We start from the raw sequence: 40,594 nt of genomic DNA, 5'->3' as shown, positions 1-40,594 counted from the left end.
GGCGGCAACACCCACACGGGTAGAGAACCCTCACGTTTCCACCGGTGCCCCTGCACCGCAACAACACCGACCACCAGATCCACAATGGCGCCCCCCCCCCCCCGCCCCCCACGACTCCGGGCCCGCCAACCGACCCCAGCCCTCCACACACCCCTTCGTCGCCGCCGCCCTGACCACCACCCCCGCACCACCGGCAACCGACCACCCCACCCCGGCGACACCCCACCCCTCCATCGCCGCCGCCCTCAGCTCGAACCCCGACAGCCCGAACTCGCGCACCCACATCAATCCGGCACGCGCCTTCTCGCCGCCTGAAGCCGACCCCGCCCCCTGCTCGCACCGGCTCCAGGCGCACGACCCCGACCGCTGAAAGACCGGACCCGCCGGCCTCCAGGGCTTCCGCACGCCTGCCTCCCACACGGACACGCCATGACCTGAACGGCATTGCGCCCAGGACCGGTCAGAGGATCGGGAGAAGCCGTTCCAGCACCGCATTGAAGGCCTCGGAACGCTCCAGGTTCGGGTAGTGGGCGGCGTCGTCGATGGCGGTCACCGTGCCGGTGCCGACGATGCGGACGAGCCTCTCGGCCATGGCGAGGTGGTCGGGCGAGTCCGCCGCTCCGTTGACCGCGTGGACCGGGACGGTGATCCGCTCCGCGCGGATCCAGGTGTCCGGCACCGGGACCGACCAGTCCGGCTCGCCGAGCGAGTGCTTGGCGAACGTCTCCTTCGTCATCGTCATGAGGCGGTGCACGACCTCGGGGTCGAGGTCGTCGAGGCGGCGGTGCGGGCCCGCGGCGAAGCGCGTGAACGCGACGGCCGCGGCGTCGGTCTCCCCGGCGGCCATGGCGCCGGTCCACTCGGCGAGCACGGCGGTGGTCCACGGGTCCTCGAAGTGCGGTTCGCTGGTGCCCGCGCCGCTCACCACGACGGCGGCGACCAGGTCGGGGTGCTCCAGCGCGGTGTCGACCGCGGTGGCCGCGCCCATGGAGACGCCGACGAGGACCGCGGGTCCGGTCCCCAGGCGCCGCAGGAGCGCGGCGAGGTCGTCGGCGTGGCGGAACGGCGCGGTCGCGTTGGCGGACCGACCGTGTCCGCGGGCGTCGGGTGCGATGACGCGGTACCGGTCGGCGAAGGCGGGGACCTGGTCGTCCCACATCCGGTGGTCGAGGAAGCCGCCGTGGAGGAGCACGAGCGGGCGCCCGGTGCCGGTCTCGGTCCAGAACTGATCACTCATGACACCTAAGGTGTCATATTCTCGCGAGAATGACAACCTGGATGTCATAATCGGTGAATGAACAGCGCAGACAGCGACCTGCCCGCCCGCCTCACCGCCGTGTTCGACCTGGTCGGGCCGCTCTACCGGCGGTCGTACCGCCGGGTCGAGCAGGACGCCGCCGAGTTCGGGCTCACCGTCGGGGTCCGGGCCGTCATGGTCATGCTCCACGCCGAGGGGCCGATGACCGTGCCGCAGCTGGGGCGCGCCCAGTCGTTCAGCCGGCAGTTCGTGCAGCGCACCGTCAACGAGGCCGCCGAGGGCGGCCTGGTCGAGGCCGTGCCCAACCCCGCCCACAAGCGCTCGTCGCTCATCGGGCTCACGCCCAAGGGCGCGAAGGCGATCGCGGCGCTGCTGGAGCGGGAGCGCGCGGCGCTGCGCGAGCTCGGGGCGGGACTGGACGCCGCCGACGTCGACGCCTGCCGCGCGGTGCTGTCGCACCTGGTGCGCGGGCTGGACGCCGACGTCGGCTGAGCTCAGCCGAGTTCGAGCGTGAGCCGCTGCTCCCCCGCGGCGTCGAGGGCGAACCCGACCTCCCGGTCCCGCCAGGTGATCGCGTAGTCGCCCAGGAAGCCGTCGCAGCGCAGGCGGCCCTCGGCGTCGGTGGCGGTCTTGGTCGCGGGCAGGCCCCACTCCTCGTTGACCAGGCGGTGGAGGCGGTCGTACGAGGGCTTGGGGGTGCCGTCGGCCCGGACGAGGCCGCCCGGGGCGTTCAACCACATGCCCGCGTCGCCCATGCCCCAGTAGGTGATCGCCTCGACCGAGGGGTGGGACACGAGGGTCCGGTAGTGGCGCTCGATCTCGTCGGCCTGGCGCGCTTCGCCTTCGGGCGTGCTCGGCCACGAGTCGACCTGGTGGTCGTTGAGGTCGACGATCTCCGGCGGCATGATCTCCCCGGAGACGATGGTGGTCTCGGTGAAGTGGATCGGCAGCCCGTAGCGGGAGAACCGGTCGAGGATCGCGAGGGTCTTCTCCTCGCCCCAGTAGCCCTGGTGCATGTGGCTCTGGAGGCCGAGGGCGTCGATCCGGACGCCCGCCTCCAGCACGCCCTCGATGAGGCATTCGAAGGCGGCGGACATGTCGAAGTCGTTGAGCAGCAGGACGGCGTTCGGGTTGGCCTCGCGAGCGGCGTCGAAGACCATGCGCACCATGGGGATGCGCCCGATGTCGCGGCACAGGCGGGTGATGCCGTTGTCGTACTTGTCGAAGATCGGCATGATGACGACCTCGTTGATCACGTCCCAGGTGTCGATCACCCCGGCGAACGCGCTCGTCTCGCGGCGGATGCGGTCGGTCTGGACCTCGGCGATCGCGGCGTTGTCGAGGTCGAGCAGCCACGGGGCGGTGACGGTGTGCCAGGCCAGGGGGTGGCCCTTGACGGTGTGGCCGCGGCCGGTCAGCCACTCGGCGGCCGTCAGGAGGCGGTCGGTGTCCGGTTTGCCGCGCTCGGGTTCGAAGCGGCCCCAGTAGAACGGCAGGGTCGCGAAGTTGAACAGGCCCTCCCAGAGTTCGAGCGTCCGCTCGTCGCGCTCGGGCTGCGCCGAGGTCCCGCTCGCGTAGTCGAGGAACTCGAAGCCGGTGCAGCCGAACAGGAACCGGTGCTTCACCTGGCGCAGCTCGACTTCGGCGCCGGCGAGCGGCTCGCCGTCGAGCGTCAGCGTGATCTCGGCGTTCGCGGCGCGGTGGCGGCGGACATCGGAAGTTTCGGTCATGACATCAGCACTTTCATGGAAGTTTCGAGGCGTGCCGATATTCCAGCAGGCGCGCGACCTCCCGTCAAGGGCCGGAGGGTCAGAGCCAGCCGCGCTCGTCGGCCAGCCGGGCCGCTTCGGCCCGGTTGCGGGCCCCGAGCTTGCCGATGGCCGTGGACAGGTGGTTGCGCACGGTCCCCTCGGTGAGGTGCAGCGCGGCGGCCATGTCGGCGGCCGTCCCGCCGCCCAGGGCCAGGCGCAGGACCTCGCGCTCGCGGGCGGTGAGGGGGCCCTCCCCGGTGGCGAGGGACTCGGCGGCCAGCGCCGGGTCGACCACGCGGAGTCCGCCGTGGACTCTGCGGACGGCCTCGACGAGCTGCTCGGGCGGGGCGTCCTTGACGACGAACCCGACCGCTCCGGCGGTCATGGCCCGCGCGAGGTAGCCGGGGCGCCCGAACGTGGTACAGATGACGACCCGGCAGCCGGGCCGGGCGCGGCGCAGCTCGGCCGCGACCTGGAGGCCGTCCTTGCCGGGCATCTGGACGTCGAGGAGCGCCACGTCGGGCGCGGTCCTCGCGGCGGCGGCGAGCACCTCGTCGCCGGAGCCGACCTGGGCGACGACCTCGATGTCGGGTTCGAGGCCGAGGACGGTGGCGAGGGCGCCGCGTACCATCGCCTGGTCGTCGGCCAGCAGGACTCTGATCACGGGACCTCCGCTCGCACGGTGAAGCCGCCCTCGGGCGCGGGGCCGGCGTCGAGGGCGCCGCCGACGCCTTCGAGGCGTTCGGCGAGCCCCCGCAGACCGGTGCCGGTCGTGCCGCGGGTGGCGCCGCGGCCGTCGTCGGCGACGGTGATCCAGTTGCGGCCCAACCGGATGCGGACGACGCTCGCGCCGGAGTGGCGGAGCGCGTTGGTGACGGCCTCGCGGACGACGTAGCCGAAGGCCGAGTGGAGCGCGGGGTCGACGTCGTCGACCGCCCGGGGCAGGTCGGCGTCGATGTCGGCGGCGCGCAGGGCCGCCCGCGCCCCGGCGAGCTCCCCGGCGAGGGAGACCTCCCGGTACTCCGAGACGGTGGCGCGCACGTCCGACAGGGCCGAGCGGGACAGGGCCTCGACGTCGCGGATCTCCTCGACGGCGCGGGCCTCGCCCTGCCCGGTCTCGAGCAGGCGCCGGGCGGCGCCGGCCTTGACGGTGATGGTGGTCAGGCTGTGGCCGAGGATGTCGTGCAGGTCGCGGGCGAGTCGTTCGCGCTCGGCGCCGACGGCGAGGGCGGCGATGGTCGCGTTGGCCTCCCGCAGGCTGCGGACGGTGCGGATGAGCCGGACCACGAAGAACAGGGTGGTGGTGATGCCGAACATCGCCCACAGGTCGCTGTAGCCGTAGCCGCCGCCGATGCCGTCGTTGAGGCCGAGCGCCTCCAGGACGGCGAGGGCCGCCACGGTCCCGCCCGCGAGGACGAGCGTCCACCCCAGCGGCAGGCCCATCGCGATCGGGATGATCGCGAACAGCAGTCCGTAGACGCCCCCGGTGTTGTTCCACGCGAACAGGGTCCAGCCGAGGGCGAGGACGAGCGCGCCGAAGGCGAGCCGCCATCGGATGTCGGGCACCGCGACCGCCCAGGGGAAGACCAGGTAGCAGGCGGAGTAGGCCAGGACGACGGCCAGGGCGGACCAGTCGCGGTCGCCGATCGCTCCGGCGGCCACCAGGGTCGAGAACGGGGCGAGGAACACCAGGCCCATGAGGATCCACCGCCACCGGGTCCTCCCGGCGAACGGGCCGCCGGAGTCGTCGTTCCACCAGCCCGCGCGGGTGCCGTTCGCGTTCGGGACGGACATGGTTCGCCTCTCGCCTCTCGCCGGGTCAGGCCCGGGCCGAGTCCTTACGGTATCTCCAGACGACGAGCGTCCCCAGGACGATCGTCCAGGCCGCGAGCACCAGCGCGGTCAGGCCGAGGCTCCGGGAGAGGTCGCCGGTGACGGCGCCGCGGCCCAGCTGCGTGAGCCAGTAGCTCGGCAGGACCGGGGCGAGCTGCTGCATCCAACTCGGCATGGCGTCCACCGGGATCCACATCCCGCCGAGGAAGCCCATGACGAGGGTGATGCCCATGTTGAGCGGCTGGAGCGTGTCGGGCCGGGCGAGCTGGCCGACGAGCAGGCCCAGCAGCACGAACGGGATCGCGCCGAGCCAGGTGCCGAGGAGGATGCGCGCCCACTGGGCCGCGTCGAGGCTCACGCCGTTCGCGAGGGCCGCGATCACGGGGACGGCCACGAGCACCGGCACGCCCAGGAGCAGCCCCGTCAGGCTCTTGCCGAGCATGTAGCCGCGGCCGGTGAGCGGCGTCAGGCGCAGCTGCCGCTGCCAGCCCGCGGCCCGCTCGGTCGCCAGGCGCCCGCCGTTGGACGTCGCGGCGAAGAACACGCCGAAGGCGAGCATGTTCACCATGATGATCGCGGTGGCGGTGGCCGCGTCCGGGTCCTTGTCGGTGACGAACACGTTGGTCTGGATGAGGAACAGGAAGACCGGGAACGCGAACGCGAAGATCATGAAGCGCGGGTTGCGCAGGGACCGTTTGAGTTCGATGCGGGTGTAGGTGAGGTTCATCGGGCGGTCTCCGTTTCGGCGGTGAGGGCGAGGAAGGCGGATTCGAGCCCGGCGGCCGTGATCTCGATGTCGCGGGCGGCGGGGAAGCGGTGGAGCAGGGCCCGCAGCGTCGCGTCCGAGTCGGCGCTGGCGATCTCGGCGCGGCCGTCGCGGAACTCGCAGCCGGTCACGGCGGGCAGGGACCGGAGCGCGGCTTCGCCGGCGTCGGGGAGGGCGGCGCGGATGACGCGCCCGCCGGCGAGGGCCCGGATCTCGGCGACCGAGCCGTCGGCGGCGACGCGGCCGCCGGTCACGAGGACCACGCGGTCGGCGTACTCCTCGGCCTCTTCGAGGTAGTGGGTGGCGAACAGGACGGTGCGGCCGGTCGTGGTGTCCTCGTACATGGCCTTCCAGAAGTCCCGGCGGGTGGCGGGGTCCATCGCGGCGGTCGGCTCGTCGAGGACGAGCAGGTCGGGGTCGGAGACGAGCGCGACGGCGAAGCGCACGCGCTGGGACTGGCCGCCGGAGAGCCGGCCGGCGCGGCGTCCTGCCAGGTCCTCGGCGCCGGCGCGGCGCAGGGCCCGCTCGACGGGGATCGGGCGCTTGTGGAGGGAGGCCACGAGCCGGACGGTCTCGAGGACGGTGAGGTCGTCCAGGAGCGTCCCGTTCTGGAGCATCGCGCCGATCACGCCTTCGCGGGCGGCGTCGGCGGGGGTGCGGCCGAAGACGCGGACCCGTCCGGCGTCGGGGGTGGTGAGCCCGAGGATCATGTCGATCGCGGTGGATTTCCCGGCGCCGTTGGGGCCGAGGAGGGCCACGACTTCGCCGGGGCGGATCTCGAGGTCGATCCCGTCGACGGCAGCGACCGCGCCGTAGTGCTTCCGCAAGCCGCGCAAGGCGACCGCGGCGGGGGTGGTGGTGGTTTCGCTCATGGGGAAAGCATCGCCCTGCTCGGGCCGGGACGCCTCGACCGCGCGTCACGACCTGCCCCTGACGAATGTCACGGGTGGCCGCGGGGCGAAACGGGTCGCTCCGGCGGTTTCCGCGGGCGCGGAGCGGGAAGCCCTCGGGGGCGAGGACCACATGGGACAAGCGCATGGGGCGAGCGCATGGGACAAGGGGAGGACGCGCTATGGAGCGATCAGAGTACGAGCACGTCGAAGGCGGCGCGGGCGGCGCCGGGCAGATCGCGGTCGGCTCCTACGGCGGTTACGCCGAGGCCGAGCGGGTCGTGGACTACCTGTCCGACCGCCAGTTCCCGGTGGAGCGGATCGCGATCGTGGGGCAGGGACTGCGGAGCGTGGAGCAGGTGACCGGGCGGCTGACCATGTGGAGCGCCGCCGGGAGGTCGGCGGTCTCGGGCGCGGTGCTCGGCGCGCTGTTCGGATGGATCTTCGGGCTGCTCGGCTGGGTCGACCCGTTGATCGCGGGGCTGCTGCTGGCGCTGTACGGCGCGGTCTTCGGCGCGGTCGTGGGCGGCGTCGCGGGCCTGGTGGCCCACGCCCTGACGGGCGGGCGCCGGGACTTCTCGTCGGTCGGGAGCCTCCAGGCGAACAGCTACGACGTGTTCGTGGAGGCGGCGTACGCCGCCGAGGCGATCGAGCTGCTCGAGGCGGCGGACGCGCCGGGGCGCGGCGCGGACCGGGCCGCGCCCGCGGACTGAACCGCGGAGCAGTGCCGGGGCCGGGATCGTTCGATCCCGGCCCCGCGGCTCGCTTCCTGCGGGTTCGCTGTAGAGAAGCGTCGGGGGCCGGGGCGGTTCGGCGGGGCGGGCGCTCGTTCGGTTGCGTTCGGCGGTGGCCGGTGTTACGGTGGAAACGTTTCCGTCATGGAATCGTTTCCATGAGCGTTCACAGCGAGGTGAGGCAGACTTGGCCACGATCAAAGACGTCGCGGCGCGCGCCGGGGTCGCCGTCGGCACCGCGTCCCGCGTCCTCAGCGGCAGCCCGCAGACGTCCGCCGACTCCCGCAGCCGCGTCCTGGCCGCCGCCCGCGAGCTCGGCTACATCGCGCACGGCCCGGCCCGCTCCCTGCGCCGCGCCCGCACCGACGTCCTGGGGCTGCTCGTCTCGGACATCCGCAGCCCGTTCTTCTCCGAGCTCGCCCACGCGGCCGAGCAGGAGGCGCGCGCCCGGGGGTACACCCTGCTCCTCGCCAACGCCAACGAGGACGCCGAGCAGGCCGACGCCGTGCTCGACGCCTTCGCGTCCCAGCGCATCGACGGGCTCCTGCTGTCCCCCCAGGGCCCCCGGACCCCCCGCCTGGAGGCCCTGCTCGCCGCGAAGCTGCCGATCGTCCTGCTCAACCGGGCGATCGAGGGCGTCGACGCGCCGCTCTACGGGACCGACAACGCCGGGGGCGTCGCCCAGGCGCTCGCGTGGCTCCAGCGCCGCGGGCACCGCGATGTCGCCTTCATCGGCGGCCCCGAGGGCTTCTCGACCGGCGCCGAGCGGCACGACGCCTACCTGGCCGGGCGCGAGGCGCACGGCATCAGCACCGACGACGCGCTGATCGACGCGGGCGACTTCCTCGCGGACGGCGCCGCCGAGGCCATGCTGCGCGTCCTCGACCGCGGCGTGCGGCCCACCGCCGTGTTCGGCGCCAACAACCAGACCACGCTCGGCGCCATGCGGGCCATGCGCGAGCGCCTCGGCGCCGAGGCGGCCTCGCGGATCGAGGTCGTCTCCTTCGACGACGTCGAGTGGTTCGCGTTCACCTCGCCGCCGGTCAGCGCCGTCCGCAACGACGCGCCCGCGATCGGCCGCGCCGGGGTGCGGGGCCTGCTCGACCTCATCGACGGCGGCACCGCGGCCTCGCAGCGCATCGCCACCTCGTTCGTCGACCGTTCGGAAGGGGGCCGGGCATGAGCGCCGACGCAGGTTCCGGGCGCCCGGGGACGAACGTGCTGGTGGTCGGCAGCGTCAACATCGACGACGCCGTGCGGGTGCCGCGGTTCCCCGGCCCCGGCGAGACCCTGAGCGCGTCCGCATCGGACACCGCGCTGGGCGGCAAGGGCGCGAACCAGGCCGTGGCCGCCGCGCGCGCCGGAGCGTCGGTGCGGATGGTCGGCGCGGTCGGCGAGCGGGACGGTTCCGCGATGCTCGCCGCGCTCGAGGCCGACGGCATCGAGACGGACGGCATCGCGCGCCTGGAGGACACGCCGTCCGGCCGCGCCTTCGTGTTCATCGACGACGCCGCCGAGAACTCGATCGTCATCGTCCCCGGCGCGAACCGCGCGATCCCCGAAGCGGCCGTGCGGGAGGCGTGCCGGGCGCTCGGACCGGGCGACGTCCTGCTGCTCCAGAACGAGATCCCCGCGGCCGTCTCGCGGCTGGCCGCGGGCCTGGCCCGCGGCGCGGGCGCCCTCGTCGTCTGGAACGCCGCCCCCGCGCCGGTCTCGGCCGAGGAGCTGGTCCCCGACGCGGACCTGCTCGTGGTGAACGAGCACGAACTGGCGAGCCTGGCCGCGCTGCACGGCGTCGCCGAGGCGGACGTCGACGGGCTCATGGCCGGGCTCGCGCGGGCGGCGGGCGCCGACGTCATCTGCACGCTCGGCGCCGCGGGGGCGGCCTACGGCGTCGCGGGCGGGACGGGCCGCGCGGCGGCCCGCCCGGTGGAGGCCGTCGACACCACCGCGGCGGGCGACACCTTCGCGGGCTACTTCGCGGCCCTGTCCGACCTGCCGCTGCCCGACCGGCTCCGGCACGCCCTCGACGCCGCGTCGCTCGCGGTCACCAGGCCCGGCGCCTCGCCGTCCGTCCCGCGCCGGCCCGAAGTCGAACTCCTCGCCCGCACCCCGTTCGACACCACCGAAAGGAACACCGCCCGATGAGAATCGCGCTCGGCGCCGACCACGCCGGATTCCCCATGAAGGACACCGTCCGGGCCGTCATCGAGTCCCTCGGCCACGAGGTCCTCGACTGCGGCACCGACAGCGCCGACCCGGTCGACTTCCCCGACATCACGCGGGCGACCTGCCTGCCGGTGGCCGAGGGCCGGGCGGACCGCGCCGTCCTCGTCTGCGGGACCGGCCAGGGCGCCGTCATGGCCGCCAACAAGCTGCCCGGCATCCGCTGCGGGCTCGCCCACGAGCCGTACTCGGCCCACCAGGCCGTCGAGCACGACGACGCGAACGCCATCGCCATGGGCGCGTGGCTCGTGCCGCACGCGCTCGTCCCGGACATCGTGCGCGAGTTCCTCGGCGCCGTCTTCGACGACGACGAGGACACCCGGCGCCGCGTCGCCAAGCTCAACGCCCTCGACAAGTCCGCCCCGGCGGACTGAGACCGCCCGTCCCGATCAAAGGAGATCCCCATGTCCCCCACGGCCACTGAGACCATACGCAGCCCTCTGGGCTCGAAGGACCGCGTCAAGACCGCCTTCGCCGCGGCGCTCGGCACGAGCGTCGAGAACTACGACTTCATCGCCTACGGCACGGCGGCGGCGCTGTACTTCGGCACCGTGTTCTTCCCGGCCGAGGACCCGCTGGTGAGCACCCTGCTGGCGTTCGCGACGCTGGCGGTCGGGTTCGTCATGCGCCCGCTCGGCGGCGCGATCGGCGGCTACCTCGGCGACCGGTACGGCCGCAAGCCCGTCCTGGTGGGCGCCATGATCGTCATGGGCGCCGCGACCTTCGCCATCGGCCTGATGCCGACGTACGCGCAGATCGGCGTGGCCGCGCCGATCATCCTCACCGTGATCCGCATGGTCCAGGGGCTCGCGTTCGGCGCCGAGTGGGGCGGCGCGATCACCATGGCCTACGAGCACGCGCCGTGGCACCGGCGCGGCATGTTCGCCGCGATCCCGCAGTCGGGCAACCCGCTGGGCATCGCCCTCGCCAGCGGCATGTTCGCCTGGAGCTCGACCCTCGAGGGCGACTGGCAGTGGCGCACGCCGTTCCTGTTCAGCGCCGTGCTCGTCCTCGTCGCGCTGTTCGTGCGCTCGCGGCTGTCCGAGTCGCCCGAGTTCCAGGAGGCGCAGGCGAGCGGGAAGACCGAGAAGAACCCGCTCCTGGCGACGCTGCGCGACGACTGGCGGGGCATCCTGCGCGTGATCGCGCTGCGCGTCGTGGAGTCCTTCGCGTACTACTCGACGGCGACGTACCTGCTCAACTACATCACCGAGCGGCAGCCGGAGCTGCGGTCGGTGGCCTTGGGCGCCATCACGGCCGCGAGCGTCACGGCGATCGCCGTGACGTTCCTGGCGGGCAGCCTCACCGACCGCATCGGCCGCCGCCCGATCTACATCGCCGGGTGCGTCGCGGCGGCCCTGTTCGCGTTCCCGATGTACCTGCTGACGAACCACGGCGAACCGGTGCTCGTGGTCGCGGTGTTCGTCATCGGCATCGGCCTCATCCACGCGGCCCTCACGGGCACGCAGGGGGCGCTGCTGACCGAGCAGTTCCGCACCGCGACGCGCACCTCGGGCGCCTCGCTCGGCTACCAGATCGCGGCGGCGCTGGGCGGGTTCGCGCCGCTCCTGGCGGCCGCCCTGGTCGGGGCGTTCGGCTGGCCCGGCGCGTCGCTGCTGTACCTGGGCGCGGCGCTGGTCGGCCTGGTCGGCATCCTGGTGACGAAGGAGACCTGGGGCCGGGCCGAGCGCGAGCGCGTGAACGCGCTCGTCGCGGCCGCCCGCCGCGGCTGATCCGCGCGACGGCGCGCCGGTACTCCAGAGTGGAGTACCGGCGCGCCGTTCGCTCAGGCGCGGGCCGCGGTGCGGCGCCTCGTCCAGCGGGCGACGAGGCCGTGGCGGGGCGCGAGCAGCCAGGCCAGGAGGAACACGCCGGTGATCACCAGGACGATGAGGCCACCGGCGGCGAGGTCGTAGTAGAAGGATAGATAGAGGCCGGCCACCGCCCCGAAGGCGGCCACCGCGCACCCGGCCAGGACCATCGGGCCGAGCCGGTCGGTGACCAGCCGCGCCGCGGCGGCCGGGGTCACCAGGAGGGCGAGGACGAGGATGTTCCCGACGGCCTGGAGCGCGATCACGATCGCGACGGTGACCATGACGTAGAGGGCGATGTCGAGCGCGAGGACCGGCAGGCCCGAGGCCCGCGCGGTCTCCCGGTCGAGGCTGACGGCGACGAGCTGGCGGCGCAGCAGGAACGTCGCGGCCACGAGCACCGCGCCCACGGCGCCGACCAGGGCCACGTCCTCGTCGCCGAGGGCGAGGATCTGCCCGAACAGGAACGAGGCGAGGTCCCCGGTGTAGGACTCCTGCGTGGAGACGACCACGATCCCCAGGCCGAACGCGGCGGCCCAGAAGATCCCGATCACGGTGTCCTCCTTGAGCCTCCGGGTCTGGCTGATGAGGACGATCGCCAGCGCGGTCGCCACGCCCGCGACCGCCCCGGAGAGGGTCAGGTTGACGTGCAGGACGAAGCCGACCGCGACGCCGGGGAAGACCGCGTGCGCGACGGCGTCGCCGATGAAGGCCATGCCGCGCAGGACCACGAAGGCGCCCACGGCGACGCACACGACGGCGGACATGACGGCGACCGCGAAGGCGCGCTGCATGAACGCGTGGGTCCAGGGTTCGGCGAGCCACTCGATCACGGGGCCTCCGTCCCGGCGAGGAGCGCCTTGAGCTCGCCCGAGGCGGCGACGCCGAAGGCGCGCAGCCACAGGTCGGGGTCGGTGAGGTCCGCGGGGGCGCCGTCGGCGACGACGGTGCGGTTGAGCAGGCAGATCCGCGTGCAGGTGGCGCGGGCCTGGGCGAGGTCGTGGGTGGTGGTGAGGATCGCGGTGCCCTCCTCGGCGAGCCGGGCCAGCAGGCCGGTCAGGAGTTCCTGCGTGGGGACGTCGACGCCGGTGAAGGGCTCGTCGAGCAGCAGGAGCCGGGGGCGGCGGGCGAGGGCGCGGGCGACGAGGACGCGCTGGCGCTGGCCGCCGGAGAGCTCGCCGACCGGGCGCCCCGCGAGGTCGGCGAGGCCGACGCGGTCGACGGCCTCGGCGGCGGCCTCGCGGTCGGCCCGGCCGGGCCTGCGGAACCAGCGGGTGCTGTTGCGGGCGTTGAGGACCGCGCCGTGGACGGTGATCGGGAAGTCCCAGGTGAACTCGTGCTTCTGCGGGACGTAGCCGGGGCGGCCGGCGCCGGTGGCGACGGTGCCCGCGTCGGGTCGGACGAGGCCGAGGACGGCCCGCAGGAGCGTGGTCTTGCCGGCGCCGTTGGGGCCGATGAGGCCGACGGTCTCGCCGGGGGCGACCGCGAGGTCGACGCCGTCGAGGACGGGTCGGCCGCCGAGGCTCACCGAGAGCGCTTCGATCCGGAGGCCGTCAGCTCGCATCGGCGTCCTCCGATGCGCGGCGCCTGCGGGTGGCGGCCATGATGACCGCGCCGGCGACGACGGCGAGGGCGGCGGCGCCCAGGCCCCACAGGAGCCAGCCGGTGCCGGTGGTGGGCAGGAAGCCGCCGTCGTCGCCGTCGTCGTCCTCGGTGGAGGACCGGTCGCCGGAGCCGCCGGTGCAGGCGTCGCCCGGGTCGGTGGCGTCGCCGACGGCGAGCTGGACCTCCGCGGTGTCGCTCACGGTCTCGCCGTCGGCGGTGGTGGCGGTGAACGCGACGGCGAGGCGGTAGACCCCGGCCTCGGTGAAGGCGAAGTTGCCGTGCGCGTGGGTGTTGCGGGGCACCGAGACGGTCTGCGGCAGGGCCTCGGCGGAGTCGAAGAGGACTTCGGCGCCGCCGAAGGCGCCGGTGAGGAAGAGGGTGAACGCGCCGGGGCCGTCGACGGCCTCGAGGTTCCACTCGACGGACCCGGGGACGCCGTCGACGACCGAGGGGTCCTGGGTGTTCCAGCCGGGCCAGACGATCCCGGAGGCCTGCGCCTGCGGGAGCATGTAGACCTCGTCGCCCGCGGCGCCGAGGAAGCCGTAGTCGCCTTCGGGGACGGTGAACAGGGCGGTGTCGGGGACCTGGAGGACCACGTCCTCCAGGTCGCGCCAGACGGACTCGGCGTCGCGGTCGTCGCGCAGCTGCACGGTCCACTCCCCGTCCACGAAGCGGGGGCCGATGTCGACGTGGCCGTCGGCGACGACCTCGCAGGAGGCCGCGGCCTGGGCGTTCCCGCCGGGGTCGGTGTCGGCGGCGGTGTCGGCGGCGAGCACCGCGGCCTCTTCGGCGGTGGCCTCCTCGGCGGTGAGGGAGTAGACGGCGGTGGCCGCGGCTCCGGCGGCCTGGGCGCGGGTGGCGACGGTGCCGCGGGCCGGGTCCGCTTCGCGGGCGCCCAGTTCGAGCCGGTACTCCCCCGGTTCGTCCACGGCGAGGACGACCACGGCGGTGGTGCCCGCCGCGAGGTCGAAGGTGCCGCCGTCCGCGGTGGAGGCGAGGGGTTCGGCCAGCCCGGGGCCGGTGAAGGTGTAGAGCCAGGCGTCGCCGGGGCCTTCGAGCTTGTCGAGCCCGAGGGTGAGGTCGCCCTCGACGGCGGAGGCGTCGAGGGTCGGGTAGGTCGCGCCGTCGACGGTGCCGGCCACCCACACGAGGTCGCCCGCGTCGCCGAGGAACGCGAAGTCCTCGCGCTCGGGCACGAGCGCGGGTGCGGTCGGCAGCTCGCCCGGGGCGGTGACCGCCAGGCCCGCGCCTTCGGGCGCGAACTCGGCGAGCCCCTCGGGCGCCTGGGCTTGGGCGGGGGCCGTCCACAGGCCGGTCGCGAGGACCGCGGCGGCGGCCGTGAGCAGGGGTCTGCGGTGTCTCATGAGGTGCCTCCCAGGCAGCGGCTCAGTTCGGCGGCGTTCTGCCGCATCATGTCCATATAGGTGGGTGATTCCGGCGGCAGGGCGTCGCCGTGCAGGGTGCACACCCGGACCCCCTGGTCCTCGGCGACCTGGCGCAGGACGTCGGCGCGGGCGCGGAGGTTCGGCTCGACGAACACGGCGCCGACGTCGAGGTCGGCGATGGTCTCGGTCAGCTGCTCGACCTGCTTGGCGCTGGGCTCGGCGGCCGGGTTGGGGACGACGAACCCGGCGATCTGCATCCCGTAGCGGTCGGCGAGGTAGCCGAAGGCGTCGTGGGTGGTGATGAGCTGGCGGTCCGCTTCGGGGATCGTGTCGATCGCGGCGGCCACCTCGGCGTCGAGCGCGTCGAGCTCGGCGAGGTAGGCGTCGCGGTTGGCCTCGTAGGTCCCGCGGCCCTCGGGGTCGACCTCGATGAGGGCGTTCGCGATGACCTCCACGTAGGCCTTGGCGTTGGCGACGTTCTGCCACAGGTGCGGGTCGATCTCGCCGTGGACGTGCTTGCCGAGGACGGCCTGCGGGAGCTGGTAGAGCTCCCGGCCCGGTTCGCCGAGGAACGCGAACGCCTCGGTGTCGGGGACCTGTTCGATGGAGCGGGTGGGGACGTCGACGACCACCTCGGCGGGGTCGAGGTCGCCGCGCTCGTCGTCGCGGACCACGAAGGCGCCGGTGTCGAGGTCGGCGGTGAGGTCGGTGTGGCCGTCGTCCAGGACGACCGCGCCCTCGCGGACGTCGCGGGGGTTGACGCCCACGGCGAAGGTGAACGCGGCCTCGCCGACCTCGGTGACGGCGCCGTCGTCGCGGGCCGTGGCGGCGGCGGTCAGCTCGTAGACGCCCGGTTCGGTGAAGGTCCAGTTCACGTGGGTGTGGGCTTCGGGCGGGAGGGTGATCACGTCGGACCCGTCCACGCCGTCGGCGGTGTTCCAGTAGATCTCGGGGGTGCCGAAGGCGTCGGTGAGGAACATGGCGGCCTCGCCGGGGCCGGTGGCGCCGGTGAGGCGGATGTCGATCTCGGCCGAGCGGGTCTCGGTCTCGCCGCGTACGCCGAAGCCGAGCCAGACCACGTCGAGGCCGACGTCCTCGACCAGCGGGATGAGCTTGGCGCCGTAGGGTTCGGCGTTCTCGGCGAGGGCGATGTTGGGGGCGTCCTCGGGGACGCCGGAGTCGAAGAGCTTGATGAGCGCGTGCTCTTCGAGCAGCAGGTGGTTGGTGAACGCGAGGTCGGCGCGGGCGACGGTGGCGGCGTCGTTCGGGCTGGGCTCGTAGGAGTGCGGGTCGCCGCCGGGAGGGACGATGCTCTCTACCTCGACGCGGTCGCCGCCGACGATCTCGGTCCAGTCCTTGATGATCTCGGTGGTGACGACGACCTGGAGCCCGTCGGCGCCGCCGGCGCCGGTGCAGGCGGCGAGGGCGAGCGGGAGGGCGGCGGCCAGCGCCGCGGCGGTCCGGTGGTGCCTCATGGTTCGGCGCGCTCCTTCGCGGGACGGTCGGTGTGCGCGGAGTCCTCCGCTTCGGACGGCGCCGGTCTCGGCTCGGCGGTGCCCTCGCCGTCGGCGTGCGCCGCCGCTTCCTCCGAGCCGGTGGAGATGGAGGACTCCTTGCGGCGCTTGCGTTTTCGCAGTTTCACGGCGGTCCAGACCAGCAGGGCGAGTGCCGCCGCGACGGCGGCCTGCGGCCAGGGCGGGGCCCACAGGGCGGTCTCGTCGCCGCGTGAGGGCAGCCGGGATTCGAGGTCGGCCGCGTCGACGGCCTCGGGCCGGACGATGAGCTCCACGTCGAGCCGGACGAGCGGCCACAGGCCGTCCACTTCGGCCGTGCCCTCGTAGCGGTCCCCCGGCAGGATCTGCGGGAGTTCGGCGACGACGACCTCCTCGGCGAGGAGGCCCCAGGGGCCGCCGATGCGGGCGACCAGTTCGCCGCGCAGGCGCACGTTGCCCGCGTTCTCGACGGTGTAGTCGAAGGAGGCCGATCCGGGCCCGGCCGGGTTCCACTCGTAGTGGTAGGCCGCCTCGTCCGCGTCGGGGACCAGGCTCGGGTCGAGTTCGCCGGAGACGCGCAGGTGGACGCGGGCGCCGACGCGGCGCTCCACGAGCACCTCGGCGCCGCTCGCGTCGGCGCCCTCCTCGGTCGCGGCGGCGACGATCCCGCCGACGTGGTCGCCGGGGGTGGCGTCGGCGGGGACGGTGAGCGCGAAGGGCACGTCGAGGCGGGTCTGGGGCGCGACGGTGAGCGTCTCCTCGTTGAAGCCGATCCAGGAGCCGACGTCGACCGGCTCCTGGTCGGCGGGCAGGAGGTCGAATGCGCCGGTGTCGGTGGTGTAGGCGTCGGAGGCGTAGAGCCGCAAGGTGATCGGTTCGGTGGAGAAGTTGGAGACGCCGACGAAGTCGATGACCGTGGCGCCGGGGTCGAGGGCGTAGTCGAAGGCGGCGCGGCCGTCGGGGCCGTCCTGGCCGGACGGGTTGACGCCCCAGGTGGCGGGCGCGGGCTCGGCCTCCTCTTGGGCGGCTGCGGGATCGGCGGCGAGCAGGGTCGCGAGCACTGCGGCGGTGGCGATCGGGAGGGCTCTTCTCACTGGGGTCTCTCGGTGGTGGCGGGGCGGCCCGCGCGGGGCCCGGGAGCCGGGCCCCTGCGCGGGGCCGCCCCTATCTGGGGAGGGAGTGGTCTATCCGACGTCGAAGGTGTAGGTGATCTGCGGGGAGGTCACCGGGCCGTCGACGGCGTGGGTGCCGCCGACCTGGAACGTGAGCTCGTACGTTCCCGGTTCGGTGAACACCCAGGTCGGGTGGTGGTGCGACTCGGTGATGGCGGTGCCGGAGGCGTCGCAGGCCGGGTCGGTGTGGAAGCGGACGTCGCCGGTGGTGGCGTCGTAGACCGAGACGTTCCCGCCGGCCGGGGTGACGGCGTCGACCAGTTCGGCCTGGAGGGCGCCGCCGAAGTCGGCGAGGTCGAGGTCCTCGGTGCTCCAGCCGGCCCAGATCAGGCCGGTGGCCTGGGTGCGCGGGAGGACCCAGTTGTCGCCGGCGTCGAGCTTGCAGGCGACGGCGCCGGGGCGGTCGACGAGGTGTCCGGAGTGGACGTCGAAGACCACGTCCGCGGGGTCGTGGACGGTGGCGGTGCCCTCGTCGCGGACGTCGATGTCGAGCGCGTTCGCCGTGTCGTCGTAGGAGAAGGCGAGGACGTCGACGTGGCCGGAGCCGATGGTGACGGCCGCCTGGGCCTGGCCCGCGAGGGTCAGGGAGAGGGCCGCGCCGAGGACGGCGCCGAGTTTGATCGCTTCGGTGCGCAAGGGGACTCCTACTTCTCGACCCAGAACCAGTAGTCGACCTCGCCGGTCGACACGGTCTCGCCGGTGGCGGCGAGGACGCCTTCGGCCTCGACGGTGAGCTTGTAGAGGCCCGCTTCGCCGAAGGCCCAGTTCAGGTGCCCGTGGCCGCCCGCGGTGACGTCCCAGGAGCCGGGGCCCTGGTCGGAGTCGAAGAGGACGTCGGGGTCGCCGAGGTCGTCGACGGTGTAGAGGTCGACGTCGCCCCAGGCGTCGTGGACGGTGAGCGTGAGGGTGTCGTCGGCGAAGTCGCCGGGGGCGATCTCCTCGGTGGCCCAGCCGGGGAACAGGAGGCCCTCGACATGGGTGTCGGGGAGGATCCAGACGTCCGAGTCGCCGTCGTCGAGGAAGTCGTAGCCGGCGGGCGCGGTGGTCTTCGCTTCGGAGTCGACGACGAGGAGGACCTCGGAGGGCGCGTGCTCGGCGTCGTTCCCGTCGTCGTGGACGTGGAGGTCGAGGGCGCCGTCCTCGTAGGCGACGCCGAAGACGTCGACGTGGCCTTCGTCGATGAGCGTGAGGGAGGACGGGCCGTGGGCCGTCGCCGGGGCGGCGGTGGCGGCCAGGACCGCGGCGGCGGCAGCGGCGACGGCGGCGTACTTCGGGAGGGTTCGCAAGGCGGAGTTCCTTTCAGGTGGTTCAGATGGCGGTGAAGGTGACGAGCGCGGTGTAGGTACCGGACTCGGCGTCGGTGGGCAGGTCCAGGAACAGGTCGGCCTGGAGCACTGCGGTGCCGGTGCCCGCGCCGGGGTCGGCGGAGGCCAGCAGCTGCGAGGAGGCGAGGCCGGGGCCGCCGTCGAGCAGGCCCGCGACCGCGGGCCCGGGGGTGACGGTCTGGCGTTCGCCGCCGGAGGTCAGGGTGGGGAGCCAGCCGAGGTGGGCGCCCGACAGCTCGTGGTCGCCGGAGGTGCCGTGCTCATGTTCAGCGAAGCTGAAGTCCGAGACCTGCGCGGTGGCGTTCCAGCCGGGGTCGGCCGAGCGGGTGTCGGTGACGGTGACCGGCCGCAGCTCGCCCTCGGTGGACCAGCGGGCGGCGTCGGGGCCGAGGGTCGGGGCCGGGAACGCGACGGTGCGGTCGCCGGGGTCGACGCTGAGGACCAGGCCGCCGGTGTCGGCGTCGAGTTCGGCGGTGAGGGTCTGGGTGTCCTCGAGCACCGGGTCGGGGTCCGGGTCGGGATCGCCGCCGCCGGGCCATTCGCCGACGACGAAGAGGAGGTCCTGCGGCGCCGAGGCGAGCGCGGTGCCGTCGGGCGCCTCGGCCTCGGCCTGCCAGGTGAGGCGGTAGATCCCGGGCTCGGAGAAGAACCAGTTGGCATGGGCGTGGGTGCGGGCCGAGGTGGCGATCGCCTGCGGCAGGGCGTCCGCGGTGTCGATCTTCACCGAGGCGTCGCCGAAGTCGTCCACGGTGAGCACGACGAGTTCGCCGGGGCCGCTGAAGCCGGTGAGGGCCAGGTCGACCGCGTCGTCGGCGAGGGCGCCGGCGGGCACCTCGGCGGTGTCCCAGCCGGCGAAGAGGACGCCGTCGCGCTGGGTGTCGGGCAGGAGCCAGCGGGTCTCGCCGGGCGCGCCGACCTGGTCGTAGCCGGGGTTCGCGAACTGCTCCCCCAGGACGGTCTCGGACTCGGGGGTGGCGTGGAAGGCCACGTCGTCGGGGTCGCGGTAGACGTCGGACGGGTCGTGGAGGCGGGTGCCGTCCTTGGTCCGCAGGTCGAGGCCGTCGCCGTCGCCGCCGACCGAGAGGACGTCGACGTGGCCCTCGTCGAGGACGAGGCGGCCGTCGAGGTCGGCCTCGTCGGGGAGGTCGGGGCCGGGGCCGGGGCCGGGGTCCGGCTCGGGGGGCGCGTCGCCGACGCGCCAGTGGTACTCGATCTCGTCGGTGGCCGCGGTGGTGCCGTCGGCGAGCGTGCCGGCGGCCTGCCAGGTGAGCGTGTAGTCGCCTTCGGCGGTGAAGGCCCAGTAGGAGTGGACGTGCGCGGGGACGCCGACCTCGACGGCGTCGGGCAGGCCGTCGCGGGAGGAGGCGAACAGGTTGGGCTGCCCGAAGTTGCGGACCGTCCACAGGACCACGTCGCCGGGGCCGGAGACGTCCACGAGGTTCAGGGAGACCCGGTCGTCCTCGAACCGCCCCTTGGGGAGCGGTTCGGTGCTCCAGCCGGGCCACAGGAGTTCGGGGTCCTGGGTGAGCGGCAGCATCCACATCGGGTCGCCGGGCTCGCCGATGAAGCTCCAGGTCTCGCCGTCCGGGATGGTCGCCTCGGCCTCCGGCAGGACGTGGAACAGCACGTCGTCGGGGTCGTGGTAGCGGGTCGTGGGACCGGTGTCGTCCTTGACGCGCAGGTCGAGCCGGTCGCCGTCCAGGTAGACCTGCATGGCGTCGGCGTGGCCGGCGGACAGGACGGTGCGGTCGTCGGCGGGTTCGGCGGCGGCCGGGGCGGGCCAGGCCAGTGGGAGCAGGAGTGCCGCGGCGGCGAGCGCCGGGTGCGGGCGGGCGGGGGCCATGGGGTTCCTCGTCGGCTCGGGAGCGGGGTCCCCATCATGCTAACGAAAATCATTATCATTTTCGAGTCCTAGGAGGAGGAAAAATGGTCCTCCGGGAAGGGCGCCGGTCGAACCGCAGGCGGCGGGCGCATCGGGCGGCGGGTGACGTCGAATACCGAGAAGATGCGCATATGCCCACGCGCGCATGAACACTGCGCCGAGGCGGTGCTCGTGCCCAGCCTTGGCGCGCATATGCCCGCGCGCGCATGGGAACCGCCGGATTCAAGGCGTCACGGGCGCTGCGCGAGCGTCTCCAGGTACTCGACCGTGAGGACGAAGCGGCCGTTCTCGCTGCGGCCGCGGGCGGCGAAGAGGCCGCGCAGGTCCGATTCGAGCTCGGGCCAGCGGCCGGTCGGCTCGACGGCCGAGCGGATCGTGATCCAGGCCGGGTTGCGGCCGGTGATCTCGTCGACGGCCTGGTCGAGGCCGTCCCAGACCACGTCGACGGTGCGCGTCGCGAACACCGGTCGGACCGGCAGATCGGCGAAGACCTCGCGGACCCGCTCGGGCTCGGCCCAGCGCTCCACGGGCGAGGCCCCTCCCCCGCGGGGCAGGTACCGTGCCGCCAGCGGGCCCATCGCGCCGAACGCGGAGGCGGGCGTCCACGCCAGGACCGCGATCCGTCCGCCCTTGCGGCACAGGCGGACCAGTTCGGCCGCCATCGCCTCGGGCTCGGGCGCGAACATGCACCCGAAGGCCGAGGCGACCAGGTCGAAGGAGGCGTCCTCGCGAGGGACGGCGGTCATGTCGGCCTCGACCCACTCGACGGCGACCGCGGCGGCCCCGGCGCGGCGCCGGCCGAGGTCCAGCAGCGCGGGAGCGGCGTCGAGCGCGGTGACCGCGGCACCGGCGCGGGCGGCCTCGATCGCGAGCGGCCCTGGGCCGCAGGCGAGGTCGAGCACCGCCAGGCCGGGCGCGGCCTGCTCCCGGGCGAGCCTCCGGCTCGCCTCGGCCCAGCGGTCTCCGGCCGCGGCGTAGTCGCCGAGGCTCCACATCGCTCCTGGTCGCATCGATGCTCCTTGTCGGCTCGCGGTGGTCGTGGCGCGGGGGTCCCGGTCGGGCCGCGCAGCCGGGGCCGGTGCCGCGGCCTGGGACCGATTCCTCGATACGATAACCATTTTCAACTATGGGTCGCAAGGCCCCGGCGGTCGCCGGGGCCTTGCGGGAACCGCCGCGGCTCGGGCGGCCGGAGCGCCCGCGGGCGGGTGCGGCGGGCCGCATCCGCCTGCGGGCGCGGTCCGCCGGGGCCCGGGACGAGGGGCGCCGTCGCCGGGCGCGCCGCTACGCGTCGAGGACTTCGCGCAGGACCTTCGCGAACTCGTCGGGCTTGCCGGTCTGGCCGTACTCGCCGCCGAGGAAGCCGCCGTGGCCGTCCGGGAAGACCACCGGCTCGGTCCCGAGGCGCTCGGCCACGGCGCGGGCGGCGCGGGCCGGGAGGATCCCGCCCGAGTCGGCCCCGACCGCGAGGACGATGCGGGTCGACGCCTCGCGCAGTGCGGCGAAGTCGTGCTCGTAGGCGTTGCCGGTGACCATGTTCTGGCCCAGGAGCGGGTCGTCGCGGCCGCCGTCGTCCTCGGTCGGGAGGCCGAAGGCCGCCGGGTCGGGCGCGGGCCGCTCCAGGAACTCGGCGGTGACCGGGCCGTCGTGGGAGACCAGGGCGATGAACTTCGCCATGGCGGGCCCGAAGCCGGAGGCCAGGTAGGTCTCGCGGATGTCGCGGCAGACGGCCAGGACCGCCTCGCGGTCGGGCAGTTCGCTCGACGCGGGCGGCTCGTGGGCGACGAGGGTGCGCACCTGCCCGGGGTGGCGGGCGACCAGCGCGAGGGCGTTCACGGCGCCGCCGCTGCTGGCGAAGACGTCCACCGGTCCGCCGCCGAGGGCGTCGATGAGGCGGTGGAGGTCGTCGGCGTGCTCCTCCACGGTGGTCGCGGCGGCGCCGTCGGTGCGGCGGCTGCGCTCGGACCCGCGCGGGTCGTAGGTGGCCACGCGGCGGTCGGTGAAGTGGGAGGCGAGGGTCGCGAAGCCGGGCGCGGCCATCGGGGAGCCGATCAGGAGCAGCGTCGGCGCCTCGGCGCCGGCGCCCTCGCGGAGGTCGTAGTGCAGCACGGCTCCGGGCGCTTCCAGCGTGTGCGTCTGCGGTTCGGTCATGGCGTCTCCTCGTTCGAACGGGTCTGCGAGGTATGACGAGGCGGGGCCGCCGGATTCATCGGCGCGCGAGGGCGGGGCGGGCCTGCGGCCCGCCCCGCCTCATGCGGGTGCTCCTACGGGGTGCGGACGTCGGGCCAGGGGTAGCCGGTGACGTCTGAGCCGATGTAGAAGCTCGGGTGCGGCGGCTGGTTGTAGGCGGTGTTCTGCCAGGCGATGGCGACGCGGTACTGGACGTCGTGCATCAGGGTGGCGATGCGCAGGTTCGTCTGGTGCGGGGTGGCGTAGATCCGCAGGGCGCGGTTGTCGCTCGTGCGCCAGACGACCTCTTCGCGCCAGTCGCCGAACAGGTCGGCCGACAGCGACGGGTTGGACTTGGTGCCGTTGTTGGTGGCCACGCCCGAGGCCGAGAGCTGCGTGCCCGAGGGGTAGTTGGTGATCTGGGTGCCGTCGAGCAGCTCGCGCTCGCCGTCCCCGTCCCACCAGGCCAGGAAGTTCGCCGAGGCCGGCTTCGAGCCGATGTTGGACCCGCTGCTGTTGAGCAGGCCGCTCACGTTCGAGGACCAGTACTCGGCACCCGCGTTGGACGACAGGACGTTCGCCGCGACGCCGCGGCCGTTGTCGCCGTCCGGGCTGGTCTGGAACAGGACCGACCCGTTGGAGCCGAGGAGGCTCGAGGAGGGGGCGCTACTGGACTCGTGGACCATGAACACCTCCTGGCCCGACCGGCTCGGGACGAAGTCCGAGACGTGGAGCGCGTCGCCGTGGCCCATGCGGCTGTTCCACAGCGCGTTGCCGTCCGAGCCGATCGCCATGGCCCCGTAGACGATGTCCTGGCGGCCGTCGCCGTTCAGGTCCGCGATCGAGAGGCTGTGCGCCCCCTGGCCCTCGTACTGCGAGCCCTCGTCGTCGGAGTCGAACGTCCAGCGGGTGGTCAGGTCGGTGCCGTTCCAGTCCACGGCCCAGATCACCGAGCGCGTGTAGTAGCCGCGCGCGAAGATCATCGAGGGGGTCTCCCCGTCGAGGTAGGCGGTGCCGGCGAGGAACCGGTCGACGCGGTTGCCGTAGTCGTCGCCCCAGGAGGAGACGTTGCCGCGCGGGGGGTCGTAGTCGACGGTGTCCATCGCGGCGCCGGTCTGGCCGTTGAAGATCGTCAGGAACTCCGGGCCGGACAGGACGTAGCCGCCCGAGTTGCGGTGGTCGGCGCTGGAGGAGCCGATCACCGTGCCCTGGCCGTCGCGGGTGCCGTCGGCGGTCTTCATGGCGATCTCGGCCTTGCCGTCGCCGTCGTAGTCGAACACCTGGAACTGCGTGTAGTGCGCGCCCGAGCGGATGTTGCGGCCCAGGTCGATGCGCCACAGGCGGGTGCCGTCGAGCTCGTAGGCGTCGATGATGGTGTTGCCGGTGGTCCCCGACTGCGAGTTGTCCTTGGCGTTGGACGGGTACCACTTGACGATGTACTCGTAGTCGCCGTCGCCGTCCAGGTCGCCGACGCTGGCGTCGTTGGCCTCGTAGGTGAAGCCGCTGCCGGAGGGCTGCTGGATCGGGATGTCGAGGTAGCCGCTGGAGTTGAAGCGGGCCTCGACGCCCGAGGCGGTCCCCTCGGTGCCGTCGGTGACCGCTCGCACCGTGTACTGCGAGCTGGAGGAGCCGCCGGTGTCGAGGTAGTTCGTCGCCCCCGTGATCGGGGACGAGTTGAGCTTGGTGCTCCCGCGGTAGACGTTGAACGCGACGTTCGACGCGTCGGTGCCCAGCAGCCGCCAGGACACGAGGTTCCCGCCGCCCGAGGGCACCACGGTGACCCCGCGGTTCAGCGCCTCGACCTCGTACCGGCCGTCGCCCTGCTGGGGCGGGGCGCCGTCGTCGAGCTCGACGTAGTCGATGTTCGCCAGGCCTGCGCCGGTGGTGGCCACCAGCCGGACGGTGTTGCTCCCGGCGTTGAGCGGCACGGTGACGGTCTTGGTCGACCAGGTCGTCCACGCGCCGGTGGCGCTGAACGCGCTGGCCGACTGCACCGTCGTTCCGTTGACCACGATGTCCGCCGAGCGGGTGTCGGTCGCGCCGTGCGCGTACCGGATCGCCAGGGTGGCGTTCCCGGCGGTCGAGGCGTTCACGGTGAACTGGCTCGCGGCGCCGACGGCGTTGTCGGAGTTGCAGAACCCGCTGCCGGAGTGCCCGGCGTGGTTCGAGTCGATCGTGCCGGCGCAGGTGGCCGGGGAGTTCTCCGCCTCGTAGCGGACGGCGGCGGCCTGGGCGGTGAGGCTCGCGGCCGTCGGGATGGCGACGGCCGCGAGACTGGCGGCCGCGAGGACCGACAGGCCTTGCAGCCGCCGTTTCCGGGATGTACGCATGATCACTCCGCGTGTTCGTGAGGGTGGGTTCCGCCGGGCTCGGCGGAGGGGCGCGGGCCACCGTGGGCATGCCGGGGCTTCACGGTGCACTCGCATCGTTATATCGAAATGAATCGATTCAATTTTGCATTGAAGTATATACAGCGCTTACCGCGGAGCGCAATAGCATGGGAGCGTTCATCAATCGGCGGTGCGCCCCGCATCGGCGAAGGCGAGCGATAACCTCGCTGCTCATCGGCGTCGGACGCCGGCGGATCGCCGGGCGCATCCGATCGGACGCCGCCCCCTCGGAGTGGCCGCTTGTCGTACAGGCGGACTAAAATGAGGAGGGATGCACGGCGTTTCAGACGGTACGGGAGGGTACGAGCCAGATGATCGCGAAACAGGCGGCGCCCGCCGGGCCGCCGCGCACGCGGCCCGAGGACCGCACCGGCGTGCTCGAGGAGGCCGGGACGCTGGTGCTCCTGCCCGACGACCGCCACGCCACGGACACGCAGGTGGCGGCCTTCTACGAGGTCCCGGTCGAGCAGCTGCGGCACCTCGTGCGGCGCCACCGGGAGGAGCTGCGGGCGGCCGGCCTGGCCGACCTCCGCGGCGAGGCGCTCCGCGAGTTCAAGTTCCGGTTCCGCGGCGAGCTGCCGCCGGAGGCCTTCCGGGCGAGGCGGCTCCAGGCGTGGACCCGGCAGGCGATCCTGGCCGCCGGGCAGCTCCTGACCGGCTCCGCGGTGGCCGAGCGGGTCCGCGGGTACCTGCTGGCGACCGAGTCGTCCACGCGGCCCGGCTCCCCCGCGGCGGCGCGCGCCGCCCGGCTCCGGGAGCGCACCGACTACCGGAACGTGCTGGACTCGCTCAAGCTCGGCGGGGGCGTCTCCGAGGACTACCGGCTGGTGCAGAACGCCCTCTACGCGGGGCTGTTCGGCATGACCGCCGGCGTCATCCGGGAGACCCGCGAGCAGCTCGCGGGCGCCCGCAGGCACGACGGGTCCTTCACCGCCTCCTCGGCGCGGGTCGCGAAGAACTACCTCACCGCCGACGAGCTGCGGACGCTCGACGGCGCGGTCGCCGCGGTCAACGCGCAGCTGGAGGTCAGACACCCGCGGGGCGCCACGCGCGACCAGATGCTCGAGGTGGTGCGCAGGGCCGTGTCCCTGTTCCGCGCCTCCGATCCGGGTACGATTTAACCCGAAACCGGCTCATTCGGCATCCCGGCGCGAAACGAGAGGCCCCCTATGGCGACGCTCATCGTCGAAGACCTGCTCCTGCTCCTCCTCGACGACGAGAAGGGGCACATCGCCGGCGAGGGGACGCTCTACTACCCCCTGGGCGGCGCGGTCCTGATCGAGCTCGCGATCGAGGGGCACGTGCGGTTCGAGCCCGCGAAGCGGGCGTTCGGCAGCGCGAAGGTGCACGCGGCCGAGGGGCCGGCTCCGGGCGACCCGATGCTCGCCGAGGCGCACGCGCTCATCGCCGAGAAGCCCCGCACCGCGCAGGAGCTGCTGATCCTGATCGGCACGAAGCTGCGCGTCCCGGTCGCCGACCGGCTCGTCGAGAAGGGGCTGGTGCGCCGGAACACCAAGAAGGTGCTCGGCCTGTTCCGCTCCACCACCTGGCCCGCGGCGGACGCCCGGCACGAGGCCGGGCTGCGCGAGCGGATGAAGGCGGTGCTCGTCGGGGGCGAGGCCCCCGATCCGCGGACGGGCGCGGTCATCGCGCTCCTGGCCGCCAGCGGCCAGATGCACCTCGTCCTCAAATACGAGGAGATCTCGTGGACTGCTCTCGAGCGGCGCGCCGACGCCGTCGTCGAGGGCCGGTGGGCGGCCGAGGCGGTGAAGGACGCGATCAACGCGACGAACGCCGCGATCGCGGCCGTGACCACCACGGCCGTGATCACGACGGTGACCCAGTAGGCGCGGGCCTCAGGCCCGCGCCTCGGTGCGGGGCTCAGGCCGCCGCGGTCTCCCACTGGAAGCCGTCCGGGTCGGTGAAGAACGCCGCGCCGCCGACCACGAGCCGGTGCGAGCCGCTGCCCTCGGGGTCGACCCCCGCGTCCTTCGCGGCGAACTTGCGGCTGTAGAGCGCGAGTTTCACGGTCTTCTCGGGCGCGGCGAACTCGACGTACTTGCGGCCGAAGCTCTTGCCGACGGTCAGGCCGTGGTCGGTGTAGAACTGCTTGGTCGCGGCCACGTCGGCGACGCCGAGCAGGAGCACGAACTCGTCGACCTCGCGGGTGGCCGGGCCGGTGTCCTTCTTCTGGGAGGTCGCGATCTTCCAGATCGTGCCGAACGGGTCCCGGATGACGCCGCCGTAGCCCCAGAGGCTCTTCGAGGCGGGCTTCAGCGTGGTCGCCCCGCCGGCGAGCGCGGTGCCGATGAGGCTGTCGACGGTGCTCGGCTGGGAGACCACGAGCGAGAGGGCATAGCCGCGGAACCCGGCGGTCGGGGCGTCGGTGGCCCGCACCCGCAGGCGGTCGCCCAGGCCGAACGCGGCCTCGTAGAAGGCCTCGGCGGCGGCGGTGTCGGTGACTTCGAGGGTGATGGCGTCGATGGCGTTCATGGCGGTTTCCTTCGCGGAGACGGTGCGGTTGCTCATGTCCCCAACCGTATTTCCGCGGCCGCCCCCGGGGCTTCTCGATTCCTGACCGATCCCCCGCGCGGGCGTCCGAATCGACGTTTAGGCCGGTCAGGCGCGGGTATTGAGGGCCGCATGCCTGAACGCGACCGCATCGCCGAACCGTGGGGCGCCCGCACTCCGTACGACGCGGGCGAGCCCTGGCCCGTACGGCGCGACATGTTCCTGGAGCCGGGCCTGACCGAGGCCGACGTGGACGCCTGGGTGCCCTCGGCCTCGATCCTCCACTCCAACGGCGACGGGCTCGACATCGCGGTGCGGGAGGGCAGGATCGTCGGCGTCCGGGGCCGCGCCGCCGACCGGGTCAACCACGGCCGGCTTGGCCCGAAGGACCTGTTCGGCTGGCAGGCCAACCACGACCCGGACCGCCTCACCCGGCCGCTGATCCGCCGCGGCGGGCGGCTCGAGGAGACCGACTGGGACACCGCGATGGACGCCGCGGCCGGGCGCACGAAGGAGCTGCTGGAGGAGGCGGGGCCCAGCTCGATCGGGTTCTACACCTCGGGGCAGCTGTTCCTGGAGGAGTACTACACGCTGGCCCTCATCGGCCACGGCGGGATCGGCACCAGCCACATGGACGGCAACACGCGGCTGTGCACGGCCACCGCGGCCGCGGCGCTCAAGGAGTCGTTCGCGTGCGATGGGCAGCCGGGCTCCTACGCGGACGTCGACCACGCCGACGTGATCGCGGTCTACGGCCACAACATGGCCGAGACGCAGACGGTGCTGTGGAGCCGCGCGCGTGGAGCGGCTGAGGACGGGCGGCGGCACGCCCGCGCCGGCCCCCACGAACACCGCGTCGAGGCCGGTGGCGGCGGACGTGCCCGCCACGCGGGGCGGCCCGGCCGCCCGCGCGCGGGAGGACCTCGGACCGCGGGGAGGCGCCCGATGAAGCACGTGGCGATGGCGATCCGCGAACTGCACCGGGCCGAGAACGACCTGGCCGGCGCGCTCCTGGAGGTCGGCGACCGGCACCGCGGCGAGCACGAGCTGTACCACGTCGGCCGCGACCTGGCCGCCTGGTCCGGGCGGCACGCCGAGGAGCTCGCCGGCATCGGCGGGCGTCACGGACTGGAGCTCGACCCCGCGCCCGGGAAGCGCGGCGCCGTGCTCGACACGGCGCGGCGGGAGAGCGAGGACCTCTTCGGGCGGGACGGGAACCCGGAGCTGGCGGTCCTCAGCGACCTGCGCCAGATCCACCGCATGGCCGCGGGCGTCTCCCTGGACTGGGAGGTGCTCTCCCAGACCGCGCAGGCGCTGCAGCTGCGGGAGCTGCTGCGGCTCGCCGAGGCGTGCCATCCGGAGACGCTCCGGCAGCTGCGGTGGGCCAACGCCGCGCTCAAGGAGAACGCCGCCCAGATCATGGTGTCCGCCTGAGCGGACGCCGGACCGGGCGCGGGGCGCCCTCAGGCGTGCGCGGCGTCGTACTTGGCGATCACCTCGTCGGAGATCTTGCCGCGGGCCTTGATGGGCAGGCCCTGCTCGTCAGCCCAGCGGCGGATGTCGAGGTTGCGGTCGCGGTCGCCGCGCCGGGGCGCGCGCTTGGGGGCCGCGGCGGCGGTGCGCGTGGAGTAGCGGCCGAGGCGGGTGCCGAACTCCTGGTAGGCGGTGAGCCGGTCGCGCAGCTCCTCGGCGTGGGCGGCCGAGAGGTCGATGGTGTAGAGGTAGCCGTCGACGCCGAACTCGACCGTCTCTGCGGCCTCGCTCCCGTCGATGTCGTCGGTCAAGGTGACCACGGTCTGCTTCGCCACGGTATGTCTTCCTAACAGGATTGTCGAGGGCCGCTGCGGCGACGCCCTGCCGTCGATCGAACACGAGCTCGCATCGGCTGTCGCTGCACCGCACGTCCCGGACTCGATTGCAACGTCCGCGCACATAGTAGCGAAGCCGTGGAAGGCGGGCGCCGATCCCCGGGCGGGCGTGACCGAGTCGGCGACCGTGCCCGAATCGGGGTTTCGGGCCACTCTGGAGGGCGCTCGGGCGCACCGGCGGGAGAGGCGCGGACGGCGGGAAGATCTGTCCTGAAAGGTCAGTCGAGCAGGCCGTGGTGCAGCGCCCGCAGCACCGCCCTGGTGCGGTCCCGGGAGCCGAGCTTCAACAGCACGCTCGACACGTGGTTCTTCACGGTGCCCTCCGCGAGGAACAGCGCCCCGGCGATCTCGCGGTTGCTGAACCCGGCGGCCAGGAGCCGGAGGACGTCCAGCTCCCGCTCGGTCAGCGGCAGCGGCTCGGCCCCGGCGGCCTGCGCCTCCCCGGCCCCCCGCAGGGAGCGCAGGAGCCGGTCGGTGATCGCGGGCCGCAGCATCATCCGGCCCTCGGCCAGGGTCCGCACCGCGCTCACCAGCTGCTGGAGGGTCACGTCCTTGAGCAGGTAGCCCCTGGCGCCGGCGCGGATCGCCTCCAGCGCGAGCTCGTCGTCGTCGAATGTGGTCAGGACCAGCACGGGGATCTCGATGCCGCTGTCGCGCAAGGCCTCCAGGGTCCAGATGCCGTCGTGGCGGGGCATCCGCAGGTCGAGCAGGACCACGTCGGGCCGGGTCTCCCCGATCACCGCCAGCGCGGCCATGCCGTCGTCGGCCTCGGCCACCACCTCGACCTCGTCGCTGAGGTCGAGCAGCCGCTTGACGCCCTCGCGCACCAGGTGCTGGTCGTCGACCAGGCAGACGCGGATCACGCGGGCACCGCCGCCCGGACCCGGAACCCGTCCTCGCCCGAGAACTCGGCCGCCCCGCCCAGGGCCTCGAGGCGCTCGGCCATGCCGCGCAGCCCGTTGCCGGGCTCGAACGCCGCCGACCCGAGGCCGTCGTCGCGGGCGTCGAAGGTGACGCGCTCCCCGTCCGAGTCGATCGCGATCCACAGGTTCTCGGCGCGCGAATGCCGGATCGCGTTCGTGACGACCTCCTGCACGCAGCGCAGGAGGGCCCGCGTGAGCTCGGCGTCGGCCTCCACCGCGTCGTCGATGCGCAGGTGCACGGCGGGCGCGGGCAGGTCGGCGACCACCGACTCCAGGGTCTCGCGCAGGCGCGGCCCGCCCTGGCGCATCTCGCCGACGGTGGCGCGCACGTCGCTGAGCAGCTGCCGCGTCACCGCCTTGGCCCGGTCGACCGACTCGGCCGCCTCGGGCCCGGCCCGGTGCGAGGCGATCTCCAGCTCCAGCGACAGCACCGTCAGCTGGTGGCCCACGGCGTCGTGCAGCTCCCTGGCGATGCGCAGGCGCTCCTCGGTGCGGCTCGACTCGTCCTGGAGGGCCGCGGCGGCCCGCAGCCGCACGTGGGCCTCGGCGAGGCGGCGGCGCGACTCGACCTCGTGCAGCTGGGCGTGGACGCTCAGGACGCTCGCGGCCTGGAGCATCAGGTACAGCGCCGCGACCATGCCGATCTCGAACGCCGTGTCCGCGAAGCGGGCGGTGGCGACCGCGACCACGGCCGTGTTCAGCGCGATGAGCGCGGACGCGACGCGGGGCGGCACCGTGTAGGCGCTCACGGCGACGGACAGGACCAGCAGGATCGGCGTCCACCCGGCCCCCGGCGCGGTGAGCACCAGCACCGGCGCGAGCACCGACTGGGCGGCGAGCGCGGTCCACACCGCGCGGCGGGGCGCCAGGTCGATGAGCCACATGCCGGTCGTGAACGCCGCGAAGAACCCGGCGTAGACGGCCAGCCACCAGCCGGTCGGGATCACCGGCAGGTCGTCGCCCTGGAAGTGGGCGACGACCACCGGCACGGGCATGGCCAGGCCGACCAGGGTCACGAAGACCCCGCCCCAGATGTCCGCTCCTATCCGTCTCATCGCCACCAGCTTAAACGTCCGCCGGCCGCCGGCACCCGTGCCGGAAGTCATGGGGCCGACCCATGACCTCTCGCACGCGCGCCGGGGGCGCGCGGGCCCCTAGCGTCGAGGGGAACGTAGGAAACCGGGAGGGGACGATGGACGCCATCGAAGTGCGGGGGCTGCACAAGCGCTACGGGGACACGGTCGCCGTCGAGGACGTGAGCCTGTCCGTCGAGGCGGGCGAGATCTACGGGGTGCTGGGCCGCAACGGGGCGGGCAAGTCCACGACCGTCGAGGCCGTGGCCGGGCTACAACGCCCCGACCGCGGCGAGGTGCGCGTCTTCGGGCTCGACCCGCGGCGCGACCGGAACCGGCTCAGGCAGGTCCTCGGCGTCCAGCTCCAGGACGCGGCGCTCCACGCGGCGCTGACGGTCCGGGAGCTGGTGCGGCTCTACCGCTCGTTCTACCGCGACGGCGCCGACCCCGAGGAGCTGATCGAGCACGTGGGCCTGACCGGGCAGCGGCGCACCCGCTTCGAGCACCTCTCGGGCGGCCAGCAGCAGCGGCTCAACATCGCGCTGGCGCTGGTGGGCGATCCGAGGGCGGTCGTCCTCGACGAGCTCACCACCGGGCTCGACCCCGAGGCCCGCCGCCACATGTGGGCCACCGTCGAGGGGCTGCGCGACCGCGGCGTGACCGTGGTGCTGGTCAGCCACCACATGGAGGAGGTCGAACGGCTCTGCGACCGGGTCGCGCTCATCGAGCGGGGCCGGGTCGCGGCCGTCGACACGCCCGAGGGGCTCGTGGCGCGCGCGGGGCTGGAGCAGGTGGTGCGCTTCCGCACCGCGGCGCCGTTCGACCCCGCCGTGCTCGACCGGGTCGAGGAGGTCCGCTCGGTGCGCACGGTCGGCGACCAGGTCGTCGCGACCGGCTCGGGGAACCTCCTCCACGCGGTGAGCACCGCCCTCGTCAAGGCCGACGTGGTCGCGCTGGACACGCGGTTCGAGCGCGCCACCCTCGAGGACGCGTTCCTCTCCCTGACCGGCAGCCCCTTCGACGACGCCTCCGGGAGCGAGCGATGAGCACGATCGACACGGCCCCCCACCGGCCCGGCCCGCGCGCCTGGGCCGCGCTCGTCGCGGCCGAGGGGAAGATGGTCGTCCGCGACACCGCGGGCCTGATCATCCCGCTCGGGCTGCCCCTGCTCATCCTCGTGATGAACGGGATGGGCGTCTTCGGCGAGGCCTCCGTGGGCGGCGTCAGCGTCTTCGAGCTGTACGTCATGCCCCTGGTGCTCACCATCGTCATCGCCACGGTCGGCGTGGTGAACATGCCGAGCTTCCTGGCGTACTACCGCCGCACGCACGTGCTGCGCCGGCTGGCCGTCACGCCCGCGCATCCGGGGATGATCCTGACCGCCCAAGTGGTCGTGAGCCTCGTCCAGTCGCTGGTGGGCGTCGCGCTCGCCGTGACCGCGGCGATGCTGTTCTTCGACGTGGGCGTCCCCGACCGCCTCGGGGCCGCGCTGGCGGTATTCGGGCTGGCGGCGCTGACGATGTACGCGCTCGGACTGCTCGTCGCCGCGGTCGCGCCCACCGGCAACGCCGCGGTGGCGATCGGCCTGACGCTGTTCTTCGCGCTCGGCGCGACCGGCGGCATGTTCGGCCCCACCGACAACCTGCCCGCGCCGCTCGCGGCGGTCGGCGAGTCCCTGCCCTTCGGCGCGGCGGTCCAGGCCATGGGCCGCGCGTGGGCCGACATGGACCAGAACCCGGCGCACCTCGTCGCGATGGGCGCGGCGATCCTGGTGAGCACCGCGGTGGCCGTTCGGTTCTTCCGCTGGGAATAAGCCCCCTCGAGGGCCGCCCCGGCGCCCGGCACCGATCCGCCGGACGCCGGGGCGGCCTGTTCTCGGATTCGCCGCCGGGGCCGGGCGCCGGTCCGGGGCGGGCTGCATCGAGGGCGGCGCGGTCCGGCGGGACCGGAGTCAGCGGGACAGCTCCTGGAAGAGGCGGCGCACCGCCACCATCAGGGCGGCCTGGGCCTCGGCGACGGCGCGGTCGGCCCCGGCCCGGTCGGCCCGGTGCTCCAGCGCGTCCAGCCGCTCCGACCAGTCGCGGTCGAGGCCGTCCGCGCCGTCGCCGCCGCCGTCCGGCAGCAGCTCGTCGAGCCGCCGCTCGTAGGCGTCGGCGGCGGCGTCGAGGGCCGCGGCGCACTCCTCGTTGAAGTCGGGGTCGAAGGACCGGTCCGACATCGCGTCGCGGTCGCCGTCGTCGAGGACGTCCGCGAGCGTCCGCACGGCCTGGGCGAGGCGCCAGTTCAGGTCGAACACGGCGGCGAACCGGTCGACCGCGTCGCGGTAGGCGGGCCGCCGGAGATTGAGCCTGAGGCCGTCGCGGGCGCGGCGCATCGCCGAGCGCGTCTCCACGGAGCGGCCGTCGAGCCGCAGCGCGTGCGCCGACCACGAGTCGGCGCCGGAGCCGTCGCGCTCGCCGCGCAGCCCGGAGGCCATGTCGCGCAGCAGCTGGGCGGTCGCGCCTCCGTCGCGCCGCACGCGGGCGCCGACGGCGCGGACCCGCAGCGGGGGCGCCACCAGCAGGTTCACCCCCATCCCGATCGCGGCGCCGAGGCCCGTCTCCAGCAGCCGGAACAGCACGGACGGCCCGTTGACGCTGTCGACGGCGACCAGGAACAGGGCGGTGAAGGGCACGTACAGGCCCTGGTCGTCCAGGCGGTGCCACTGGCTCACCAGGAACGCCACCGGCACGCACACCGCGAGCGCGAGCTCCTTGCCGGGCATCAGCCAGACGGCGAGCGACGCGGCGGCGACCCCGAGCACCACCGCCCCCACCTGCCGCATGCCGGTCAGGACCGACCAGTACACCGTCGGCCTGACCACGGCGAACGCCACCCACGGCGCGAGGTAGGGCTGGGGCAGGCTGAGCAGGTCGGCGGCGACGATCCAGGCCAGGACGGCCGCGAGCCCGGCCTTCAGCGCCTGGACGGCCGTCTCCCGCGCCCAGCTGCCGGGGTCGGACACCCCGCGGACGAAGCGCCGCACCCTTCGGAGGTCGTCCCCTGCGCCTTTGAGCATCGCGTGTCGCTCCATGGTCCGCGGCGTACCCGGCCCGGGGCCGCGTTATCCCTTCTGGAGCCGCCGGACCCCGGGGCGGCCGCCCGCGTTTCGGCGGTTCCGTCCCCCGTGCGAGCTACGCGCAAGTGTCGACTTCACGGGGACGACGCGGGGCGGTCCGGTCCGTAGCGTTCACCGCAGCCGCGGCGCCCCCGCCGCGGCAATGTGGAAGGAAGCTTCATGAGACTGGTATGGCAACTCCTGGCGGTCGGGGCGATCGTCGCCATCGGCGGTCAGGCCTCGCTGGCGTTCGAGGGCGACCACTGGCTCGTCCTGGCGATCAGCCTCGCCACCGTCGTGCTCTCGGTCGTCGTCTACCGGTGGATCGTCCGCCTGACCGAGCGGCGCACGGTCGTCGAACTCGGCCGCGAGAGCTCGGTCACCGGGACCGGCTGGGGCACGCTGTTCGGCGTCGCGCTGTTCGGCCTCGTCATCCTGAACATCGCCCTCCTGGGGCACTACGAGGTGGACGGCGTCGGCGACCCCGAGGCCGTGATCGGCCTGCTCGGCTTCATGGCGGCCGCCGCCGTGAGCGAGGAGCTGGTGTACCGCGGCGTGCTGCTGCGGATCCTCGAGCAGTGGTGGGGCACCGGGCTCGCGCTGGCCTTCACCAGCGTTCTGTTCGGCATGTCCCACCTGATCAACCCCAACGCGACCCTCTGGGGCGTCACCGCCATCGCGATCGAGGCCGGCTTCATGCTCGGCGCCGCCTACATCGCCACCCGGAGCCTGTGGCTCCCCATCGGCATCCACTTCGGATGGAACTTCGCCGCCTCCGCGATCTTCAGCACCGAGGTGTCCGGCAACGGCACCCCGCAGGGCCTCCTCGACGCCGCCACCTCCGGCCCGATGCTGGTCTCGGGCGGGGAGTTCGGCCCCGAGGGCAGCGTGTACTCGATCGTGTTCTGCGTCCTGACCGGCATCGTGTTCCTCTGGCTGGCAAAGCGACGCGGCCGCCTGGTGCCGCTCCGTCGCGCCGCCCGCGCCGAGGCCGTCGCTAGACTGCCCCGGTGAACATGCTTCGGCGGCTCCCGGAGCGGTGGCGGCGGCTCGACGTCACGCTCCGGGACCTCCCCCTCGGCCTGCTGTTCGTCGGCCTCTCGTTCGTGCCCGTGCTCCAGGAGTACGTCACGCAGGTCGGCGATCTGCCCTCGAACCCGTTCGGCCCCATGACGATTGTGGTGCTGGCCCTGCTGTGCCTCCCGCTGGCGGTCCGGCGGCGGTGGCCGCTGGCGAGCCTGGCCCTGGTGTCGCTGGGCTTCACCGTGTCCATGCTCGGCAGCTACCACGTCGTCGCGGGCACCGCCCTGGCGATCGCGATCATCAGCGCGGGCGCCCACCTGGAGCGGCTGCGCCGGACGACCGCGGCCGTCCTCACGGCGGCCTACGTCGCCGTCGCGTTCGCGCTCGTGGGGCTCGGCTCCACCGAGAGGCTCGACGGGTTCGTGGTGTTCTACCTCCTGGCGGTCGTCGCCTGGGGCGTCGGGGCCTGGCTGCGCGCCACCCGGGCGGCCGAGGCCGAGCGCCGCCGCCGCGTCGCCGAGGCCACCCGCGCCGCCGAGCGCACCCGCATCGCCCGCGAGCTCCACGACGTCGTGACCCACCACGTGACGGCGATGGTCGTGCAGGCCGAGGCGGCGCGGTACCTGACCGGGGCGCCCGAGAGGCTCGACCAGACCCTGAAGGCCGTGGGCGACACCGGCCGCCGCGCCACCACCGACCTGCGGCACCTGCTCGACCTGCTCAACCCCGACCACGGCGCCGAGTCGCGGACGCCGACGGTCGGCAGGCTGCTCACGCTCGTGGAGCAGACGCGCCGGGCCGGGCAGGAGGTGGAGTTCACCGAGGAGGGCACGCCCGCGGCGGCCACCGGCAGCGCCGACCTGGTGGCCTACCGGGTGGTGCAGGAGGGGCTGACGAACGCCCTCAAGTACGCCCGCAGCACCCGCACCGCGGTGCGGGTGCGCCACCGCGACAGCGACATCACCGTGGAGGTCAGCACGGACGGGTCCCGTCCGCAGCCCGGGGTCGGGGCCGGGAGCGGGCGCGGCCTCGCCGGGCTCCGGGAGCGGGTCGACCTCCTCGGCGGCGAGTTCGACGCGGGCCCGCGGGAGGACGGCGGCTTCGTCGTGCGGGCGCGCATCCCGGCGAGGAGCCCGTCGTGACCGCGCCGATCCGGGTCCTGGTCTGCGACGACCAGATGCTCATCCGCACCGGGCTGGTGACGATCATCGACGCGCAGCCCGACCTCGAGGTGGCGGGCGAGTGCGGCGACGGGCGGGCCGCGGTCGAGCTCGCCGCTCGGCTGCGCCCGGACGTCGTGCTCATGGACGTCCGGATGCCGGTGCTCGACGGCATCGAGGCCACCCGGCGGCTCGCGGGCGACAAGGTGGCCGACCCGGTCAAGGTCCTGGTGGTGACCACGTTCAACCTGGACGAGTACGTCTACGAGGCGCTGCGGGCCGGAGCGAGCGGGTTCCTGCTCAAGGACGCGCCGCCCACGCAGCTGCTCCAGGGCATCCGCACCGTCGCGACGGGCGCGGCGCTGCTGGACCCCGAGGTGACGCGGGCGCTGGTGGGCAGGTACGCGGCCAGGATCAGGCCCGCGGGCGACGTCCCGGAGGAGCTGCCCCTGACGCCGCGCGAGCTGGAGGTGCTGCGCCTCATCGCGGACGGCCGCTCCAACGGCGAGATCGCCGCGGCGCTGGTCATCAGCCCTGAGACCGTGAAGACCTTCGTGTCGCGCATCCTGGCCAAGCTCGGCCTGCGCGACCGGGTCCAGGCGGTCGTCTACGCCTACCGCCACGGCCTGGCGACCTGACGCGGGTCGGCCTGCTCGCGGGCCAGCCGGGGGCTTCCCGCCGCTTTCCCGCTGGTCTCCCGCCGGTCCACCGCCTCGTGGAACGCGCGCGTCTGCGGCAGAGTGGTCCTGCCGGCGGAGCACCGCTCCGCCGGCGACCGAGCCGCCGAGCGAGGAAGAGGAATCCGACCCGATGTCAAGAAGGTTCAAGGCCCGCAGCGCCGTCGCCGCCGCGGCGGCGGGAGCCGCGGTCGCGGCGACCACCGCGTACGCGGTGCAGTTCGCCTCGGCCGACGAGACCGCGCCCGAGGCGGCGCCGTCCTGCGTCCTGGAGACCCTGCCGATCCCCGAAGGACTCGTGTCCACGAACGTGAGCGGCATGAGCGACGACGGGTCCGTCATCGCCTACTACGCGCTGCCGCTCGACCAGAGCTGGCCCGACGGCCTCGGGGCCCATCCGCGCCTCTACGCGGACGGCGCGGTCACCGAGGTGCCGATGCCCGGCGACCACCCGCGGCTCCACGACGTCAACGCCTCCGGCACCGCCGCCGGGTACACGACCGTCGACGGCTACGACGTGCCGTACGTCTGGCGCGACGGCGAGCTCTCCGAGCTGCCGGCAGAGGAGGACGGCGGCCGGGCGCACGGGATCAACGAGCGCGGCGACGTCGCCGGGGTCGACCGGCGCGGCGCCCAGGACGTCCCGGTCGTCTGGCCGGCCGACGGGTCCGGGCCGGTCGACCTCGCGCTGCCGGAGGAGGCCTACGCCGGCGCCGCCTACGACATCGGCGACGACGGGACCGTCGTCGGCGCCTACTACGACGGGGCCGGGGGCAGCAAGCCGTACCTGTGGCACCCCGACGGCACCGGGGCCGGACTGCCCGCGCCCGAAGGGGTCGACCTCGCCGACATCAGCTCCATCGCCATGGACCTGAACGGCGACTGGGCCTCCGGCCAGCTGTTCGCGCCGGGACTCGGGTTCGCGAGCACGGGCGTGCGCTGGAACCTGGCCGAGGGCACCGCCGAGATGACCGAGCTCGACTACTCCGTGGCGGTCAGCGCCGACGGGACCGTCGCCGGCCACCGCCCCGACGTGCGGACCGCCGCCTACCAGGTCGGCGGGACCGTCTTCGACCTCCCGGGCGTGGCCGACCACGGCGGCCGCGGAGAGGACGGGGCCGACGAGATCAGCGCCGACGGCTCCCTGATCGCCGGGCACGTCTTCGTGGGCGTCGACGACGCCGACCTGAACGTCTACAACGCGGTCCTGTGGACCTGCGGGTGACCGCGGCGGACCGTCCCGAGGGGACGCGGTCGGGCCGCCGCGCCCGGACCCTGTAGCGGCCCTCCCGCGAACCACTCCCCCGGCGCCGCCCCGTCCTCCCCGAGGCGGGGCGGCGCCGCATGTGTCGGTGCGCGCCCGGCGGGTACCCGTTCGGCGAACGTCGACGACCGAGGGGGATCGCGATGACCGACCGGGAGACCGGGCATGTGACCGGCACGCCTGACAAGGACTACAACATCATCTGGTTCGTCGAGGCGTGCCTGAGCAACGCGCTGCGCCTGGAGACCTACATCGCCGACGCCGAGAGCGCGGGCGACAGCGAGCTGGCGGACTTCTTCAAACGGGCCCAGGGCGCGAGCCGCAAGGGCGCCGAAGAGGGCAAGGAGCTGCTGGCCAGGCGCTTGAACGCCTGACGACGACGCGCGGGCGCCCGCGGCCGGACGACCGGCCGCGGGCGTCGCGCTGCCGGGACCTCGTCCACGGGGCGCCTGCGAACCCGGGGCACCCGCGGTCGGGACTCGAGGAAGCCCCGCACGGGCTTGCGGCGGCGTCCCAAGGTCGCGGGCCCTGGACCGGCCGCCTCAGTCCCAATATATCGCAACTCTTGACTTCTTCTATGGGTTTTCGTTACCGTGATCCGAACGGCTCCCGGTCCCGGGCCCGAACCCGCCGAACCCCCTCGCTCCTCGGCCGGCGCCGCCGCACCACTCTCCGCGGCCCACCGTCGCCCGCCCCTTGAGGAGTCCACATGCGCACCGACCGCCCATCGTCCCCGCCGCACCGGCGCCGCCTCCGGCGCCTGCTGCTCACCGCACTGGCCTCACTGGCGCTGGTGCCCGCGACCGTGCTGACCGCCGCCTCGCCCGCACAGGCCGACACCAGCGACTTCAGAGGCGTCAACTGGGCCGTCCTGGGCGACAACTTCAGCACCGGACCGCTCGTCATCGACGGCCTGAGCGCCTCCGACAGCTACGCCACCGTGCAGGCCAAGGCCAACGCCGTCTACGACGACATGGAGTCCCTCCTCGGCGTCAACACCGTCCGGCTGCCGATCAACACCCACACCGTCGGCACGGCCTGGTGGAACGCCTACCGCGGCGCCATCGACGCCGCGACCGCCCGCGGCTTCAAGGTCATCCTCGCCTACTGGGAGGACGGCGCCGCCTCCGGCGGCCGGATCACGAACATGGCCGCGTTCAACACCATGTGGTCCACCGTGACCTACCAGTACGGCTCCAACGGCCAGGTCTACTTCGAACCGATGAACGAGCCGCACGGCTACAGCTCGGCGGAGTGGCGCGACGTCGCGGCGGACTGGCTCGAGTACCACTACTCGGCGCCGCCCGAACGGGTCCTCATCGGCGGCACCGGCTACAGCCAGGACCTCAGGCCGATCTGCGACGACAGCCGCTTCGACGGCACCCTGCTGTCCTTCCACCACTACGCGTTCTTCTACGGGGAGATGGACTACGCGGCCTGGCGCAGCCACGTCCAGACCCGCCTGGGCGACTGCGCCGACAGGGCGGTCGTGACCGAGTTCGGCGCGCCGATGGACAACGGCCTGAACTACAGCGACGCGGGCAGCGCGAACAACTTCGTCCGTCACATCCGCGCGGTCACCGACGTCATGCGCGCCAACGGCATGGGCGGGACCTACTGGCCCGCCCTCGGCGGCAAGCCCGGCAGCATCGGCTACGACTGGTACTCGATGTTCGCCAAGAGCGGCAGCGGGGCGAACTTGAACCTGACCCTGCGCAACGACAGCGGCGCCGACCGCCTCCGCTACGGCTGGGGCGACGACGTCGACGGCGGTGGCGAGGTCACCACGGTCGACATCGTCAACCGGAACTCCGGCCGGTGCGTCGACGTCGTCGGCGGCTCCACCGCCGACGGCGCCGAGATCATCCAGTACGACTGCCACGGCGGCGCGAACCAGCAGTGGGAGCTCCAGGACGCGGGCGGCGGCTACTACCGGATCGTCTCCTCGGCGTCGGGCCGGTGCCTGGACGTCGACGCCGCCTCGACCGCCGACGGCGCCAGGGCGATCCAATGGGCGTGCAACGGCGGCACCAACCAGCAGTGGCAGCTGCGCGCCGCCGGGAACCACACCGAGCTCGTCGCGCGCCACTCCGGCAAGTGCCTCGGCGTGGTCGGGGCCTCCACGGCGAACAGCGCCAGGCTCCAGCAGTTCACCTGCTCCGGGGCCGCCTCGCAGCAGTGGACCCTGTAGGACCGGTTCCAAGAGTTCGGGCGGGGGGGCGGGGGGGGGGAGGGGGGGGGGGGGCCCCCCCCCCCGGGGGGGGGGGGGGGGGGGGGGGGCGGGGGGGGGGGCGGGCCCGCCGGCCCCCCC

Annotated in this window: 38 protein-coding genes and 1 pseudogene; 17 read left to right on the top strand and 22 right to left on the bottom strand. The window is 73.7% G+C overall.

Annotation, left to right across the window (positions count from 1 at the left end):
• Positions 1-460: 460 nt before the first annotated feature.
• Complete coding sequence (locus LO763_RS26990) at positions 461-1,237, bottom strand: alpha/beta fold hydrolase (protein ID WP_230791203.1); 777 nt, start codon at positions 1,235-1,237, stop codon at positions 461-463.
• A gap of 57 nt (positions 1,238-1,294) precedes the next feature.
• Here LO763_RS26990 and LO763_RS26985 point away from each other — a divergent pair, with 57 nt between their 5' ends.
• Positions 1,295-1,750, top strand: a complete 456-nt coding sequence (locus tag LO763_RS26985) for a MarR family winged helix-turn-helix transcriptional regulator (protein WP_230791202.1) — start codon at positions 1,295-1,297, stop codon at positions 1,748-1,750.
• Between the two features lie 2 nt (positions 1,751-1,752).
• Here the strand turns inward: LO763_RS26985 and LO763_RS26980 are convergent, their stop codons facing one another.
• The 5 genes from LO763_RS26980 to LO763_RS26960 all read right to left on the bottom strand — a co-directional run bounded on the left by LO763_RS26980 (position 1,753) and on the right by LO763_RS26960 (position 6,480).
• A complete protein-coding gene (locus LO763_RS26980; RefSeq protein ID WP_230791200.1) occupies positions 1,753-2,988 on the bottom strand; it encodes an endo-1,4-beta-xylanase in 1,236 nt (411 codons plus the stop codon).
• Between the two features lie 79 nt (positions 2,989-3,067).
• On the bottom strand, positions 3,068-3,673 hold the full coding sequence (locus LO763_RS26975) for a response regulator transcription factor (protein WP_230791197.1): 606 nt from the start codon (positions 3,671-3,673) through the stop codon (positions 3,068-3,070).
• Positions 3,670-4,803, bottom strand: a complete 1,134-nt coding sequence (locus LO763_RS26970; protein WP_230791195.1) for a sensor histidine kinase — start codon at positions 4,801-4,803, stop codon at positions 3,670-3,672. The genes LO763_RS26975 and LO763_RS26970 overlap by 4 nt, the downstream gene beginning before the upstream one ends.
• 25 nt (positions 4,804-4,828) lie before the next feature.
• The gene (locus tag LO763_RS26965; RefSeq protein ID WP_230791194.1) at positions 4,829-5,569 is read right to left on the bottom strand and encodes an ABC transporter permease; all 741 of its coding nucleotides are present in this window, start codon (positions 5,567-5,569) and stop codon (positions 4,829-4,831) included.
• Complete coding sequence (locus LO763_RS26960; RefSeq protein WP_230791193.1) at positions 5,566-6,480, bottom strand: ABC transporter ATP-binding protein; 915 nt, start codon at positions 6,478-6,480, stop codon at positions 5,566-5,568. Before LO763_RS26960 ends, LO763_RS26965 begins: the two co-directional genes overlap by 4 nt.
• Positions 6,481-6,680: 200 nt before the next feature.
• On the opposite strand from LO763_RS26960, the gene LO763_RS26955 reads away from it, so the two are divergent.
• From LO763_RS26955 to LO763_RS26935, 5 genes are all read left to right on the top strand, one after another.
• Positions 6,681-7,211 (top strand): general stress protein, encoded by a 531-nt coding sequence (locus tag LO763_RS26955; protein WP_230791191.1) that lies wholly within the window; start codon positions 6,681-6,683, stop codon positions 7,209-7,211.
• A 208-nt stretch (positions 7,212-7,419) separates the two neighbouring features.
• On the top strand, positions 7,420-8,415 hold the full coding sequence (locus LO763_RS26950) for a LacI family DNA-binding transcriptional regulator (protein ID WP_230791189.1): 996 nt from the start codon (positions 7,420-7,422) through the stop codon (positions 8,413-8,415).
• Entirely contained in the window at positions 8,412-9,380 is a 969-nt protein-coding gene (locus LO763_RS26945; RefSeq protein WP_230791187.1) for a ribokinase, read from the top strand. The genes LO763_RS26950 and LO763_RS26945 overlap by 4 nt, the downstream gene beginning before the upstream one ends.
• Positions 9,377-9,832 (top strand): RpiB/LacA/LacB family sugar-phosphate isomerase, encoded by a 456-nt coding sequence (locus LO763_RS26940; protein WP_230791184.1) that lies wholly within the window; start codon positions 9,377-9,379, stop codon positions 9,830-9,832. The genes LO763_RS26945 and LO763_RS26940 overlap by 4 nt, the downstream gene beginning before the upstream one ends.
• A gap of 30 nt (positions 9,833-9,862) precedes the next feature.
• Positions 9,863-11,191 carry an MFS transporter gene (locus tag LO763_RS26935; protein ID WP_230791181.1) on the top strand — a complete coding sequence of 443 codons (1,329 nt, stop codon included), beginning with the start codon at positions 9,863-9,865 and terminating at the stop codon, positions 11,189-11,191.
• Positions 11,192-11,244: 53 nt separating this feature from the next.
• Here LO763_RS26935 and LO763_RS26930 read toward each other — a convergent pair whose 3' ends face one another.
• From LO763_RS26930 to LO763_RS26875, 11 genes are all read right to left on the bottom strand, one after another.
• The gene (locus tag LO763_RS26930; RefSeq protein WP_230791176.1) at positions 11,245-12,102 is read right to left on the bottom strand and encodes an anchored repeat-type ABC transporter permease subunit; all 858 of its coding nucleotides are present in this window, start codon (positions 12,100-12,102) and stop codon (positions 11,245-11,247) included.
• Entirely contained in the window at positions 12,099-12,833 is a 735-nt protein-coding gene (locus tag LO763_RS26925) for an anchored repeat-type ABC transporter ATP-binding subunit (protein WP_230791175.1), read from the bottom strand. Before LO763_RS26925 ends, LO763_RS26930 begins: the two co-directional genes overlap by 4 nt.
• Positions 12,823-14,238 carry a TIGR03773 family transporter-associated surface protein gene (locus LO763_RS26920; RefSeq protein ID WP_230791173.1) on the bottom strand — a complete coding sequence of 472 codons (1,416 nt, stop codon included), beginning with the start codon at positions 14,236-14,238 and terminating at the stop codon, positions 12,823-12,825. The genes LO763_RS26925 and LO763_RS26920 overlap by 11 nt, the downstream gene beginning before the upstream one ends.
• Positions 14,235-15,734, bottom strand: a complete 1,500-nt coding sequence (locus tag LO763_RS26915; RefSeq protein ID WP_230791172.1) for an anchored repeat ABC transporter, substrate-binding protein — start codon at positions 15,732-15,734, stop codon at positions 14,235-14,237. The genes LO763_RS26920 and LO763_RS26915 overlap by 4 nt, the downstream gene beginning before the upstream one ends.
• Positions 15,731-16,846, bottom strand: coding sequence for a WxL protein peptidoglycan domain-containing protein (locus tag LO763_RS26910; protein WP_230791170.1), 1,116 nt, complete (start codon positions 16,844-16,846; stop codon positions 15,731-15,733). The genes LO763_RS26915 and LO763_RS26910 overlap by 4 nt, the downstream gene beginning before the upstream one ends.
• A gap of 90 nt (positions 16,847-16,936) precedes the next feature.
• Positions 16,937-17,560: a choice-of-anchor M domain-containing protein gene (locus LO763_RS26905; RefSeq protein ID WP_230791168.1), complete on the bottom strand. Its 624-nt coding sequence runs from the start codon at positions 17,558-17,560 to the stop codon at positions 16,937-16,939.
• Between the two features lie 8 nt (positions 17,561-17,568).
• The gene (locus tag LO763_RS26900) at positions 17,569-18,210 is read right to left on the bottom strand and encodes a choice-of-anchor M domain-containing protein (RefSeq protein ID WP_230791164.1); all 642 of its coding nucleotides are present in this window, start codon (positions 18,208-18,210) and stop codon (positions 17,569-17,571) included.
• A gap of 22 nt (positions 18,211-18,232) precedes the next feature.
• Positions 18,233-20,092 (bottom strand): choice-of-anchor M domain-containing protein, encoded by a 1,860-nt coding sequence (locus LO763_RS29300; protein ID WP_255673068.1) that lies wholly within the window; start codon positions 20,090-20,092, stop codon positions 18,233-18,235.
• Positions 20,093-20,361: 269 nt separating this feature from the next.
• Positions 20,362-21,141 (bottom strand): class I SAM-dependent methyltransferase, encoded by a 780-nt coding sequence (locus tag LO763_RS26885; RefSeq protein WP_230791161.1) that lies wholly within the window; start codon positions 21,139-21,141, stop codon positions 20,362-20,364.
• 271 nt (positions 21,142-21,412) lie between these two features.
• Positions 21,413-22,279 carry an alpha/beta hydrolase gene (locus tag LO763_RS26880; RefSeq protein WP_230791158.1) on the bottom strand — a complete coding sequence of 289 codons (867 nt, stop codon included), beginning with the start codon at positions 22,277-22,279 and terminating at the stop codon, positions 21,413-21,415.
• A gap of 113 nt (positions 22,280-22,392) precedes the next feature.
• Positions 22,393-24,627: a rhamnogalacturonan lyase family protein gene (locus LO763_RS26875; RefSeq protein WP_230791156.1), complete on the bottom strand. Its 2,235-nt coding sequence runs from the start codon at positions 24,625-24,627 to the stop codon at positions 22,393-22,395.
• Positions 24,628-24,998: 371 nt separating this feature from the next.
• Between LO763_RS26875 and LO763_RS26870 the strand changes: the two genes are divergently transcribed.
• Both LO763_RS26870 and LO763_RS26865 read left to right on the top strand, forming a co-directional pair.
• Complete coding sequence (locus tag LO763_RS26870) at positions 24,999-25,808, top strand: hypothetical protein (protein ID WP_230791153.1); 810 nt, start codon at positions 24,999-25,001, stop codon at positions 25,806-25,808.
• A 48-nt stretch (positions 25,809-25,856) separates the two neighbouring features.
• Positions 25,857-26,534 carry a GOLPH3/VPS74 family protein gene (locus tag LO763_RS26865; protein ID WP_230791146.1) on the top strand — a complete coding sequence of 226 codons (678 nt, stop codon included), beginning with the start codon at positions 25,857-25,859 and terminating at the stop codon, positions 26,532-26,534.
• Positions 26,535-26,568: 34 nt separating this feature from the next.
• Here LO763_RS26865 and LO763_RS26860 read toward each other — a convergent pair whose 3' ends face one another.
• Positions 26,569-27,180, bottom strand: a complete 612-nt coding sequence (locus tag LO763_RS26860; RefSeq protein WP_369432097.1) for a glyoxalase — start codon at positions 27,178-27,180, stop codon at positions 26,569-26,571.
• A gap of 150 nt (positions 27,181-27,330) precedes the next feature.
• Between LO763_RS26860 and LO763_RS30190 the strand changes: the two are divergent.
• A pseudogene (locus tag LO763_RS30190) lies at positions 27,331-27,993 on the top strand (molybdopterin-dependent oxidoreductase); the annotation flags it as partial.
• A gap of 668 nt (positions 27,994-28,661) precedes the next feature.
• Here the strand turns inward: LO763_RS30190 and LO763_RS26850 are convergent.
• The 3 genes from LO763_RS26850 to LO763_RS26840 all read right to left on the bottom strand — a co-directional run bounded on the left by LO763_RS26850 (position 28,662) and on the right by LO763_RS26840 (position 31,044).
• Positions 28,662-29,006: a histone-like nucleoid-structuring protein Lsr2 gene (locus tag LO763_RS26850; protein ID WP_230791138.1), complete on the bottom strand. Its 345-nt coding sequence runs from the start codon at positions 29,004-29,006 to the stop codon at positions 28,662-28,664.
• Between the two features lie 278 nt (positions 29,007-29,284).
• On the bottom strand, positions 29,285-29,929 hold the full coding sequence (locus tag LO763_RS26845; RefSeq protein ID WP_230791135.1) for a response regulator: 645 nt from the start codon (positions 29,927-29,929) through the stop codon (positions 29,285-29,287).
• Entirely contained in the window at positions 29,926-31,044 is a 1,119-nt protein-coding gene (locus LO763_RS26840) for a sensor histidine kinase (RefSeq protein WP_230791133.1), read from the bottom strand. Before LO763_RS26840 ends, LO763_RS26845 begins: the two co-directional genes overlap by 4 nt.
• Before the next feature lie 137 nt (positions 31,045-31,181).
• Between LO763_RS26840 and LO763_RS26835 the strand changes: the two genes are divergently transcribed.
• Positions 31,182-32,108, top strand: a complete 927-nt coding sequence (locus LO763_RS26835) for an ABC transporter ATP-binding protein (protein WP_230791130.1) — start codon at positions 31,182-31,184, stop codon at positions 32,106-32,108.
• Positions 32,105-32,875, top strand: a complete 771-nt coding sequence (locus tag LO763_RS26830; RefSeq protein WP_230791127.1) for an ABC transporter permease — start codon at positions 32,105-32,107, stop codon at positions 32,873-32,875. Before LO763_RS26835 ends, LO763_RS26830 begins: the two co-directional genes overlap by 4 nt.
• A gap of 138 nt (positions 32,876-33,013) precedes the next feature.
• On the opposite strand, the gene LO763_RS26825 is transcribed toward LO763_RS26830, so the two are convergent.
• On the bottom strand, positions 33,014-34,135 hold the full coding sequence (locus tag LO763_RS26825; RefSeq protein ID WP_230791124.1) for an FUSC family protein: 1,122 nt from the start codon (positions 34,133-34,135) through the stop codon (positions 33,014-33,016).
• Between the two features lie 204 nt (positions 34,136-34,339).
• Between LO763_RS26825 and LO763_RS26820 the strand changes: the two genes are divergently transcribed.
• The 6 genes from LO763_RS26820 (at position 34,340) to LO763_RS26795 (ending at position 40,474) form a co-directional block, all read left to right on the top strand.
• Positions 34,340-35,173, top strand: a complete 834-nt coding sequence (locus LO763_RS26820) for a CPBP family intramembrane glutamic endopeptidase (RefSeq protein ID WP_230791123.1) — start codon at positions 34,340-34,342, stop codon at positions 35,171-35,173.
• Between the two features lie 2 nt (positions 35,174-35,175).
• Entirely contained in the window at positions 35,176-36,324 is a 1,149-nt protein-coding gene (locus tag LO763_RS26815; protein ID WP_230791205.1) for a sensor histidine kinase, read from the top strand.
• Complete coding sequence (locus LO763_RS26810; RefSeq protein WP_230791115.1) at positions 36,321-36,980, top strand: response regulator; 660 nt, start codon at positions 36,321-36,323, stop codon at positions 36,978-36,980. The genes LO763_RS26815 and LO763_RS26810 overlap by 4 nt, the downstream gene beginning before the upstream one ends.
• 172 nt (positions 36,981-37,152) lie before the next feature.
• The gene (locus LO763_RS26805) at positions 37,153-38,244 is read left to right on the top strand and encodes a hypothetical protein (RefSeq protein WP_230791114.1); all 1,092 of its coding nucleotides are present in this window, start codon (positions 37,153-37,155) and stop codon (positions 38,242-38,244) included.
• 182 nt (positions 38,245-38,426) lie between these two features.
• Positions 38,427-38,657, top strand: coding sequence for a hypothetical protein (locus tag LO763_RS26800; RefSeq protein WP_230791112.1), 231 nt, complete (start codon positions 38,427-38,429; stop codon positions 38,655-38,657).
• A gap of 335 nt (positions 38,658-38,992) precedes the next feature.
• Complete coding sequence (locus LO763_RS26795) at positions 38,993-40,474, top strand: ricin-type beta-trefoil lectin domain protein (protein WP_230791110.1); 1,482 nt, start codon at positions 38,993-38,995, stop codon at positions 40,472-40,474.
• Positions 40,475-40,594: the final 120 nt, after the last annotated feature.

It is taken from the genome of Glycomyces amatae, assembly GCF_020991375.1.
Classification (GTDB): Bacteria; Actinomycetota; Actinomycetes; order Mycobacteriales; family Micromonosporaceae; genus Glycomyces; species Glycomyces amatae.
The sequence above is the reverse complement of the archived record's forward strand: the minus strand, read 5'-3'. Positions and strand labels throughout refer to the sequence as shown.

Bases quoted from the DNA above. Each gene is read 5' to 3' on its own strand.
- LO763_RS26795 (WP_230791110.1), top strand. From the start codon at position 38,993: ATGCGCACCGACCGCCCATCGTCCCCGCCGCACCGGCGCCGCCTCCGG.
- LO763_RS26955 (WP_230791191.1), top strand. From the start codon at position 6,681: ATGGAGCGATCAGAGTACGAGCACGTCGAAGGCGGCGCGGGCGGCGCC.
- LO763_RS26960 (WP_230791193.1), bottom strand. From the start codon at position 6,480: ATGAGCGAAACCACCACCACCCCCGCCGCGGTCGCCTTGCGCGGCTTG.
- LO763_RS26880 (WP_230791158.1), bottom strand. From the start codon at position 22,279: ATGACCGAACCGCAGACGCACACGCTGGAAGCGCCCGGAGCCGTGCTG.
- LO763_RS26835 (WP_230791130.1), top strand. From the start codon at position 31,182: ATGGACGCCATCGAAGTGCGGGGGCTGCACAAGCGCTACGGGGACACG.
- LO763_RS26925 (WP_230791175.1), bottom strand. From the start codon at position 12,833: ATGCGAGCTGACGGCCTCCGGATCGAAGCGCTCTCGGTGAGCCTCGGC.
- LO763_RS26915 (WP_230791172.1), bottom strand. From the start codon at position 15,734: ATGAGGCACCACCGGACCGCCGCGGCGCTGGCCGCCGCCCTCCCGCTC.
- LO763_RS26940 (WP_230791184.1), top strand. From the start codon at position 9,377: ATGAGAATCGCGCTCGGCGCCGACCACGCCGGATTCCCCATGAAGGAC.
- LO763_RS26800 (WP_230791112.1), top strand. From the start codon at position 38,427: ATGACCGACCGGGAGACCGGGCATGTGACCGGCACGCCTGACAAGGAC.
- LO763_RS26865 (WP_230791146.1), top strand. From the start codon at position 25,857: ATGGCGACGCTCATCGTCGAAGACCTGCTCCTGCTCCTCCTCGACGAC.
- LO763_RS26985 (WP_230791202.1), top strand. From the start codon at position 1,295: ATGAACAGCGCAGACAGCGACCTGCCCGCCCGCCTCACCGCCGTGTTC.
- LO763_RS29300 (WP_255673068.1), bottom strand. From the start codon at position 20,092: ATGGCCCCCGCCCGCCCGCACCCGGCGCTCGCCGCCGCGGCACTCCTG.
- LO763_RS26970 (WP_230791195.1), bottom strand. From the start codon at position 4,803: ATGTCCGTCCCGAACGCGAACGGCACCCGCGCGGGCTGGTGGAACGAC.
- LO763_RS26830 (WP_230791127.1), top strand. From the start codon at position 32,105: ATGAGCACGATCGACACGGCCCCCCACCGGCCCGGCCCGCGCGCCTGG.
- LO763_RS26945 (WP_230791187.1), top strand. From the start codon at position 8,412: ATGAGCGCCGACGCAGGTTCCGGGCGCCCGGGGACGAACGTGCTGGTG.
- LO763_RS26870 (WP_230791153.1), top strand. From the start codon at position 24,999: ATGATCGCGAAACAGGCGGCGCCCGCCGGGCCGCCGCGCACGCGGCCC.
- LO763_RS26805 (WP_230791114.1), top strand. From the start codon at position 37,153: ATGTCAAGAAGGTTCAAGGCCCGCAGCGCCGTCGCCGCCGCGGCGGCG.
- LO763_RS26820 (WP_230791123.1), top strand. From the start codon at position 34,340: ATGAGACTGGTATGGCAACTCCTGGCGGTCGGGGCGATCGTCGCCATC.
- LO763_RS26885 (WP_230791161.1), bottom strand. From the start codon at position 21,141: ATGCGACCAGGAGCGATGTGGAGCCTCGGCGACTACGCCGCGGCCGGA.
- LO763_RS26825 (WP_230791124.1), bottom strand. From the start codon at position 34,135: ATGGAGCGACACGCGATGCTCAAAGGCGCAGGGGACGACCTCCGAAGG.
- LO763_RS26965 (WP_230791194.1), bottom strand. From the start codon at position 5,569: ATGAACCTCACCTACACCCGCATCGAACTCAAACGGTCCCTGCGCAAC.
- LO763_RS26815 (WP_230791205.1), top strand. From the start codon at position 35,176: ATGCTTCGGCGGCTCCCGGAGCGGTGGCGGCGGCTCGACGTCACGCTC.
- LO763_RS26860 (WP_369432097.1), bottom strand. From the start codon at position 27,180: ATGAACGCCATCGACGCCATCACCCTCGAAGTCACCGACACCGCCGCC.
- LO763_RS26875 (WP_230791156.1), bottom strand. From the start codon at position 24,627: ATGCGTACATCCCGGAAACGGCGGCTGCAAGGCCTGTCGGTCCTCGCG.
- LO763_RS26980 (WP_230791200.1), bottom strand. From the start codon at position 2,988: ATGACCGAAACTTCCGATGTCCGCCGCCACCGCGCCGCGAACGCCGAG.
- LO763_RS26840 (WP_230791133.1), bottom strand. From the start codon at position 31,044: ATGAGACGGATAGGAGCGGACATCTGGGGCGGGGTCTTCGTGACCCTG.
- LO763_RS26990 (WP_230791203.1), bottom strand. From the start codon at position 1,237: ATGAGTGATCAGTTCTGGACCGAGACCGGCACCGGGCGCCCGCTCGTG.
- LO763_RS26935 (WP_230791181.1), top strand. From the start codon at position 9,863: ATGTCCCCCACGGCCACTGAGACCATACGCAGCCCTCTGGGCTCGAAG.
- LO763_RS26920 (WP_230791173.1), bottom strand. From the start codon at position 14,238: ATGAGACACCGCAGACCCCTGCTCACGGCCGCCGCCGCGGTCCTCGCG.